Below are 54,938 nucleotides of genomic sequence, written 5' to 3' on the forward strand. Positions count from 1 at the left end.
CCGCGTTTCGTCCTTTTTGATACGGTCATAAGAGCCCGACGAGACGCGCCGTACCGGGTCAGGACAAGACGACGCACCCCTGTAGAGAGACTCCACGGAGGTGCCGTCATGGCATGGGTCCTGCTCGCCGTCGCCGGTCTGCTCGAGGTCGGCTGGTCGATCGGCATGAAGTTCACCGAGGGGTTCACCCGGCTGTGGCCGAGCGTGTTCACCGTCGCGGGTATCGCCGCCAGCATGCTGCTGCTCTCGCAGGCCGCGAGGTCGCTCCCCATCGGTACCGCCTACGGCGTGTGGGTGGGCATCGGCGCGGCCGGTGCGGCGGTGCTGGGCATGGTGGTGCTGGGAGAGCCCGCGACCGCCGCGCGGATCTTCTTCGTCGTGCTGCTGCTGGTGGCGGTGGTGGGCCTGAAGGTCACCTCGGGCCACTGACGCCCGGAGCGATCCGGCGGAGCGGGCCCGGAACCGAGAAGGTTCCGGGCCCGCTTCCGTGTTCCCGCCGGGTGCCTGGCGCGTGTCAGTAGTCGTAGCCCAGCAGGTCGCCCCTGTCGGCGCCATGCTTTCCGTTCAGCCCGCCGCCCCTGGGCTCCCCCGGCTCGAAGGTGAAGATCGGCGGGATCGTCGGGGGGCCGGTCGGCGGGCCGGGGATCGTCGGCGGGCCGGTGGGCGGCAGCGGCGGCGCGGAGGTGGGCGGCGGGGCCGTCGGCGGGGCCGAGGTGGCCGGCGGGGCGCTGGGGGACTCCGGGGGCGCCGAGCTGGCGGGCGGCTCCAGCGGCGGTACGGTGCCGCCGCTCGCGGTGTTCAGGTCGAAGTCCTTGACCGGGGTGCCCGACAGGGCGGCGGAGGTGTAGGCCCCCCAGATCTCGGCGGGGTAGCCGCCGCCGTTGATGCGGTCCAGGCCGGTCGCCCCGTAGAGCGGCTTCTGGTCGCCGGTGTCGGAGTCCTGGCCCATGACGGCGACGACGGTGGCGAGGTCGGGGGTGTAGCCGGCGAACCAGGCGGCCTTGTCCTCCTCCGCGGTGCCGGTCTTGCCGGCGGCGGGGCGTCCGGCGGCCTGGGCGGCGGCGCCCGTGCCGTTGTCGACGACGCTCTCCAGGATCGCGGTGGTGGTGTCAGCGGCCTCGCGGGAGACGGCCTGCTTGGTGTCCTTGCCGGGCAGCGAGACGCTCTCGCCGGCCTTGGTGACCTTGTCGACCAGGGTGTAGGCGCCGTGCCTGCCGTGGTTGGCGAGGGTCGCGTACGCCTGGGTCATGTCGAGGACGCTGGCGGTGGCGACGCCGAGGGCGATGGACGGGGTGGCGATCAGCTCGGGGGTCTTGTCGGGGATGCCGAGGGCGACGGCGGTGTTCTTGACCTTGGCGGGGCCGACGTCCTGGGCCATCTGGGCGTAGACGGCGTTGACGGACAGGTCGGTGGCCTTGGTGACGGTGATCTGTCCGTACGAGCGGTCGTCCTCGTTGGCCGGGGCGAAGCCGACCGGGCCGCCGGGGCCGCGCACGGGGCGTTTGTTGGTGCCGTCGTAGACCGTGTTGGGGGTGATGGCCCGGCCGTCCTGGGTCGTGGAGTCGTTCTCCACGGCGGAGGTGAAGACGAAGGGCTTGAAGGTGGAGCCGACCTGGTAGTCGCGGCGGGTGGCGTTGTTGACGTACTGCTTGGTGTAGTCGATGCCGCCGTAGAGGGCGACGACGCGGCCGGTCTTGGGGTCGATGGAGGCGCCGCCCGCCCTGACGTAGCGGTCGACCTTGCGGTTGTCGCTCAGCTCGTCCATCAGCCGCTTCTGCACGGCGTCGACGAAGGCGTCCTGCTTCTTGCGGTCGATGGTGGTGGTGATGCGGTAGCCGCCGCGGGCCAGCGTCTGCTCGTCGACCAGCTTGTTGGCGGTGAGGTGGTCCTTGACCGCTTCGACGAGATAGCCGCGCTGTCCCGACATCCCCACCCGCGGCTTGGACTTGCCGGGCACCGGGAAGGTCATCTTGGCGCGCTCGTCGGCGGCGAGCCACTTCTTCTTGACCATGCCGTCGAGGACGTAGTTCCAGCGGGCCGTGGCGCGCGGCTTGTTCTCCGGGTGGGCGCCGACGTCGTAGGCGCTGGGGGCGTTGAGGAGGGTGGCGAGGTAGGCGCCCTCCGCGGCGTTCAGCCGGTCGGAGTCCTTGTTGTAGTACGCCTGGGCGGCGGCCTGGATGCCGTAGGCGTTCCGGCCGAAGTAGCTGGTGTTGAGGTAGCCCTCGAGGATCTCGTCCTTGCTCTGCTCGCGGTCGAGCTTGATCGCGATGAAGAACTCCTTCACCTTGCGGGTGACGGTCTGCTCCTGGCCCAGGTAGTAGTTCTTGACGTACTGCTGGGTGATGGTGGAGCCGGACTGCTTGCCCTTGCCGGTGGCGGTGTTCCAGGCGGCGCGCAGCATGGCCTCGGGGTTGACGGCCGACTCGGAGTAGAAGTCGCGGTCCTCGGCGGCGAGGACCGCGTGCTGGACGTCCCGGGGGACCTTGCTCAGGGAGACGCTCTCGCGGTTGACCTCGCCGTCGCGGGCGAGCTGGGAGCCGTCGGAGTAGAGGTAGACGTTGCTCTCCGCGACGGCGGCTCTGTTGGCCGCGGGGATGTGCACCAGCATGTAGCCGGCGACGAGGGCGCCGGCGACGAGCAGGACGATCAGCAGGAAGCCGCCGAGCACCATGCGCCAGGTGGGCAGGAGGCGGCGCCAGCCGGTGCGCTTGGGCCGGCCGGGTCTTCCTCTGCGGCCGGGCCCGGCGCCGTCCTTCGGCGACCAGCCCGCCGGCCGGGTGTGGTCACCGCCGGCCGGCCGCTGCTGTGACTGCTCGTCGCTCATGTCTGTTGGGACTCCTCGGCCGCCACCGGGGTTGTGCGACCGCGGTGAGGGCGGTGTTGTGTCGGGCGGTTCGCCATGCGGCTCACGCCCCGTAAAACACTTTCGCATCATGCGTTCCGCGCCACGAGGGCGTAGCGCACCTGCGACGGCCTTGTAAGGGCCGTCCGGGTCAGGCCGACCACTCCTTGGGGTGAAAAAGCCGTGGTCGACGACTGAACAGGGCCGCTAAGCTCCCTGCGCTTCGGAGGCGGCGGACTATCGAGGTTCAACGACGGGAGGTGTCCCGGGATGCGGCTCTACGCGGCCGTGGCGGTGAGTGGTTTCCGGCGGTATGCCACGTATCGCGTCGCGACGGCGGCGGGCGTCTTCACCAATACGGTGTTCGGCTTCGTCATCGCCTGCACCTTCTCCGCCCTCTGGGACGAGCGCCCGCACCTCGGCGGTTACGACCGGTCGCAGGCGCTCACCTTCGTCTGGGTGAGCCAGGGGCTGCTGGCGGTCATGTCCCTGCTGGGCGGCGGCTTCCAGGAGGAGCTCCAGGAGCGCATCCGCTCCGGGGACATCGCCGTCGACCTCTACCGCCCCGCCGACCTCCAGCTGTGGTGGCTCGCCGCGGACCTCGGCCGGGCCGGCTTCCAGCTGCTGGGCCGCGGGGTCGTCCCGCTGTCCGTCGGCGCCCTCGCCTTCGAGCTGGCGCTGCCCGCCGACCCGCTGCGCTGGCTCGTCTTCCTCCTCTCGGCGCTGCTCGGCGTCGTGGTGGGCTTCGGGCTGCGCTTCCTGGTGGCCCTGTGCGCCTTCTGGCTGCTCGACGGCGCCGGCGTCAACATGATCAGCGCACTGCTGTGCATGTTCTTCACGGGGATGACGCTGCCGCTGACGGTCTTCCCCGGTCTCTTCGGCGAGATCGCCCGGCTGCTGCCCTGGGCGGCCGTGCTCCAGGTGCCCGTGGACGTCCTGCTCGGCGTGCACTCCGGGGCCGGGCTCGCCCGCGCGCTGGCCTTCCAGGCGCTGTGGGCGGTGCTGCTGCTGGCCGCCGGGCGGGCGACGCAGTCCCTGGCGACCAGGAAGGTGGTGGTGCAGGGTGGCTGACGCCCAGGCGGGCCCCCGGAGCGCGTACCCGCCGCCGCGCCCGCCCGAGGCCCTCGGCCGGGCCCGTGGCGCCCTCGGGGCCCTGCGCGCGTACGGGCTGATCGTCGCGATGTGGGTGCGCTCGACGATGGCCTACCGCGCGTCCTTCCTGATGACGACGTTCGGCAACTTCGCGGCCAGCGGCCTCGACTTCGCCGCCGTCATGATCATGTTCTCGCACATCGACCGGCTCGGCGGCTTCACCCTCCCCGAGATCGCGCTGCTGTACGGGGCGACCAGCACCTCTCTGGGCCTCGCGGACCTCGTCCTCGGCAACATGGACCGGGTCGGGCAGCGCGTCCGCGACGGCACGTTCGACACCCTGCTGGTACGCCCCGTGCCCGTCCTCGTCCAGGTCGCCGCCGACCGCTTCGCGCTGCGCCGCGTCGGCCGGGTCTCCCAGGGCCTGCTGGTCCTCTGCTGGGGCGCGGTGGGCGCGGGCGTCGCCTGGACCCCGGCGAAGGCGCTCTTCGCGGCGGTGATGGTGATCGCCGGGGCCGCCATCTTCGCCGCCGTCTTCATCGGCGGCGCCGCCTTCCAGTTCTGGTCGGCCGACGCCGCCGAGGTGCAGAGCTCCTTCACCTACGGCGGCTCGACGATGCTCCAGTACCCGCCGGCGGTCTTCGCCCGGGAGCTGGTGCGCGGGGTGACCTTCGTGGTGCCGCTCGCCTTCGTCAACTGGATCCCGGCGCTGCGCCTGCTGGGCCGGGACGACCCGCTGGGCCTGCCGGGCTGGGTGGACTTCTGCGGGCCGGCGGTGGCCCTGGCGATGCTCCTGGGGGCGGGGCTGCTGTGGCGGGTGGGACTGAGGAACTACCGGAGCACGGGAAGCTGAGAGGCGGCTGGGGAGAGTTGTCCGAGGAAGGGTTTATCGAACTGGACGGCGTCGAGAAGGTCTTCGACGTCCGTCGCAAGGCGGGATTCCTGCGCCGCGAGCGACACCGGGTACGCGCCGTGGACGGCATCGGCTTCCGTGTCGCGCGCGGTGAGATGGTCGGTTACATCGGTCCCAACGGCGCCGGGAAGTCCACCACCATCAAGATGCTCACGGGCATCCTGACCCCCAGCGCCGGCCGGCTGCGCGTCGCGGGCGTCGATCCCTCCCGCGAGCGCACAAGGCTCGCGCACCGCATCGGCGTGGTCTTCGGCCAGCGCACCACCCTCTGGTGGGACCTGCCGCTGCGCGACTCGTACGGCCTGGTGCGCCGCATGTACCGGGTCCCCGAGGCGCGCTACCGGTCGAATCTGGAGCGCTGCGTGGAGCTCCTGGACCTGGGTGACCTGCTCGACGTGCCGGTGCGTCAGCTCTCCCTCGGCCAGCGGATGCGCGGGGACATCGCGGCCGCCCTGCTGCACGACCCGGAGGTGCTCTACCTCGACGAGCCGACCATCGGCCTGGACGTGGTCAGCAAGGCCAAGGTGCGCGGCTTCCTCCGGGAGGTCAACGCCGAGCGGGGCACGACGGTGCTGCTGACCACGCACGACCTCACCGACATCGAGCAGCTGTGCGAGCGGGTGATGGTCATCGACCACGGCCGCCTGGTCCACGACGGCGGCCTCGACGCCCTGCACACGGCCGGCGAGAGCGAGCGCACCCTCGTCGTCGACCTGGCACGCGCGCTCCCGCCGATCGAGGGCGTCCCCGGCGCCCGCACGGTCAAGGTCGAGGGCCCGAGGCAGTGGCTGGCGTTCGCGACGGGACAGAGCGCGGCGCCGATCGTGGCGGCGGTGGCGGAGCGGTATCCGCTGGTGGACCTGTCGGTGCGGGAGCCGGACATCGAGGACGTGATCGCGCGGATGTACGCGGGTGGGAAGGGGTTGTAGTGCGCCGACGCGCGGTGCCCTTGAGGGCCGGCCCGGGCGCTCCCCCGTCACTTCGGGGTGCAGACCTTGGTCAGCTCGCCCGCCGCGTCCTTCACCGGTGTGAGGTCCGGCGCCACGTTCCGCCGGTCGGCGTCGCGGACGTTGGCCACGGCCTTCTGGAGGTGGTCCAGGGCCTTGCTCACATCCGTGTCGTCCGTCTTGTCCTTGAGCTTCCTGGTGTCCTTGTCGAGGGTGTCCAGGATCCTGTCCGCCTTGCCGGGGTCGTCGGCGGCGTCCGTCACGGCCCGCTGGAGGTCGTCGGCGTCATTGGTGATCTCGATGCCGAGGCGGGCGCAGTCGACGGCCTTCTGGGCGGCGGAGCAGCCGGTCGCCAGGACGAGCGCGGCGGCGGCCAGGACGACGACGGCCCTGGTGCGGTGGTGTGCGGGCATGGCGGGGTCCCCTCCCGGTGGTGTGGCCACGGGCGTACGGCTGCGGCGCTCCGCGGTCGTACGCCCGTGTCTGTATCCCTAGGAACGCTCGGACACCGCCCTGCGGTTGCCCGTCAGAGCGTGCGGGCGAGGGCTTCGCGCTGGGCGGCGCCGAGCGCGCCGCAGCCGGTGACCGCGAGGTCGAGGAGGGCGTTGAGCTCCTCGCGGGCGAAGGGCTCGGCCTCGGCGGTGCCCTGGACCTCGACGAAGCGGCCGTCGCCGGTGCAGACGACGTTCATGTCGGTGTCGGCGCGGACGTCCTCCTCGTAGCAGAGGTCGAGGAGGGGGACGCCGTCGACGATGCCGACGCTGACGGCGGCGACGGTGCCGGTGAGCGGCTGCCGGCCGTGCTTGATCAGCTTCTTGCCCTGGGCCCAGGTGATGGCGTCGGCGAGGGCCACGTAGGCGCCGGTGATGGCGGCGGTGCGGGTGCCGCCGTCGGCCTGGAGGACATCGCAGTCGAGGACGATGGTGTTCTCGCCGAGGGCCTTGTAGTCGATCACGGCGCGCAGGGAGCGGCCGATGAGGCGGGAGATCTCGTGGGTGCGGCCGCCGATCTTGCCGCGGACGGACTCGCGGTCGCCGCGGGTGTTGGTGGCGCGGGGCAGCATCGAGTACTCGGCGGTGACCCAGCCCTCGCCGGAGCCCTTGCGCCAGCGGGGCACGCCCTCGCTGACGCTGGCGGTGCAGAAGACCTTGGTGTCACCGAAGGAGACGAGGACGGATCCTTCGGCGTGCTTGCTCCAGCCACGCTGGATGGTCACGGGGCGGAGCTGGTCGGGGGTGCGGCCGTCGATGCGAGACATGGTGATGAGCCTATCGGCACCGCGGCATTGCGAAGGGCCCCGCTCCGATTCGTCTGGACGAACCGGGCGCGGGGCCCTCGGCGGGAGCTCAGTGGCTCACATCATGTCTTCGATCTCGCCGGCGATCGGGTCGGCGTCGGTGCCGATGACGACCTGGATGGCGGTGCCCATCTTCACGACGCCGTGCGCGCCGGCGGCCTTGAGGGCGGCCTCATCGACGAGGGCCGGGTCGGCGACCTCGGTGCGAAGGCGGGTGATGCAGCCCTCGACCTCTTCGATGTTGTCGATGCCGCCGAGCCCGGCGACGATCTTCTCAGCCTTGGTGGCCATGTCCACTCCTGGTTGTCTCGGCCCTTCGGCGATCCCGCCGACCGGCTTTCACACGGTAACCCACGTTCAGCCCAACTACGCGGGCGTATGTCCGCCATCTGACGAAAGATGGCGTCCACAATGGCGATCACCCGGCGCTGCGCTCCGGGGGCCGGACAACACACCGCAAGTGGTCTACACCAGTATGCGGCAAAGCACCGAGTGACTGCCGCCGGGGCGGCGGGCCGGGAGGACGCAGATGAGTTCGAACGCCGCGGCGGTGCCCCGGGGAAAGAAGTGGACGCAGGTCCTCTTCCAGAACCTGCAGAAGATGGGGCGCAGCCTCCAGCTGCCGATCGCGGTGCTGCCGGCGGCGGGCATCCTCAACCGGCTCGGGCAGCCGGACGTCTTCGGCAAGGACGGCCTGGGCTGGACGGACGTGGCGAAGGTCTTCGCGGGCGCGGGCGGCGCGCTGCTGGACTCGGGGCTGGGGCTGCCGCTGCTGTTCTGCGTGGGCGTGGCCATCGGGATGGCGAAGAAGTCGGACGGCTCGACGGCGCTGGCCGCGGTGGTGGGCTTCCTCGTCTACTTCTCGGTGCTGCACCAGTTCCCTGAGGACTGCCCGCACGAGGCGACGTTCGGCGGGGCGGGGCTGTGGAGCGGGGTGTGCGTCTCGACGGGCGGCACGGCGGCCCCGGCGAGCTTCCAGAACCCGGGGGTGTTCGGCGGCATCGTGATCGGGCTGCTGAGCGCCTGGTTCTGGATGCGGTTCCACCGGGTGCGGCTGGTGGACTGGCTGGGCTTCTTCAACGGGCGGCGGCTGGTGCCGATCCTGATGTCGTTCGTGGCGCTGGCCTTCGCGGTGATCTGCCTGTTCGTCTGGCCGCCGATCGGTGACGCGCTGACGGACTTCAGCGAGTGGCTGTCGGACCTGGGGTCGACGGGCGCCGGTGTCTTCGGGGTGGCGAACCGGGCGCTGCTGGTGGTGGGGCTGCACCAGTTCCTGAACACGTTCATGTGGTTCCAGTTCGGTGACTACACCAAGCCGGACGGGACGGTCGTGCACGGTGACATCAACCGGTTCCTGGCGGGCGACCCGGCCGCGGGGCAGTTCACCACCGGCTTCTTCCCGATCATGATGTTCGCGCTGCCGGCGGCGGCGCTGGCGATCGCGCACTGTGCGAAGCCGCACCGCCGGAAGGTGGTGGGCGGCATGATGCTCTCGGTGGGGCTGACGTCGTTCGTCACGGGCATCACGGAGCCGGTGGAGTACTCCTTCCTCTTCATCGCTCCGGTGCTGTACGCGATCCATGCCGTGCTCACGGGTGTGTCGATGGCGGTGACCTGGGGTTTCGGGGTGCACGACGGTTTCAGCTTCTCGGCCGGGCTGATCGACTACGTGATCAACTGGGGGCTGGCGACGAAGCCCTGGCTGATCATTCCGATCGGGTTGTGCTTCGCCGTCCTCTACTACGCGCTTTTCCGCTTCGCGATTACGAAGTTCGACTTGCCGACTCCGGGCCGGGAACCCGAAGAGCTGGCGGCGGAGATCGAACAGGAGAACGTGAAGTAAGGGGTCAGTGACGCTGCGCCGGGATTCGCTTCCCGGCGGGGACGGCCCCCGAGCCTTGGGCTCGGGGGCCGTTTCCGGTGCCCGGCTCCTGTGTGCGAGACCACGGGGAACTACGGATTCCTTTATCCCTGACTCACGTGCTACAACAGGTCTAAACCACTGAGTGGTGTAGACCAGATTGCGGGCCGTCCCCCCTTACCCCCCGAGCGCCCGCCTCACCTGGAGGAATCCGATGAGTAAGAGCGCCAAGGCGGCGAAGACGGCGCCTGTCGCCGCCGAGCCGGAGAAGAAGAAGTTCGGCGCCGGCGCGATGGCGATCGCCCAGCGCATCGGCCGCAGCCTGATGCTGCCCGTCGCGGTGCTTCCCGCGGCCGCCCTGATGGTCCGCCTGGGCCAGGGCGACATGCTGGGCAAGGAGTCCCTCCCGGCCTTCCTGAACAAGATCGCCGAATTTATGTCCGCCGGTGGTGGCGCCATCCTCGACAACATGGCGCTGCTGTTCGCCGTGGGTGTCGCGATCGGCTTCGCCAAGAAGTCGGACGGCTCGACGGCGCTGGCCGCCGTCGCCGGCTACCTGGTCTTCTCGAAGGTGCTGGCCACCTTCACCGACGGCAGCCTCCCGAAGAAGGCGGCCGTGGTCGACGGCAAGGTCGCCATGGTGGAACAGGCGGTCGACGCCAAGGTCCTCGGCGGCGTCGTGATGGGCCTCGTGGTCGCGCTGCTCTACCAGCGCTTCTACCGCACCAAGCTGCCGGACTGGGCGGGCTTCTTCGGCGGCCGCCGCCTGGTGCCGATCCTGTCGTCCTTCGCGGGTCTGCTCATCGGCGTCGTCTTCGGTTACATCTGGCCGGTGCTCGGCACGGGTCTGCACAACTTCGGTGAGTGGCTGGTCGGCTCCGGCGCGGTCGGCGCGGGCATCTTCGGTGTCGCCAACCGCGCGCTGATCCCGGTCGGCATGCACCACCTGCTGAACTCCTTCCCGTGGTTCCAGGCCGGTTCGTACGACGGCGCCAAGGGCACCGTCAACGGCGACATCGCGCGCTTCCTCGCGGGCGACCCGAACGCCGGCCAGTTCATGACCGGCTTCTTCCCGATCATGATGTTCGCGCTGCCGGCCGCCTGCCTGGCGATCGTGCACTGCGCCCGCCCCGAGAACCGCAAGGTCGTCGGCGGCATGATGTTCTCGCTCGCGGCCACCGCCTTCGTCACCGGTGTGACCGAGCCGATCGAGTTCACCTTTATGTTCGTCGCGCCGGTCCTGTACGCGATCCACGCGGTGCTGACCGGTGTCTCCATGGCCCTGACCTGGGCACTCGGCATGAAGGACGGCTTCGGCTTCTCGGCCGGCGCGATCGACTTCCTGCTGAACCTGGGTATCGCGTCCAAGCCGTGGCTGCTCGCCCTGGTGGGTCTGTGCTTCGCCGCGATCTACTATGTCGTCTTCCGCTTCGCGATCATCAAGTTCAACTTGAAGACGCCGGGCCGTGAGTCGGAGGAGGAGTCCGCCGAACTCAAGGCGTGACCCCGGACCGCGGTTCCACACCGTGAATAAGAAATGCCCCCGGAATCCCTTGGATTCCGGGGGCATTTCCCTTTCCCGCCTTTAATGGCGGCCATAACGGCCCGCTGGACGACTAAATTTCATACACCGCGCCCGTACTCGCCAGTTCCGTCGGCCCGTCGAAGACCTCCTGCGCGTCCCGCAGGTTGGTCAGCGGATCGGTCCACGGCGGGATATGGGTGAGCACCAGCCGGCCGACGCCGGCGCGGGCCGCGTGCTCCCCCGCCTCACGGCCGTTGAGGTGGAGGTCCGGGATCTCCTCCTTGCCGTAGGTGAACGACGCCTCGCAGAGCAGCAGGTCCGTGCCGAGCGCGAGCTTGTGCAGCTCCTCGCAGGGGCCGGTGTCGCCGGAGTACACCAGCGAGCGGCCGTCGTGCTCGATGCGGAAGGCGAACGCCTCGACGGGGTGGCGGACCCGGTCGGTGCGGATCGTGAGCGGGCCGAGCGAGAAAGCGCCGGGCGTCAGGGTGCGGAAGTCGAAGACCTCCCCCATGCAGCGCTCGTCGGGGACGTCGCCGTAGGCCGTGGCCAGCCGCCGCTCGGTGCCCTCGGGGCCGTGCACGGGGAGGGGCCCGGCGCGGCCGCCCTCGTGCCGGTAGTAGCGGGCGACGAAGTACCCGCACATGTCGATGCAGTGGTCCGGATGCAGGTGGGACAGCAGGATGGCGTCGAGGTCGTAGAGACCGATGTGGCGTTGCAACTCGCCCAGGGCTCCATTGCCCATGTCGAGCAGCAACCGGAAGCCGTCGGCCTCTACGAGATAGCTCGAACAGGCCGATTCCTTGGACGGGAACGACCCCGAGCATCCGACGACGGTGAGCTTCATACGGGCCTGAACCTCCATGGGCCGGGTACGGGGGGCCATGCGGTCCGTCGAGAGTAAGGCGCGAATCCGGCGGTCGCTCCTCCACGAGCTGGGGTTGTGGTTGAAGTCACCGGTACGGACCCCTCTGCCGCTCGCGCGGAGGGGATTCCGGGCGGATCCGCCGCCGGGCCGGGGCCTTCCCGCACGGCCGTGCGACCCGGCGGCTCGCCGGATGATTCCGCCGCGGCCCGGCGACCGGCCACGGCCGCGGGCCCGCCCGCGCCCGCGGCGCGAGCGGGCCCCGCCCGTCAGGGGGCGCGGCGGCGCCCCGGAGCCCCGTCAGGCCCAGAGCTGGCCGTGCAGGGTGGCGACGGCCTCCTCGTCCGTGGCGGCGGTGTAGACGCCCGTGGAGAGGTACTTCCAGCCGCCGTCGGCGACGATGAAGGCGATGTCGGCGCGCTCCCCGGCGCGTTCGGCCTTGCGGGCCACGCCGAGGGCGGCGTGCAGGACGGCCCCGGTGGAGACGCCCGCGAAGATGCCCTCCCGCGCGAGGAGTTCACGGGTGCGGCGGACGGCGTCCTCGGAGCCCACGGAGAAGCGGGTGGTGAGGACGGACTCGTCGTAGAGCTCGGGCACGAAGCCCTCGTCGAGGTTGCGCAGGCCGTAGACGACGTCGTCGTAGCGCGGCTCGGCGGCGACGATCGACACGCCGGGCACGTGCTCGCGCAGATAGCGGCCGACCCCCATGAGGGTGCCGGTGGTACCGAGGCCGGCCACGAAGTGGGTGATCTCGGGGAGGTCGGCGAGGATCTCGGGGCCGGTGGTGGCGTAGTGCGCGCCGGCGTTGTCGGGGTTGCCGTACTGATAGAGCATCACCCAGTCGGGGTGGCGCTCCGCCAGCTCCTTGGCCTGCCGCACGGCCGTGTTGGAGCCGCCCGCGGCGGGCGAGGGGATGATCTCCGCGCCCCACATGGCGAGCAGCGCGCGGCGCTCCTCGCTGGTGTTCTCCGGCATGACGCACACCATGCGGTAGCCCTTGAGCTTGGCCGCCATGGCGAGGGAGATGCCGGTGTTGCCGGAGGTGGGCTCCAGGATGGTGCAGCCGGGGGTGAGCCGGCCGTCCTTCTCCGCCTGCTCGATCATGTGCAGGGCGGGCCGGTCCTTGACCGAGCCGGTGGGGTTGCGGTCCTCCAGCTTGGCCCAGACCCGGACGGTCTTTGACGGGGAGAGGCGCGGCAGCCGGACGAGCGGGGTGCCGCCCACCGCCGCCAGCGGCGACTCGTACCGCATCAGGCCATTCCGCCGGCCACGGCCGGGAGGATGGTGACGCTGTCGCCGTCGGTGAGCTCGGTGGTAATGCCGGCGAGGAAGCGGACGTCCTCGTCGTTGAGGTAGACGTTGACGAAGCGGCGCAGCTCGCCGCCCGCGGCCTCGTCGACCAGGCGCTCACGGATGCCCGCGTGCCGGGTCTCCAGGTCCCTGAAGAGCTCGTCGATCGTGGCGCCGCTGCCCTCCACGGCCTTCTTGCCGTCGGTGTAGGTGCGGAGGATGGTCGGGATGCGGACCTCGATGGCCATGGCTGTGCTCCTGTCGGAGTGCGGGGTCGGTGCGCGCGGTACGCGGGGGCTCACATCGTGAGAACCATGGGCGCATCGTATCGATTCCTTGTGCGCGCCCCGGAAGTTCGTCCCGCGATGCGGACCTTCGCGTCTCACCTGACAGTGTCCGGCGGGTGGCCGGACGGCGCGCTCAGTAGGCGTCGACGATCTTCACGTCCTCCTCGGTCACCACGCCGTCGGCGATCCGGTACGAGCGGAACTGGAAGGGTCCGGCGTCGTCGGTGTCGGCGGTGGAGACCAGGACGTAGTGGGCGCCCGGCTCGTTGGCGTAGGTGAGGTCCGTGCGGGAGGGGTACGCCTCGGTGGCGGTGTGCGAGTGGTAGATGATCACCGGCTCCTCGTCGCGGTCGTCCATCTCGCGGTAGAGCCGGAGCAGGTCCGTGGAGTCGAACTCGTAGAACGTGGGCGAGCGGGCGGCGTTGAGCATGGGGACGAAGCGCTCGGGGCGGTCGGTGCCGGCCGGGCCCGCGACCACGCCGCACGCCTCGTCGGGGTGGTCCGCGCGGGCGTGCGCGACGATCCGGTCGTACAGGGCCTGGGTGAGGGTCAGCATGCCCGACAGGATAAGCAGAGGGCCCGCCCGTACCGAGGGGGTGGTACGGGCGGGCCCGGTCACTGCGGGTGCGGTCGTGCCGCGGGGCGCGTCAGACGACGTGCTCGGCCTCGGCGCGCGCGTCGGCGGCCAGCTTCGCGTAGTGCTCCGTGGACTTGCGCTCGAACGCCGCGGGGTTGCGGCGCTTGAGGACGAGGTAGGAGACGCCCATGATCAGGCCCCAGAGGGGGGCGCAGTACAGGGAGACCCGGGAGTCCTGGTCGATGCCCATCAGCACGATCACCATCAGGATGAAGGCGAGCGCGAAGTAGCTGGTCCAGGGGGCGCCCGGGGCGCGGAACTCGGACTGCGGGAGCTCGCCGCGGTCGGCCTTGCGGCGGTAGCGGATCTGGGCCACCAGGATCATGATCCAGGCCCACATACCGGAGATGGTCGCGAAGGAGACGACGTAGTTGAACGCCTCGCCCGGCCACTGGTAGTTGATCCCCACGCCGGCGAGCATGAGCACGGCGGAGCAGGTGGTGCCGCGCAGCGGCAGGCCGGACTTGGTCAGCTGGCCGAAGAACTTCGGGCCCTGGCCGTTGAGCGCGAGGTCGCGCAGCATGCGGCCGGTGGAGTACATGCCGGAGTTGCAGGAGGACAGCGCCGCGGTGAGGACGACGAAGTTGACGATGCCGGCGCCGGCCGGGAGGCCGATCCGGGCGAACGCCTCGACGAAGGGGCTCTTGCCGGCCTCGAACGCGGTCCACGGGACCACGGACAGGATGATGATCAGGGCACCGATGTAGAAGACGGCGATCCGCCACGGGACGGTGTTGATCGCCTTGGGCAGGGTCTTCTTCGGGTCCTTGGCCTCGCCCGCGGTGACGCCGACGAGCTCGACGGCGAGGAAGGCGAACATCACGATCTGCAGCGTCATCAGCATGCTGGTGATGCCGTCGTCGCCGGCGAAGAAGCCGCCGTGGGACCAGAGGTTGCTGACGGAGGCGGTGTCCGCGGCGTCGGAGAAGCCGAGGGTGAGGACGCCGATGCCGATCAGGATCATGCCGATGATGGCGGTGACCTTGACCATCGAGAACCAGAACTCCAGCTCACCGAAGAGCTTCACGGAGATCAGGTTGGCGAGGTAGAGGACGACGGTGAAAACGAGGGCCGAGACCCATTGCGGGATCGACTTGTCCCAGTACTGCATATAGGTGGCCGCCGCGGTCACCTCGGTGATCCCGGTGACGACCCAGAAGAGCCAGTACGTCCATCCGGTCACATAGCCGAAGAACGGGCCGAGGAACTCCCGTGCGTACTCCGAGAAGGAGCCGGACACCGGTCGGTACATGAGCAGCTCACCGAGAGCGCGCATGATGAAGAAGATGACCAGGCCCGCGAGGGCGTAGGCCAGGATGAGGCTGGGTCCGGCCTTGGATATGGCCTTGCCCGCGCCGAGGAACAAACCGGTGCCGATGGCGCCACCAATGGCGATCATCTGGATCTGTCGGTTGCCCAGTCCCCGCTGGTAACCCTCGGAAGCGCCATGTCCGCTTCCGTTCTGTGCGGCCGCCGCGCTGGCGGTACGGTCCGCGACCTGCTCAGAGGTCATGGTGGTGCGCCTTTCTCCATACCGATCCGGCCATTGCGGATCGGGTCCAGATCCCCCCGGAAATGGAGTCCTGCATGCCGACGGTCGGTCGGCGGAGCGCTCCCGCCGTGACATGGGTGGCGTCACGGAGGCAGGTCGTGAAGATTTATCACGAGTGTCATGGAGATCGTCCGGGCGGATGTGGGCCACACCACAAGCGAAGTAGGACAAAAGTAAAAGTGGCGGCCAATAGCCGCCACTACGGTGACGCGATCGTTATCCGAAAATGAACGTTCGCTGAGCGGACACCCATGTCATGCCCATGAAAGATGTCCTATGAAGTCATTACATAGGGTCCCACCGGAGGCCCCGCCCGTGCGCGCCGGGGCCCTCGGAAGGGCCGCCGCTACCCCGTCATCGCCTCGATCAACGTCTCTTGCAAGCCACCGAGCCAGAGGTAGGCCATCACCATGGGCTTGCGCGGGTCCTCGTCCGGCAGCGCGAAGAGCTCCTCGGTGTCGTCGTCCTCCCGGACCTCCAGCCGGGTGCCGATGGCGAGGCGCAGGTCGTTGAGCGCGCCGAGCCAGCGCCGGCACTCCTCCGGCGCCAGCCGCAGCACGGCGCCGCCGCCGGCCGGGGCGAGGCCGTCCAGCGCGCCGACGACGCCGAGGGCGTCCTCGCGCTTGCGGGCGCGCAGGTCGTTCTCGGTGTAGCGGCGGAACTCGGAGGCGTACGCGCGCTCGCGCCGGTCCTGCTCGGTGCCCGGGTCGCCGTAGGCGTCCGGGAAGAGGCGGGCCAGCGCGGGGTCGGAGGGCGGCTCACTGGGACCCTCGGCGAACAGCCGGGCCAGCGGATCGGCCTCGTCCGGGCCCAGGTTCTCGCCCGGCCCGATCAGCTCCAGCAGCTGCACGGCCAGGCTGCGCAGGATGGAGATCTCGACCTCGTCGAGGGCGACGGCGGCCCCGCCGCCGGGGAGCGGCTCGAAGTGCCCGGCCATCAACGGTCCTGCGACAGGGTCGCCCAGAGGCCGTAGCCGTGCATCGCCTGCACGTCGCGCTCCATCTCCTCGCGGCTGCCGCTGGAGACCGTGGCGCGGCCCTTGTGGTGGACGTCCAGCATCAGCTTGTGCGCCTTGTCCTTGGAGTAGCCGAAGTATGCCTGGAACACATACGTCACATAACTCATGAGGTTGACGGGATCGTTGTGGACCAGGGTCACCCAGGGGACATCGGGTTCGGCCACGGCGAAGGGGGATTCGCCCGTCTCGGGTCGCTCGATCTCGACCGGTGCAACACTCACGCTTCCCATGCTGCCACTCACGGCCGCGCGATGCACAAAGGGGTCCCCGTCCGGCAGCGAGTCCCGCGCGCCGCCCGGCGCGGCGTGCGCCGCCCGCGCGCTCCCGTCACGTCGATCACAGAAATCGTCACTCTGACGAGTATTGGGGGTAGCATCTGGACCATGAACGCTGCGGACTTGAGGCTGCCGGTGGACGTGCCGTCGACGGCCCTCTTCACAGACCGGTACGAGCTCACGATGCTGCAGGCCGCGCTGCGGGCCGGCACCGCCGACCGGCGCTCGGTCTTCGAGGTCTTCACCCGCCGGCTGCCCGAGGGCCGCCGCTACGGCGTCGTCGGGGGCACCGGCCGGGTGCTGGACGCCGTCGAGAACTTCCGTTTCGACAGCGGGGTGCTGGACTTCCTCGCCGACCGGCGGATCGTGGACGAGCCGACGCTCGCGTGGCTCGCCGACTACCGCTTCCGCGGGGACATCTGGGGCTACCCCGAGGGCGAGGTCTACTTCCCCGGCTCGCCCGTCCTGCGGGTCGAGGGCACCTTCGCCGAGGCGGTGCTCCTGGAGACCGTCATCCTGTCGATCCTCAACCACGACTCGGCGGTCGCCGCCGCGGCCTCCCGGATGGCCGTCGCCGCCGGCGACCGGCCGCTGATCGAGATGGGCGCCCGGCGCACCCACGAGCTGGCGGCCGTCGCCGCCGCCCGCGCCGCCTACGTCGGCGGCTTCACCTCGACGTCCGACCTGGCGGCCGGCTTCCGATACAACATTCCGACCGTCGGCACCAGTGCGCACGCCTTCACGCTGCTGCACGACAGCGAGCGGGACGCCTTCCGGGCCCAGGTCGACTCCCTCGGTGGGAGCACGACCCTGCTCGTCGACACCTACGACGTGACCGAGGCCGTCCGGATGGCCGTGGAGATCGCCGGACCGGAGCTGGGCGCCGTCCGGATCGACTCGGGCGACCTGCTGCTCCTGGCCCACCGGGTGCGGCAGCAGCTGGACGAGCTCGGGGCGGCCAAGACGAAGATCGTCGTCACCAGCGACCTGGACGAGTACGCGATCGCCTCACTGGCCGCCGCGCCCGTGGACGCGTACGGGGTCGGCACCCAGCTGGTGACCGGCAGCGGGCACCCCACCTGCTCGATGGTCTACAAGCTGGTGGCCCGCGCGGACGAGGCCGGCCCGGACGCCCCGCTGCGCCCGGTGGCGAAGAAGTCCATGGGCGGCAAGACCTCGATCGGCGGCCGCAAGTGGGCGGCCCGCCGGCTGGACGCCGACGGCGTGGCGGAGGCCGAGGTCGTGGGCACCGGCCCGGTGCCCGCGGAGCTCGCCGACCGGCAGCTGCTCGCCGAGCTCGTACGGGGCGGCGAGACCGTCGCCCGGGAGCCTCTGGACACGGCCCGGGACCGGCACCGGACGGCGCTGGCGGGGCTGCCGATGTCGGCGATACAGCTCTCGCGCGGCGAGGCCGTGCTGCCGACCGAATACGTCTGAGCCCCCCGCTCGGAGAACGCCCGGAAGACGCCTGAGGTGACCCGGGGAGAGGGGCCGTGCGCCCCCGGTGCGCCGGACACCCTCTCCCCTTACGCCGGAGGAGTCACTACCCTCGGTCACACAGCGACTTGATCCGCACTCTTGATCCGCACTGTCGGCCGAGGGCCCTTCCCCTAAGGATCCGCACTATGCAGCGTGCACTGATCGTCGTCGACGTGCAGAACGACTTCTGCGAGGGCGGCAGCCTCGCGGTGGCCGGCGGCGCCGACGTCGCCGCGGCCATCACCGACCTGGTCGGCGAGGCGGCCGCGGGCTACCGCCATGTGGTCGCCACCCGCGACCACCACATAGCTCCCGGTGATCACTTCTCCGACCACCCGGACTTCGAGCACTCCTGGCCGGCGCACTGCGTGGCCGGCACGGAGGGCAGCGGCTTCCACCCCAACTTCGCACCGGTGATCGCCTCCGGGGCCATAGACGCCGTCTTCGACAAGGGCGCCTACACCGCGGCCTACAGCGGCTTCGAGGGCACCGACGAGAACGGCGTCTCCCTCGCGGACTGGCTGCGGGAGCGGGGCGTGACCGAGGTCGACGTGGTGGGCATCGCCACGGACCACTGCGTACGGGCCACGGCGCTGGACGCCCGCCGCGAGGGCTTCGCGACGCAGGTCCTGCTGGACCTCACGGCCGGGGTGGCCGCCGGGACCACGGAGCGGGCCCTGGAGGAGCTCCGGGACGCGGGCGTGGAGCTGAGCGGCAAGCCGGTCGTCCAGGGCGGCTGAGCGGCCCCTGGGCCCGCGCGCCCGCCGGGGCCCGTCAGCCCCCGGAGGCGCCGGATCCGGCCGGTTTCCGCAGCAGGCTCCGTATCGGGTGCCAGGACTCCGTGTCGTCTTCCGGGGCCGCGCGCCAGACCAGGCCGTCCGGGTGGTGCAGGACCGCCGTTATCTCGTCCGGAGTGGGCGGCTCGGTGTTGCCCCGCAGGTAGACCGCGCGCAGGCCGAGGTTGCGGAGCCGGGTGAGGGCCCGCTGCCGGTTCACGGCGTGCACCAGGACCCGGACCCGGGCGCCGGGCGCCCCGCTGCCGCCGGGCGGGCTGGGCAGCGACAGGGCGACGACCACACTGCCGCCCGGGAGCTTGGCGAATCCGCCTCCGGCCACCCGCGCCACCTCTTTCCCCATCTGCTTCCCCACGCCCTGACACCGGCCCGGGAGCGGCCCCCGGGCGGGAGTGTCAATAACGGCCCCCCGCCGGTCATCTAAACGCGATCGGCCGCCGCCCGCTAGAGGGCGACGGCCGATACGTCTCTGACCTGCGAGAATGCCGATTACTCGGGGTTTACTTGCCGGAGGGGCCCACCTGGACCGTCATCGTGGAGCCGCTCGGCGCCTCGGTGAGGATCTTGATCCGGGTGTTGGTGTCAGTAAGCTGCACACCGCCGGTCGGGTTCGCCTTGTCGTAGTACGAGCCCTTGCGGTCGTCGAAGACCGGGGTGCCCGGCTTGCCCTTGACGCGGGCGGCGACGCCGTCGCGGTGCACGGTGAAGCCGTCGGTCGGGAACCAGCTGAAGGTCGAGTCGTACGCCTGGAGACCGTTCTTCATCAGCGAGCCGTCGGCCCACTTCTCGGCCTTGGCGTGCGCGTCGACCGGCAGGATGCGGCCGACGCCCGGGTGCAGACCGACGTTGTTGTCGATCTGGGAGGTGTCCCACTTCCAGATCAACAGACCGTTCTGGTACGGGAAGTGCTCCACCCAGGACGGGCGGTCCTTGCGCCAGCCGAAGTTGTACGGGCCGACCTTGAGGGTCTTGTCGTACGACACGTACTGGCGGTTCTCGGCGATGTAGTACTGCGCGTACTCCTTGGTGAAGGACTCGCCGATGCGCGAGAAGCCCTTGGCCGTCCACCCGTTGTCGTCGCCCTCGGCGCCGTCCGTGAAGACCGGGGCGCCGTCGGCGGTGAGGGTGAGGGCGTCGGCGGTGAAGCCCTTGCCGGAGGTGCCGCCGTCCGTCAGGTAGCGGAAGCGCAGGTCGAACTTCTTGCCCGCGTAGGCGTCGAGCGGGTACGCGAGCTTCTTGTACGCGCCGGAGACCCCGGTCAGGGCCGGCTTGTCGGCGCCGTCACGCGGGATGGACTTGCCGTCGGCGGTGCCGTCGAGCGGGGTCCAGTTGTCGCCGCCGTCCGTGGACGCCTCGACGTAGAGGTAGTCGTAGTTGGCCTCGATGTCCCACCAGCCGGAGAGGTCCAGCTGCGCCTTGGACTTGCCGGTGAGGTCGACGGACCGGGTGAGGGTGTTCTTCAGGTCGTCGCCCTGACCGCCCCACCACTGCTTGACGCCCTCGACGGGCTTGACGACGTCGGTCCTGACCTCCTTCGCGGGCAGGTCGACGACGAGCGCCTGCTTGTCCTTGGTGTTGTACTCGGCCACGCCCAGCTTGTGCGTCGACTTCGTCGCCGCCTTCGCCTTGGCGTAGTTGAGCCAGCCCAGCTGGAGCTTGTCCCAGGCGCTCATGTCGCCGGGGAGGTCGCCGATGGAGTCCTTGCCGTTGCCCAGCCAGGAGCCGGAGGACATCAGCGACCAGTAGGCGACCGAGGACTCGCCCTTGCCGGTGGTGTCGTACTCGTCGGGCAGGCCGAGGTCGTGCGCGTACTCGTGGGCGAAGACGCCGAGGCCGCCGTTCTCCGGCTGCATGGTGTAGTCGCCGACCCAGATGCCGGTGTCGCCGATCTGGGTGCCGCCCGCCTTGTTGCCGGCGGGGCCGGTGCGGCCGGTGTCGGCGCCGTAGGCGTACCAGCGGTGGGCCCAGATGGCGTCGGTCTTCTGCGCGCCGCCGCCGGCGGACTCGTCCTCGCCGGCGTGCACGATCTGGAAGTGGTCGATGTAGCCGTCGGGCTCGTTGAAGTTGCCGTCGCCGTCGTAGTCGTTACGGTCCCACTGGTCGTACTTGGCGAGCTCCGCCTTGATCTCGGCGTCGGAGCGGCCGGCGGCCTTCTGGTCGGCGGCCCACTGGTTGACGCCGTCGCGCACCAGGTCCCAGGCGCTCGGGCAGTTGGTGGAGCCGCAGTAGTTCGAGCCGTAGCGGGCCTCGTTGTACGGGACCTTGACCCAGTCGGTGACCTGGCCGTCGACCGAGTAGCGGCCCGAGGACTGCTTCTCGTAGTACTTCGCGAGGGACTCCTTGTTCTTGTCCTTCGAGAAGTAAAGGTCCTGGAAGTGCTCGCGGTTGTAGTCCTTCTGCCAGGCCGTGCTGTTGTCCTTCGCACGGTCCGGCTGGGCTATCCGGTTGTGCGCGGGGCCGGGGGTGCCGCCGTACTTCTTGACGGGCGGCTTGGGCCCGTCGGGACCGTCCGGGTCGTACATCGTGGTGTCGTCGACCTTGTCGCCGAAGTCGACCAGGATGGTGAAGATGCGGTCGGTCTTCTCCCGGGCGAGCTCGACGTACTTGCCCTTGCCGAGCTGGACGACCTTCGAGCCGTCGCGCTGCTCGGTACGGGCGTCACCGGCCATCACCTTGTCGAGCGCGGCCTTCCGCTGCGCCTCGCGCTTCTTGGTGAACGGGCCCTTGAGGTCGTGCTCGACGCCGCGCGCGGTCTGCTCCGGGTCGCTGCGGACGACGCTCGCGGGGTGGTCGGTCCCGCCGTCGCCCGTAGCACCGGCCGCCTGAGCGAATCCGGCCGAAAGGGTCGTAGCGCCCAGCACGACGGCCGTGGCCACGGCCGCGGATCTGGCGACCCTCCGTTGGCTGCTTTTCACTTGTGTCTGTCCTCCCCAGTAACAACTGTGGAGGTATTTGATCGGAGAGCCCCCGGAAAAGACAGACCTTGACTGAAGACGCTAGAGCAAGTACGTTATCCAACTTTTAAGTTGCGGATTTCGGACATCAACCGGCGCGTTGATCTCACCAGTTGGACAACGCGATGCCGCCGTGCGCCCCCCGTGCTCCGGTACCGTGGGTTAGGTCACGCTTACCGGGAGTTCCACTCGGGCAGACAGGACCGTAGAGTCGTTTTGCTGTACGTACCAGCCGACTCCGTTACCCCCCTGTTCATAGCCCCGAGGACGGATCCCGCCATGCCGCGTCCGACTCCCGCACAGATAACCTATGGATCGGCCACCGTCGTCTTCTCCGCCCTCGCCATGCTGCTGTTCGCGCAGCCCGGCGCCGGGTTCGGGACGGCCCTCATCGCCCTTGCCTCGCTCGCGCTCGGACTCCTCGTCGCCCTCACGGCGCCGGCGTCACGCACGACCGGCCGTGCCCCCCGGGGGAACACGGCCGGAGCGCGTGAGCAGCGTGCGCCGCTGTCCGCGGAGTCCAGGGTGGGAGAACACTCACTGCACCGTTGACACCACCACGGTCTTGGCGGCCTTGTCGTGGATGCACTGGTGATACGGGTCGTCCCAGGTGCACCACAGGACATTGATCAGCCAGAAGACGAAGCCACAGCACGGGACGACCTCGGGCAAGGAGTAGACGGCGGCGCGCGTCCAGCCCGGCCGCCCCTCGGGCACCGCCCCGTTGTCGAGCATCGCCACCCGGATCTGCATGGCCATCTTGCCGACCGTCTGCCCGCGCGTGGTCAGCATCAGTCCCTCGTAGAGGAAATAGACGACCGCGATGATGATGGACAGCCCGGTGGACTTGCCGCTGTCGTCCCAGGGGTCCCAGCCCCGGCTCGCGAGCGAGAAGACGACGGTCACCGGGATGCTGACGAGCAGGCCGTCGATGATCCGCGCGACCAGCCGCTTCCAGCGGCTGGCCAGCGGCGGCATGCCCGCGAGCGGGTCGGCGGCGCCGGAGCCGTCGCCGTAGGGGTTGCCCGGGCCACCACCCGGGCCGCCGCCCGGGCCGCCCGGATAGACCCCGGGGCCGCCACCGGGGCCGCCCGGATAGCCGCCGGCACCACCGCCGGGGGCGCCCGCACCACCGGACCCGCCGGGGTACGGGGCGCCCGCGCCCGGCCCGCTCCCGGCCGAGGCGCCCCCGTCGGCGCCCCCGTACGGCGGCGGCTCGGAGGGCCGCTTCTGGAACGGGTCGTCGTCGCGCGGCTGGTCGGTGCTCATGGCCCGAGTAGAACCCAGGCTTCCGGTGACCGCATCCGGCCGTATGCCGTTCGAGTCGCCCGCGCTCAGCCGCTCTTCGCGGCGACGAACGTACGGGCCGCCTTGTCGTGCCAGCACTGCCGCCAGGGCCGGTCGAACAGGCACCACAGGACGCCCAGCACCCCGGCGCCCAGGACGCCCAGCACCCCGTACACCAGCCAGCGGCGGAGCGCCGACCCGAAGGCAGGGGTGTCATGCGACTCGATGTCGAGGACGCGCACGCCGCACAGCTTCTTGCCCAGGGTGCGCCCCCACCTGGCGGTGGGCAGGGCCTCCAGGACCACACCGGCGACGAGGAGCACGGCCAGCACGATGCCGAGGTAGGTGCCGGTGGTGCCGTCGAGCAGCCAGACGGTGACGGTCCGGCCGGACTGCTTGGCCTGCTCGACCTTGGTGTCGATGTGGTCGGCGGCCTTGGCCCACAGGGGCACGGCCGCGGCGGAGACGACGGCGCCCAGGACGGCGGAGTCGACGAGGCGGGCGGCGAGGCGCCGGCCGAGCCCGGCGGGCCGGCCCTGCTCCTGCGCGGCACGCAGGAAGGGATCGTCCTTCGGCGGCTTCCACGGGGCGGCGCCGTCGGCCCCCTGGGGCCGCTGGCGGGCGAGCTGCTGCACCTGCTGGGCCCAGCCGCCCGCCGGTCCGCCGGAGGCCGGGGAGCCGCCGGACGCGGGGCGCCCGGCGGCGGAACGGTCCGCGGCGGGTGTCGCGGGGGCGGGCAGGGCCTGTCGCTCGGGGGCGGCGGGCAGCGGGGCGGGCCGCTCTCCCGGGCCCCCGCGTCAGGCCATGCCCGGGGTTGCGCGCGGCGGTCGCGACCTGCGGGGGCTGTGCGGTCGTGCGCAGCTGGATGGTGCCCCGGCCGGAGGTGGCGGGGCCGCGCGGGCGGAGGGCGCGGAGGGGACGACGGGCCGCTCCGGACGGATCGTCAGGGTGCCGTCGGCCCGGGCCGGTCGCGGATCCTCGGGGGCCGCGCCGTCCGGGGCGGCGCCGGCGCGGTGCCGTCCTGGCGGGGTCGCGGGCGGCCGGGACGGCGGGCTCGGCCCAGCCGCCCGGCGGTCGGGCCCACCGCCGAACCCGGCGCGCGGATCCGCCGCTTCCGCGCGGGCGTCGCGCAGTGCGGGCTCCTCGTCCAGGAACATGGGCCCGGTCTCCTCCACCGACTCCGCGGGCCGCCGGGCCGGGGGCGTGGCCGCCGGAGCCGCGCCCGGGCGCCGGACGGGTCCTCGGCGCGGGAACCGGGGAGGGAACCGGGGAGGGAACCGGGGAGGGAAGGCGCGGCGGAGGGCGCGGAGCGCCGGGGCGTGGGCGGTACGGGCGCGGCGAGCGCGGGGGCGGCCGGGCGGCTCCGGGCGGCGGCGCGGGCATCGGCTCGCCCTCGGCGGGTGCGGGCCGGCTCGTACCGGGCACCCAGGCGGTGCCGCTCCAGTACCGGATATAGCCAGGAATGGACGGATCCGGGTAGAAACCTTCGACGGGGCTGCTGTCGGCGGATCCTGAGTGAGGAGCGCTCATCGTGTCCGGTGTCCCGTATCTGCTCGGCCGTACTGGGTGTCATGTCGGAGCGGGCGGCTGGCACTGAGCAGTCTGCCGCACGCGCGCGTGCATCCTGTGCGCGGCTCCGGTCCTCCGTGACCTCAATGCACAAAAGGCAACCCGGGGCGCTGTAGACAGGTCTACCAGACGGCTCTCCACTCTGCGGCCGTCCCGCGGGCGGGACCACTCACACGTGCGACCGGTGGTACGGCGTCAGCGCGCCGTACCCGCCGCTGAAAAGTTCGGATCGTCCGGGCGAAGTCGCGTAATGCTGTGGGGGTCGGTGCGCTCCCTCCGGTGCGGGCCCGTTTCGCGAGGTGCCACGCAGTGAGAGAAGCAGAGCAGAGAGGGCGCATCATGCACACCGTGGTGGAACGAGAGCTGGAGCTCAACCTGGTGCTGTCGCCGGACCGCAGCATCCCCGTCCCGGCCCGGCTCAGCTACCGGTCGGCCGATCCGTACGCCGTCCACATCTCCTTCCACGTCACCTCGGACTCGCCGGTGAACTGGACGTTCGCCCGTGAGCTGCTGGTGGAGGGGGTGTTCCGGCCGTCCGGGCACGGCGACGTGCGGGTATGGCCGACGCACACGGACGGGCGGAGCCTGGTGTGCATGGCGCTGTCCTCGCCGGACGGGGAGGCGCTGCTGGAGGCGCCCGCGTCACCGGTGGCGGCGTGGCTGGAGCGGACGCTGCGGGCGGTGGCGCCGGGGTCGGAGCCGGAGCGGCTGGCACTGGACGAGGCGCTGCGCGAGCTGTTGGGGGCGTGACGGCGGCCGGGCCGGCGGGGCCGGAGGGGGTGGCAGCGGGCCGGCGCCCTGTGGTACGGGCGGCCGGGGCGGGCCCCAAGTCCCGGTCGTTCAGAAGAGCTTGCCGGGGTTGAGGAGGCCCAGCGGGTCGAAGACCTGCTTGAGGGAGCGCTGGAGCTCCAGCGCGACCGGGCCCAACTCGCGGGCCAGCCAGTCCTTCTTGAGCACGCCGACACCGTGTTCGCCGGTGATGGTGCCGCCCAGTTCGAGGCCGAGGGCCATGATCTCGTCGAAGGACTCGCGGGCGCGGCGGGACTCGTCGGCGTCGGCGGGGTCGAAGCAGACGACGGGGTGGGTGTTGCCGTCGCCGGCGTGGGCGCAGACGCCGATGAGGAGTCCGTGCTTGGCGGCGATCGCGGCGGTGCCGTCGAGCATGGCGGCGAGGGCGGAGCGGGGTACGCAGACGTCGTCGATCATCGTGGCGGAGCGCAGGGCCTCCAGGGCGGGGAGGGTCATCCGGCGGGCCTGGAGGAGGAGGTCGGACTCGGCGGCGGAGTCGGCGGGCACGACCTCGGTGGCGCCCGCGGCGGTGCAGAGCTCCGCGACGGCGGCGAGGTCGGCGGCGGGGTCCGGGGTGTCGAAGGCGGCGAGGAGGAGGGCGGCGGTGCTCTCCGGGAGGCCCATGTTCCCCAGGGCGTTGACGGCCTGGACGGAGGTGCGGTCCATCAGCTCCAGCAGGGAGGGGGCGTGGCCGCGGGCCATGATCTCGCAGACGGCCTCGCAGGCGGCGGCGACGGAGGGGAACTCGGCGGCCAGGGCGAGCTGTTCGGGCGGTGCGGGCTTGAGGGCGAGGACGGCCCGGACGACGACGCCGAGGCTGCCCTCGGAGCCGACGAAGAGGCGGGTGAGGTCGTAGCCGGCGACGCCCTTGGCGGTGCGGCGGCCGGTGGTGAGCAGCCGTCCGTCGGCGAGGACGACGTCGAGGCCGAGGACGTATTCGGCGGTGACGCCGTACTTCACGCAGCACAGCCCGCCGGAGGCGGTGCCGATGTTGCCGCCGATGGTGCACTGTTCCCAACTGGAGGGATCGGGCGGATAGTAGAGACCCTGTGCGGCGACGGCCCTGGAGAGCACGGCGTTGACGACGCCCGGCTCGACCACGGCGATCCGGTCGACGGGATTGATCTCGATGATGCGGTCCATCTTGACGAGCGAGAGCAGGACGCAGCCGTCGGTGGCGTTGGCCGCGCCGGACAGCCCGGTGCGGGCTCCTTGCGGGACGACGGGGACGCGCAGGGCGGTGGCGGTGCGCATGACGTGCTGCACGTGTTCCACGGTGCGCGGGAGGACGACGGCGGCGGCGGTGCCCGCGTCGCAGAAGCTCGCCATGTCCTTGGCGTACACCCGTATGACGTCGGGGTCGGTGAGCACGGCCTCGGCGGGGAGGCCGGCGCGGAGGAGCTTGATCAGATCGCCCATGGGGGGTTTCTTCCCCGGCCCGGCCCGTCCCGTAACCGGAGCCGGGCCCTCGGTCCTCGGACGCCGGACGGGCCACAGGGGCCGGAGGGGCCGGGGCGCGCCCGGTCCTTCCGGAAAAGGGCGGCCCCGGCGAAATCCAGCCCGTCCGGCGCTTGAGGACATCAGTAAGGCCCGCCCCCGCTCGGGGGCACCTCTCCCGCCGGGCCCCGTGAACCGGCTAGAGGTTCCCCCGCTTCTCCTGCTCGCGCTCGATCGCCTCGAACAGGGCCTTGAAGTTGCCCTTGCCGAAGCCCATGGAGCCATGGCGCTCGATCATCTCGAAGAAGACCGTCGGCCGGTCCTGCACCGGCTTGGTGAAGATCTGGAGCAGGTAGCCGTCCTCGTCCCGGTCGACGAGGATCTTCAGCTCGCGGAGGGTCTCGACGGGGACGCGGGTCTCGCCGGCCCAGTCGCCGAGGGTGTCGTAGTACGAGTCGGGGGTGTCCAGGAACTGCACGCCGGCGTCGCGCATGGCCCGGACGGTGGCGACGATGTCGTTGGTGGCGAGGGCTATGTGCTGGACGCCGGGGCCGTTGTAGAACTCCAGGTACTCGTCGATCTGGGACTTCTTCTTGGCGATGGCCGGCTCGTTGAGCGGGAACTTCACCTTGCGGGTGCCGTCCGCGACGACCTTCGACATGAGCGCGGAGTACTCGGTGGCGATGTCGTCGCCGACGAACTCCTTCATGTTGGTGAAGCCCATGACGTTGTTGTAGAAGCTCACCCACTCGTCCATCTTGCCGAGCTCGACGTTGCCCACGCAGTGGTCGATGGCCTGGAAGCGGCGCTCGCCGGGCGTGACGACGGGCTCGGCGGCCTCGTAGCCGGGGAGGTAGGGGCCGGTGTAGCCGGTGCGCTCGACCAGGGTGTGGACGGTCTGACCGTAGGTGGCGATGGTGGCGAGCACCACGGTGCCGTGCTCGTCGGTGAGCTCGTGGGGCTCCGTCACGCCCGTGGCGCCGTGCTCGACGGCGTAGGCGTAGGCGGCGCGGGCGTCCGGCACCTCGATGGCCAGGTCGACGACGCCGTCGCCGTGCTCGGCGACGTGCTCGGCGAGGAAGCGGCCGCGGTCGGTGGCCGCCTTGATGACGGAGGTGAAGACAAAGCGGGCGCCGCCCGACTCCAGGACGTAACTCGCCGTCTCCCGGCTGCCGTTCTCCGGCCCGGAGTAGGCGACGCGCTTCATCCCGAACGCGACGGAGTAGTAGTGCGCGGCCTGCTTGGCGTTGCCGACGGCGAAGACCACCGCGTCCATCCCCTTGACCGGGAAGGGGTCGGCCTGCCGAGCGGTGTGAAGGGTGTGATCCGTGGTCTGAGTCATGGCCGCAGCGTCCCGCCGATCCACAAGGTGCGCAATAGTTCGCGAATTCTCTGGGCATACTGCATAGCGTTCGCACGGTAACCCAGGACGTTCTGTACATGATGACTATCCGGAGGCGGGCATGGCGATCGATCGTTTGGACGGCCGGCTGATCGAGCTGCTCGCGGAGGAGCCGCGTATCGGGGTGCTGGAGGCGTCCCGCCGGCTGGGCGTGGCGCGCGGCACCGTGCAGGCGCGGCTGGACCGTTTGCAGACGCAGGGGGTGATCCGCGGCTTCGGGCCGGAGGTGGACCCGGCGGCGCTGGGCTATCCGGTGACCGCGTTCGCCACGCTGGAGATCAAGCAGGGGCAGGGCGCGGACGTGCGGACGCACCTGGCGACCGTGCCGGAGGTGCTGGAGCTGCACACCACCACCGGGCACGGCGACATGCTCTGCCGGCTGGTCGCCCGCTCGAACGCCGACCTCCAGCGTGTGATCGACCGGGTTGTGGGTTTTGATGGCATCGTGCGGGCCTCCACGGCGATCGTGATGGAGAACGCGGTGCCGCTGAGGATCATCCCGCTGGTGAAGCAGGCGTCGGAGGACTGACCCAGGAAACCTGCGGCCGGGAGCCGGAGGACCGACAGCGGCGAGGAGTGCCGGGTGACCTTCTGGGAGTACGTCGGCAGCCGGCACGAACAGTTGCTGGCGGACACGTACCAGCACGCCGGCGCGGTGTTCCAGTGCATGGTCGTGGCCACGCTGATCGGGGTGGCGATCGGGGTGCTCACGTACCGCAGCGAGTGGGCGGGCAATCTCGCGGTCACCGCGACCGCGACGGTCCTCACCGTCCCGTCCCTGGCCCTGATCGGCCTGCTGATCCCGGTCACCGGCCTGGGCGTGGCCCCGACGGTCACGGCGCTGGTGCTCTACGGGCTGCTGCCGGTCGTCCGGAACGCGATCGTGGGGCTGCGCGGGGTGGACCCCTCGCTGGTCGACGCCGCGACGGGCATCGGCATGTCGCGCGTCGCCCGGCTGTTCCGGGTGGAGCTGCCGCTCGCCTGGCCGCCGATCCTCACCGGGATCCGGGTGGCGACCCAGATGCTGATGGGCATCGCGGCCATCGCGGCGTACGCCTCCGGGCCGGGGCTCGGCAACGAGATCTTCCGCGGCATCTCGTCCCTGGGCAGCGCCAACGCGCTCAACCAGGTGCTGGCCGGGACGCTCGGCATCATCGTGCTCGCCCTGCTCTTCGACGCCGCGTACGTCCTGATCGGCCGGCTGACCATCCCGAGGGGGATCCGTGCCTGAGCCCGAGCCCGTGTCCGAGCCCGTGTCCGGGGGCACGCCCGGGGCCGCGCCCGCCGCGGGAAACCCCTCCGGTGCCACGATCGAGCTGGAGAACCTCACCAAGCGCTACCCCGGCAACCCCGCGCCCGCCGTCGACTGCGTCAATATGGAGATCAAGGCGGGCGAGCTGGTGGTCTTCGTGGGCCCGTCCGGCTGCGGCAAGACCACCACCATGAAGATGATCAACAGGCTGATCGAGCCGACGTCGGGCCGGATCCGGATCGACGACGAGGACGTCACCGACATGGACCCGGTGAAGCTGCGCCGCAAGATCGGCTACGCCATCCAGTCCTCGGGGCTCTTCCCCCATATGACCGTCGCGCAGAACATCGCGCTCGTGCCGAGGATGACCGGCTGGTCCAAGGGCCGGACCGACGCCCGGGTGGAGGAGATGCTCGACCTGGTGGGGCTGGACCCGGGCGAGTTCCGGGGCCGCTATCCGCGGCAGCTGTCCGGCGGGCAGCAGCAGCGCGTCGGGGTCGCCCGCGCGCTCGCCGCCGATCCGCCCGTCCTCCTGATGGACGAGCCCTTCGGCGCGGTCGACCCGATCACCCGCGACCACCTCCAGGACGAGCTGATCCGGCTCCAGCACGAGCTGCACAAGACGATCGTCTTCGTCACCCACGACTTCGACGAGGCCATCAAGCTCGGCGACCGGATCGCGGTGCTCCGGGAGCGCTCGCACATCGCCCAGTTCGACACCCCCGAGGCGATCCTCACCAACCCGGCCGACGACTTCGTCTCCGGCTTCGTCGGCGCGGGCGCGGCCCTCAAACGGCTCAACCTCACCCGGGTACGGGACGTGGAGATCGTGGACGTGCCCACGGCCGCCGTCGACGACCCTCTCCAGTCCATCTTCGACAAGCTCCGCGCGGGCACCACCAACGAGGTGCTGCTCCTGGACCGCCACCGCCGCCCGTACAAATGGCTGCGCCGGGGCGACCTGATGCGCGCCCGGGGCTCGCTGGCCCGGGCGGGGACCCTCGTGCACGACACGGTCACCCGGGACGCGACGCTGCGCGACGCCCTGGAGGCGGTGCTCACGGACAACGCCGGGCGGGTCCCGGTGACCGGGCGGCGCGGCGAGTACGAGGGCGTCGTCGACATGGAGACGCTGATGAACTCGGTGCACGAGCTGCTGGAGGAGGACCGGCTCGACGCGGTCGAGCACCAGCACCGGCTGGAGGAGCAGCGCGCCCAGCAGACCCGGCAGGAGCAGGAGGGCGCGCCGCCCGACCCGCCGCCGGACGGGCCGGAGGGCCTCCGGTGACACGGCACGGGGACGGGCGGCGGCCGGCCGGGGAGCACGAGGTGCGGGGCATCGCCTTCAGCGACCCCGGCGAGGCCGTGGAGCCGGAGCCGCCCGAGGAACCGGGGCCGCCCGCCGGGGAGCCCGCCGGCCCCCGGCGGATCACCTGGCAGCGGCTCGTCGTCCTGCCGGCCGTCGTGGCCGCCGTCCTGCTGGCGACCTGGCTGTGGTTCCGGGGCGCCGAGCTCGACTCCATCGCCGAGAACTCCCTCGCGGGCGGCAACGTCTGGCTGCGGCTGCGCCAGCACATCTCGCTGACGGTCGTGTCGACCTTCTTCGTCCTGATCATCGCGATCCCGCTGGGCGTGCTGCTCACCCGCCGCCGGCTGCGGCCCGCGGCGCCCCTGGTGATGGCCCTCGCCAACATCGGCCAGGCCACCCCCGCGATCGGCCTGCTGGCGCTGCTGGTGATCTGGCTGGGCATCGGCACCCGGGCCGCGCTGATCGGCATCGTCGTCTACGCGGTGCTGCCCGTCCTCGCCAACACCGTCGCGGGGCTGCGGGCCATCGACCCGACGCTGGTGGAGGCCGCGCGCGGGATCGGCATGTCGGCCGCCGGGGTGCTGCGCAAGGTCGAACTGCCACTGGCCGTACCGCTGATCCTCGCCGGGGTGCGCACCGCGCTCGTCCTCAACGTGGGCACGGCGACGCTCGCCTACTTCGGCGGGGGCGGCGGGCTCGGCGACCTGATCGCCTCGGGCATCACCAACCAGCGGATGCCGGTGCTGGTGCTGGGGTCGGTGCTGACCGTGGCGCTGGCGCTGCTGGTCGACTGGCTGGCGTCGCTGGCGGAGGTGTTGCTGCGCCCGCGCGGGCTGGATCCGGCCGGCCCCGGCGGGGCGAGGGATGGCGGGGCATGAGATGGCGCACGGCCGCCGCGGCGGCGTTCGCGGGCCTGCTGCTCTCCCCCGTCGCCCTCGCGGGATGCGGGCTGACCAGCGGTTCCCCGATGGTCGACGACGTCCGGCCGGGCTCCGTCGGGCAGGGGCTGCCGCTCAAGGGCGCCGGCCTGACCGTCACCTCCAAGAACTTCAGCGAGAACATCGTGCTGGGCCAGATCATGGGCCTGGCCTTCGAGGCGGCCGGTGCGGACGTCCTCGACCGGACCAACATCCAGGGGTCGATCGGCGCCCGGGAGGCGATCCGGTCGGGCGGCGCGGACGCCATGTACGAGTACACCGGCACCGCCTGGATCACCTATCTGGGCAACGACAAGCCGATCGCGGACCCCCGCGCGCAGTGGCGGGCCGTGGCCGACGCGGACGTCCGCAACGGCATCGTCTGGCTGCCGCCCTCCTCGCTCGACAACACCTACGCGCTGGCGCTGAACCGGGCGAACGAGAAGAAGTACGGCACCCGGACGCTCTCGGACGTCGCCCGGCTGTCCCGGAGCGACCCCGGGGCGGTGACGCTGTGCGTGGAGAGCGAGTTCGCGGCCCGCGACGACGGGCTGCCGGGCATGGCGAAGGCGTACGGCATGCGGGTGCCGGCGTCGAGCGTGCGGAAGATGGACGGCGGGATCGTCTACACCCAGGTCTCCGGGGGCTCCTCGTGCACCTTCGGCGAGGTCTTCACCACGGACGGCCGGATCAGGGCGATGAACCTCGTCGTGATGCGGGACGACAAGCACTTCTTCCCCAACTACAACGCCGCTCCCGAGATCAACGCCAAGGCGATGCGGAAGTACCCGGCGATCAAGGACGTGCTGGACCCGATCACGGCGAAGCTGACCAACGACGTGGCCCAGGAGCTCAACGCGAAGGTGGACGTGGACGGCGAGGACCCGCACCGGGTGGCCAAGGACTGGCTGGTGCGGGAGGGGTTCATCCGCGAGGGCTGAGCGGGCAGCGCCCCGAAGGGGCGCGGGGAACCGCGCGACCGGCCACGACGCACCCGCGGACGGCGCACCGGACTTTGAGCGGAGTGCTCAGCAGGCCGGGACCTCGTCCTCCCGCCCCGACGCCAGGGCCCGCAGGGACGTCACCGCGTCGCCCAGCTTCTCGACGGGGACCAGACGCAGCCCCTTGGGGAGGTTGGCCCGCGCGTCCGAGCACTCCCCCTTCGGCACCAGGAAAACGGTGGCGCCGTCGCGCCGGGCGGCCTGGGTCTTCAGCGGTACGCCGCCGACCGCGCCCACGGTGCCGTCCGGCTCGATCGTGCCCGTACCGGCGATCGTCCGGCCGCCGGTGAGGTCGCCGCCGCGGCCGTCGCCGTCGATCCTGTCGATGATCCCGAGGGTGAAGAGCAGTCCGGCGCTGGGGCCGCCGATGTCGGCGAGGCTGAGCCCGATCTTCACGTCCTTCGGCGACTTCCGCAGATAGCGCAGGGCGGCCTGCGAGGCGGCGGCCTGCGACTCCTTCATCTCGGCGGCGTTGTGCTCCGAGACCTCCTGGTCGGAGTCGCCGACGGGGTAGACGGAGTCGCGCGGCATCACGGCGCGGTCGGTGCGGAACCAGTTGCTCACGACGTCGGTCAGGCTGACGTCCACATGCGGCCCGGTCGCCACGATCGTGGTCATGCGCAGCTCGCCCTTGGTGGCGCGGGTGCCCGTGCCCTCGACGGTGATCACCGGCTTGCCCTTGTCCGTCCCCAGGACGTTCACGGTCGAGCCCGGCTGCGCGAGCGAGAACGGCAGGGGTACGAGCGCGGCCACCGCGAACAGGGCGACGACGGGCGCGGCGCAGACCGCGAGGGTCCGGGCGCGTCCCGGCGTGCGGGAGAGCAGGGCGGTCAGAGTCGGAGCTGGCATGCAAGCGAATCTAGTTCACTCCCGCCCCTGCCGTGACAGGCAACCCTCGTGGTGCGGGCCGGGACGCGGCCCGGCCCGCCGGCGGTCACCGCAGCGCGTCGGCCACCTCCTTGGCCGCCTCCATCACCCGGGGGCCCACGCGGTCCGGGATGGAGTCGCAGAGCATGACGACGCCCACGCTGCCCTCGATGCCCAGGACGCCGAGCAGGGGCGCCGCCGCACCGCTGGCACCGGCCTCCAGTTCGCCGTGGGTGAGGGCGTACCCGGGGTTGTCGGTCTCGCCCCGGCGGGCCGCGAGTATGGCCCGGCCGGCCGCCCCCCGGTCCAGCGGATGGCGGAACCCGGCCCGGTAGGCCACGTGGTAGTCCGTCCACGTCGGCTCGACGACGGCCACCGCGAGCGCCTCGGTGCCGTCGACGAGCGTGAGGTGGGCGGTGGCCCCGATGTCCTCGGCCAGGGACCGCAGTGCGGGCAGGGCGGCCTCCCGGACCAGCGGGTGCACCTGGCGGCCGAGCCGCAGCACCCCCAGGCCGACCCTGGCCCGGCCGCCGATGTCACGGCGGACGAGCGCGTGCTGCTCCAGTGTGGCGAGCAGCCGGTAGACCACCGTCCGGTTGACCCCGAGCTTGGTGGAAAGCTCGGTGACGGTCAGCCCGTGATCGGTGTCGGCGAGCAGTTTGAGGACACGCAGTCCCCGGTCGAGCGTCTGTGAGGTCTCCGCGGTCACGGCGCCCCTCCTCCGATGAGTGGCGGCCCTTCGTCGCGGTGGGGTGCGCCCCCGGTCCCGTTCCGGCAGCGCGCGAGGAGAGGCCGCCGGCCGCTTTTCGCTTGGCACCGGCTGCGCTCCGCGGCGGCGCTGCCACGGGGCGTGTGCGTGACCGGCACCGTAGCGCCGCCGGTCCGCTCAGCGGAAGAGTCTGCCCGCGATCCGGGCACGGTGGGGCGGATTTACGAATACCGGGGGCCGGATCCCACTATGCGGACGGCTGTCGGTGCCGCCGGGCCTGCGACGGGGGCGTCCCGTACGCCGGCCGCACACCGGCCGGGCCGGAACCGCCGCGGGCCGGTGGCCGTGCGCGGCCGGTTCCGGCCCGGCCGGGGGCGCCTCCCGGCGGCGGCCGGGAGGCGGCGGCCGGGAGGCAGCGGCCGGGAGGCAGCGGCCGGGAGGCAGCGGCCGGGAGGCAGCGGCCGGGAGGCGGGGACGACGCGGGAGCGGACCGCTCCGCGCCTCGTCCGTACGCGCTACTTCATCCGGGTCGCCCATTCGCGGACCTTGCTGATGCGTTCGTTCAGCTGGCCCGCCGTCGCCTCCGCGCTCGGGGGGCCGCCGCAGACACGGCGAAGCTCGTTGTGGATCACTCCATGCGGCTTGCCGCTCTGGTGGACATAGGCCCCGACCAGGGTGTTCAGCTGCTTGCGCAGCTCCAGCAGCTCCTTGTGGGTGACCACCGGGCGCCGCTCGGCGGGCAGTTCGAGGAGGTCCGCCTCCGCGTCCGGCCGCTTGCGGCTGTGCGCGATCTGGCGGGCCTGCCGCTTCTGGAGCAGCATCTGCACCTGGTCCGGCTCCAGCAGCCCGGGGATGCCGAGGTAGTCCTGCTCCTCCTCGCTGCCCGCGTGCGCCTGCATGCCGAACTCGGCGCCGTCGTAGAGCACCCGGTCGAAGACCGCGTCGGACTCCAGCGCCTCGAAGGAGAGCTGGTCGTCCTCGCCGGTGTCCTCGTCCTGCCGGCGCTCCGCCTCCGCCAGGAGCTTGTCCTCCTCGGCGTACGGGTCCTCCTCGCCGTCCTTCTTGGGCCTGTCGAGGACGTGGTCGCGCTCGACCTCCATCTCGTTGGCGAAGGTCAGCAGCGTGGGGATGGTGGGCACGAAGACGGACGCGGTCTCGCCACGGCGCCGGGAGCGCACGAAGCGGCCGACGGCCTGGGCGAAGAACAGCGGGGTGGAGATCGTCGTCGCGTAGACCCCGACGGCGAGGCGGGGCACGTCGACGCCCTCGGACACCATGCGGACGGCGACCATCCAGCGGGAGTCGGAGTGCGAGAAGTCGTCGATCCGCTGGGAGGCGCCCGAGTCGTCCGAGAGCACGACCGCCGGGCCCTCGCCGGTGATCTCGCGGATCAGCTTGGCGTAGGCGCGGGCGGAGTCCTGGTCGGCCGCGATGACGAGCGCGCCGGCGTCCGGGATGGCCTTGCGGACCTCGGTCAGCCGGCGGTCGGCGGCGCGCAGGACGTTCGGCATCCACTCGCCGCGCGGGTCCAGAGCCGTGCGCCACGCCTGCGAGATCGCGTCCTTGGTCATGGGCTCGCCGAGGCGGGCCTCGATCTCGTCGCCGGCCTTGGTGCGCCAGCGCATGTTGCCGCTGTAGGAGAGGAATATGACCGGGCGGACGACGCCGTCGGCGAGGGCGTTGCCGTATCCGTATGTGTAGTCGGCGGCGGAGCGGCGGATGCCGTCGTTGCCCTCCTCGTACGTGACGAAGGGGATGGGGTTGGTGTCGGAGCGGAAGGGCGTGCCCGTCAGCGCGAGGCGCCGGGTCGCGGGCTCGAACGCCTCCAGGCACGCCTCGCCCCAGGACTTGGAGTCACCGGCGTGGTGGATCTCGTCGAGGATGACGAGGGTCTTGCGCTGCTCGCAGCGGTTGCGGTGGAGCATCGGGCGGACGCCCACACCGGCGTAGGTCACGGCGACGCCGTGGTACTCGCGGCCCAGGGGGCCCGCGCTGTACTCGGGGTCGAGCTTGATCCCGACCCGGGCCGCGGCCTCGGCCCACTGCTTCTTCAGGTGCTCGGTGGGCGCGACCACGGTCACCTGCTGGACGACGTGGTGGTGCAGCAGCCAGGAGGCGAGGGTGAGGGCGAAGGTGGTCTTTCCGGCGCCGGGGGTGGCCACGGCGAGGAAGTCGCGCGGCTGTTCCTGGATGTACTTCCCCATCGCGCCCTCCTGCCAGGCGCGCAGCTTGTTGGCGGTACCCCAAGGGGCCCGGCCGGGGAAGGCGGGCGAGAGATGGTGGCTCGTGGTGGTGGTAGTCACGGTCTCCGTCGGCTGGTTCGGCGGTCGGCAACCGCGCAAGCCTACCTGCGGCGGGCCCGGCCCCCCGGGCTCACACCCCGGCCTCACCCGGGGGTGGGACCGAGGTCACACACCCCCGGGCGGCCGGGCCGGCGGCCCGCTCAGGCGTCGCGCGGGGTGAGCCTCGCGGCCACGTACGCGCCCACCAGCGCGAACGCCGCCGCGAGGGCGAAGACCGCGACGAAGGCGGCCGGCGGGGCGGCCCCGCCGGCCTCCCCGGCGGTCGCCGAGCCCCCGCCGAAGGAGGCGAAGAGCACACCGGCGAGGCCGACGAGGGTGATGCTGCCGAGCGCGTCGGAGACCTGGAGGGAGGCGGAGTTCGCACCCTCCTCACCCGGCTTGGAGAGCCTGAGCAGCAGCACCGAGCCGCTGGAGATCGTCAGCCCCATGCCGTAGCCGCCCACGACCCAGGCGAGGGCGGCCGTCCACACCGGGACCCCGTCGGCCAGGACGGTCGCCATCAGGGCGATGGCGAGGGCCATCAGCCCCATGCCGAGGCTCATCAGCCGCTCGCGGTAGGGCTCGGCCCGGGGGCGGCTCTGGGTGTACGAGCCGAGGGCCCAGGTCAGGCCGCCGCCGGTGAGGGAGAGCCCGGCCAGCGTGGCGGACAGGCCGCGCTCCGTGACGAGCATCAGCGGGACGAAGCTCTCGGCGGCCAGGAAGGAGCCCTGGGCGAGGCCGCGCAGCAGCACGACGGCGGGCAGGCCGCGGGCGGCGCGGAAGGTGCCGCGGGGCAGCAGCAGCCGGACGCAGGGCACGAGGAGGGCGAGGCCGGCGGCGGCGGGCAGCAGGGAGACCGGGCTGATGTCCTGCCCCGCGTACTGGAGCAGCCCGGCGCCCGCCGCGACGGCGAGGGCCAGCAGGATGCGGCGGCCGTCCATGGTCCCGGCGCGCTCGGCGGGCGGGAGGGCGCGCAGCGCGGGCAGCATCACCACGAGCGGCAGCAGGATCAGCACGGGGATGGCCAGGAAGACCCAGCGCCAGCCGAGCTGCTCGGTGACGGTGCCGGCCACCAGCGGGCCGACGATCACGGGGACCACCCAGGCCGCCGAGAAGGAGGCCAGCACGGCCGGGCGCAGCCGCTCGGGGTAGGCCCGGCCCACGACGACGTAGAGCGCCACGATGACGAGCCCGCTGCCGATGCCCTGGACGCCGCGCGCGGCCACGAACATCCACATCTGCTGCGCGGAGCCCGCGAGCACCAGTCCGGTGCCGAAGGCGGCGATGCCGGTGAAGAGGGGCACGAGCGGCCCGGCCCGGTCGCACCACTCGCCGGAGAGCGCCATGGTGAACAGGCTGGCGGTGAAGAAGGCGGAGAAGGAGAAGGCGTACAGCTCGATCCCGTCGAGCGCGCGGGCCGCGACCGGCATCGCCGTGTTGACCGCGCTCGCCTCGAAGGCGATGAGGGAGACGACGGAGATGATCCCGAGGGTGAGGGCACGGTAGCGGCGGCCGAGGACGCCTTCGGCGGGGGCGGATATGGGGGCGGGGGTGGATATGGCGAGTTCGTCGGCGCCGGCGTCGGGAGCAGTCATGGGTGTCAGGGTAGGGAGGGAGGGGGCGCTTGGCGCCTGCCGAGCGACCGGAATCTCGTCATCCATGAGCCCTAGGCCGGAGGGTCTTCGGGAGGGTTTTCCCACCCGGGTCCTCAAGCGCCGGACGGGCTGATTTCAGCCCGTCCGGGGGCACCTCCCAGCGGTAGCTGGGGGAGCTTGAGGACATTCGGGAAGGGGCGGGTAGGGGACAAAGCCCGCCGCAGGCGCGCCCCCACCCCCACCCCGCCTCACGTCGTCAGCAGAACCCCACCGTACGAAGCCCCCGCGATCACCACCCACGAGCACAGCCCCAGCGCCGCCACCCGCCCACCCGTCCGCGCCAGCGAAGGCAGATGGACGGCACTGCCGAGCCCGAAGAGCGCGGCGGCGAGCAGCAGTTCCTGAGCGTGGCCCGCGAGATCGAGCGCCCCACCGGGCACCCACCCGGTGCTGCGTACGGCCACCATGGCCAGGAACCCCAGGACGAAGAGCGGTACGAGCGGCGGCCGCTTCCCGGACGGCCGGGCCGCCCCCCGCCGGCGCCCCCGTACGGAGACCGCGACCGCGGCCACGAGCGGGGCCAGCAGAGCCACCCGCATCAGCTTCACCAGCACCGCGTCCGTGAGGGCGGCCGGTCCGGCCGTCTGCGCGGTGGCCACGACCTGGCCGACGTCGTGGACGCCCGCGCCGACCCAGCGGCCGAACTGCGCGTCGTCGAGGCCGAGCGGGTGGTGCAGCAGCGGCAGGACGGCGATGGCGAGGGTGCCGCAGAGCGTCACCAGCGCCACGGACGTCGCCACGTCCTCCTCGTCGCTGCCCGACACCTCGCTGACCGCCCCGATCGCGGAGGCGCCGCAGATGGAGTAGCCGGTGGCGATCAGCAGCGGCTGGTCGCCGCGCAGCCCGAGCCGGCGGCCGAGGCAGAGCGTGCCCCAGAAGGTGGCCGCGACCACGGCGACCACCATGGCGACGGTGGCCCAGCCGAGGCCGAGCACGTCGTCGAGGCTCAGTTTGAGACCGAGCAGGACGACACCGATCCGCATCAGCCGTTTTCCGGCCAGCGTCAGCCCGGGCCGGGCCGCCCCGCGCACCGCGGTCCGCACCCCGGGCAGGTGGGCGGCCGCGATGCCGAGCACGACGGCGGCGGTGAGCATCGGCACGGCGGGTACGAGCCGGTGGACGGCCCAGGCGACGGCGACGCCGCCGGCCGCCATGGCCAGCCCGGGAAGCTTGCCTGCACCGGGGCCCCGCCCGGTGGCGGGGGCCGGCCGGGTGCCCGTACGCGCGGTGAGGAGCGCCATCAGAGTTCGTCGGCCGGGAGGTCGTACACGCGGCGGACGCTGGAGCCGAGGCGGGAGATGTCGGCGCCGTAGATGTGGAGGGAGATGGCCGTGGTGGAACAGGAGTTGTGCACCCGGTGGATGTCGCCGGGCGGCGCGAAGCCGCAGACGTCGCCCTGGTGGTTGACGACGTCCTCGGTGGCCACGAGCCGGGCGGTGGTGCCGTCGGGGACGAGCCGGTAGCGTCGTTCGCTCTCGGTGCCCTGGTGAACTCCCGTGACGCACCAGGAGACATGGTCGTGGACGCTGGTCCGCTGGCCGGGCATCCAGACGAGGGCGACGACGGAGAAGCTGCCGTCGGACTCGGCGTGCAGAATGTGCTGCCGGTAGTGGCCGGGGTCGCCCTCGCGTTGTTCGGGGGTGAGGAGGTCTGCGGCGCCGAGGTGCGCGGCGAGCCGCTCGCCGACGAGATATGCCGTCGTGTCGGGCGGCAGGCCGCGGCCTACGGCCTCGCGCACGTCGTCGACGAGCTGGCCGAGGCGCGCGGTCGTGGGGGCTGCGGTGGGAGTGGTCATACGAGCAGCGTCGACGCGACGTGATCCATCAGTCCAACGACAGTCTGTTGGCGGGACGCCAACACCGGCTTATGGACAGGGTCCGGGGCGGCGGCCGGGCCGGTCCGTACGGCGGGCCGCGCTCAGCAGCCCACCCGCCGCGCGGCGACGGCGCGCAGCTCGTCGAGGACGAGCGCCGTGGCGGGCACGCGGAGGTGCTCGCGGAGGACGTACGCGGAGACCTGCCGGCGGCTCGCGGGGTCCAGCGCCCGGCCGGTGATCTTCTCGTGGCGGAGGAAGGAGAGGACGAGCCCCGGCATCATCGCGACGCCGAGCCCCTCGGCGACGAGCGACTGCACGACGAGGTTGTCGTCCGTGGTGAAGGCGATGTCGGGCGCGAAGCCCAACTCGGCGCACTCGTGCAGGAAGTTGGTGCGGCAGCGCAGACAGCCCGCGATCCAGCGCTCCTCCGTGAGGTCGGCCAGCTGGACGGCGCGGCGGCGGGCGAGCGGGTGCCCGGTGGGCATCAGGATGGTGAGCTGGTCCTCCATCAGCCGGGTCTCCACCACCTCGTCCGGGACCTGTTCGCGCAGGCCGGGGTAGGTGAAGGCGAGGGTGATGTCGCACTCTCCGCGCACCAGGCGGTGTATCGAGTCGGGCGGTTCGCCCTCCAGCAGCTCGACCCGTACGCCCGGGTGGGCGGCGGCGAGGCCCGCGAGCGCCTCCGGCACCAGGGTGGCGCTGGCGCTCGGGAAGGCGCAGACGCGGACCCGGCCGGATCGCAGCCTTGTCAGGGAGCTCATCTGCTGCTGGGCGGTGGTGAGGCTCTCCAGGATCGTCTCCGCGTGCCGGGCGAGCGCCTCACCGGCCTCGGTGAGCCGCATCCGGCGGCCGACGCGGATGAAGAGCGGGGTGCCCACGGACCGTTCGAGGGCCTTCATCTGCTGGGTGATGGCGGGCTGCGTGTACCCCAGGGCGCGGGCGGCCGCCGAGTACGAGCCGGCCGTGACCACCGCGTGGAACGTCTTGATGTGCCGCGAGTCGAACACGCCGGAATCATAAGCGGAATTTGGGATAGGAGGGGAGAGGGCGGGGGGTCGCTTCTGGATCAACGGATTTCTGGGGCAAGGTGGGATACATGCCGCATAGCACAACAAATCCCCCATCCTCCGAGCCTTCGCACTACGTCTCGTACGACGCGGCGGAACTCGCCTACCGGGAGGCGGGGCCACCGGACGCACCACCCCTGATCTGCCTGGCCGGCGGTCCGGGCCGGGACGCCGCGTACCTCGGCGACCTCGGGGGGCTGGGCGCGGCCCGCCGCCTGGTGATCCCGGACAGCCGCGGAACGGGCGCCTCCCCGCCCGCCGCGGACCCGGCCGGCTACGCGTTCCCGGCGCTCGCGGAGGACCTGGAGGCGCTCCGCCGCCACCTGGGCCTGGAGCGGTTCGCCCTCCTCGCGCACGACGCGGCGTGCGCGACGGCCCAGGCGTACGCGGCGGCGCACGGCGAGCACCTGACCCACTTGGTGCTGGTCGCGCCGGGCTCCCGGCTCCAGGGCGAACTCCCCACGGACGCCGAGGAGATCTTCGAGTCACGGGCGACGGAGGACTGGTGGGTGGACGCGTACGTCGCCGTCCACACCCTCCCCACGACCACGGACCTCACGGAGGTACGCGCCCTGCTGGCCCGCGCGGCGCCCATGGCGTACGCCCGCTGGGAGGCCCCCCAGCGGGCCCACGCGGCCACCGAGCCCGGCCAGCTCGGCCCGGTCCCCCGCGCCGGCTTCTGGCAGGGCGTCGACGAACCGGCCCGGCTGGCCCTCCTGGACCGCCTGGGCCGCGTCGGCTGCCCGGCACTGGTGGTCACGGGCGACCGCGACGCGGTCTCCGGCATGCGCGCGGGCGAACTCGTGGCGGCCTCCCTGCCGAACGCCGTCCTCCAGCCGCTGCACGAGGTCGGCCACTATCCGTGGGTCGACGAACCGGAGATGTTCCGGCCACTGGTGGAGGAGTTCCTGAGCGGGTCGTGAACGGGGCGTGTCGTGAACGGGGCGTGTCGGTCGCATGGCGGCCGGGAAGGAACCGTTGTCCACCCCTCGGGCGGCCTCTACTGTCGGTGGGGAAGGCACGACTTGGCCGTGTGCCCGAGTGGTTTAGGGACTCGCCTGCAAAGCGGGTTACGCCGGTTCGATTCCGGTCACGGCCTCCGGCACCTTGATCAGGCACAACAGAAAGGGCGGCGCCCCGGAGGGGTGTCGCCCTTTTGGTCGTCCGTCTCAGTTCCCGTCTCAGTTGGCCGGTACGAGCGCGCCGGCCGCGCCGTCGTCATCGTCCGGGCGATCCGTCTCAGGCTTCCAGATCAGGCCGTCCACCTGCCTTGCGATGTCGGTCCGCACGGCGTCCACCATGTGCTGGTACCGGGCGGCCATGGCAGTGGTCGACCACCCCATGAGACCCATGACGGCCCGCTCGGGGACACCGAGGATCAGCAGAACCGTCGCTGCCGTATGGCGGGCGTCGTGCAGACGCCCTTCCCGAACCTTCGCCTCCGTGAGAAGAGCCTTCCACTCTGCCCAGTCCCGACGGTGGGACGGGCTACGGCCGTGTTCGTCCGGGAAGACCAGCCTATTCTCCTCCCAACGCTTCCCGGCCGCCGTCCGCTCCTCTTCCTGCGTCGTGAGGTGAGCGCGAAGTAGGTCAACGAGCTGTTCGGGGAGACCAACAGCGCGGCGGCCGGCGCGGGATTTGGTGGTGGACAGCTCCGGGTTCGTGCGACGTCTCTGCGGGCAGTACCCGGCGGCCTTGCGTCCGCAGGGGTCCACGCACCCGTGGGCGTAACGCGGCCGGTGCCGACTGCTCCGAACCACGAGGAACCCGCCGTCAAGGTCCACGTCCTGCCACCTCAGACCGAGCACTTCCCCTTGCCTCAGTCCGAGAGCGAGGGCGACTGCCCAGCGGGCGGAGTTGCGGTGCTGGTCAGCGGCCTTGAGTAACCGCTGTACCTCTTGGACGCTGTAGGGCTCTACCTCGTACTCCCCCGTCTTCGGCGCCTTGGCCAACTGAACGGGGTTCTTCCCGATATGCCCCCGCCGTACGGCCTCGTTGAGGGCGGTGCGGAAGGTTCGGTGAACCTGGTGAGCCGTCGCGGGCTTGCTGCCGTTGGCCTGCATCTTGGCGTAGAACGCCTCAATGTGTTCAGGCTTGAGCCGGTCGAGACGGTGAGCACCCAAACCAGGGATCAGGTGCTTCCGTACAGCGACGCCGTACCCGACCATCGTATTGTCGTTGACGGCGAGGGGCGCGACGTTCTCAATCCAGTGCGTCAACCACGCCTTGACCGTCCACGCCTTGCCGGGCTTCTTCACGATTTTGGTGTCGCGCTGTTTCTCCAGCTCTCGGACAGCATTCGCCACTTCGGTCTTGGTTTTGCGTTCGACGTGGCGGCGGTCCGGCGTGCCGTCGTCGCGGACGCCGACGGTGACACGGCCGTGCCATTTGCCGTCCTTGCCGAAGTAGATCGAACTACGGCCGTTGGGCTGTCGGGTGCGCTTCTTTTCCTCTGCCACAGGCAGGCTCCTGGTTCTTGCGAGTCGGATAGTGGCCGGGGCGGCGGGCCGTCCTGTCCGGGAGTGCCGCCGCCCCGGGCGTCGTCAAGCGGCGCGTTGGGCGGTGCGGAGACGGGTGACGTAGGCGGCGGGGGCGTCGGCGGGGACGCGGCGGAGACGGCCGACAGGCACGGACTCCAGCTCTCCGGAACGGATGAGTCCGTAGCACGTGGTCCGGCCGATGCGGAGTCGGCGAGCGGCCTCTTCGACGGTGAGCAGGACAAGGGTGGAATCAACAGCGGCGACGTCGGCCGTGTCCATGTAGAGATCCCCTTCGATCAGGTCGGGCTGTCCGAAGTGCGGATTTCTGCGTCATTGCGTCATCAGCGTCATTCGGGCCTCTGACCTGTGGTTTTGTCTGACGCAGTGGTTTGGGGGTGCGTCATTGGCGTGTCATGGGCTGCGTCATCTGGTGACGCGGATGACGCAGGATGACGCGGGCACCGCCGTCTGCGTCATGCTTCTAGCCGCAGGTCAGGGGCCGGTTTCCCGCCCGCGTGACGCACATGACGCAGCGTCCCTTCTCTTAGGACAAAAGAAGGGGTGGTGTCTGTTGTGGTGCGGTGCCGCTTCAAGCGCGAAGACTGACTAAGGAGCCGCTGCGCGGCGCGACCCTCGGGCGGCGGCGTTGCCGCCGAAGAGCAAGAAGAGCACCCCGGGCGTGGGCCAGGGTGCTCTTCTTGCTTGTTCCCGGGGCTGTGGTGCGCCGGTCAGAGCATCGGCTCTTGCTGGTGCGGCGGGGTCGGGCGTCGGGTCATGTCGATGTAGCGGCCCTCTTGGGTGCGGCCCCAGTCGATCAGGACGCCCCGGGCGGCGAGGGTGGGCTGGAGGCGCTTGAGCCGGTCGGAGAGGACCTTTCCCGTCGTCGGCCACCCCTTTGGCAGCGGGCGCAGTTCGTCGCCGCTGTGGAGGCGGCTGAGGCAGTGCAGCCACTCGGTGGAGGTCATCCGCTGCTCCGCACCCGCCTCGATGCTGTCGGCGTGCCTGAGGACGGTCTGCGCGAGAAGGTCACCCTCGATGACGTCGTCGTTCAGGTCGTCCAGGCTGGCCCGGTACGCGGCGAGCGCGCCAAGACCCGTCGCCACGTCGAGCTGCGCGCACAGGTGCGCGAAGTCCGCCATCCGCAGGTCCGTGGGGGTCTCCGCGTCAGCCGCACGGACCTTGACCGTGAGGTCGAGCAGGGACCCGAGAACGGCCGGCAGAGCCTCCGCGTACTCCGCCCACAGCTCCGCCTCGGTGCGCCGGACGCGTGGGCGTTCCAGGCGCAGGGGCAGGAGGCGTTCGGCGAGGTCGGGCCGGATGACGCCCACGTCGATGCCGGTCAGCAGCATCGGGCGGCGGTAGCGGGCGCGGACGACGTCGCCGTCGGTGTACAGGGCACGCTTGACGTTCTCGGCTCCGGTGACGATGCAGCACATGGCGTCGGACAGGTCCGGGGTCATGTGGGAGAGGTTGTCCAGGGCGGTGACCCATCCGGCCGCCACGGCCGCGATCAGGTTCTCCTCGTCCTTCGGGGCCCGGCGCAGGTCCCCGCTCATGCCCTCGATGATCCGTACGAGCATCCGGCCGCCGGTGGACTTGCCCGCCCCCTGCGGCCCGGTGAGGAACGGGGCGGGGACGGGCACGGACGGCCCCAGGCAGCCGATGAGCCAGGCGATGGCCAGGCATTCGGTCTGCGCGGTGGCGAAGCTGCACAGCCGCAGCAACAGGTCGATGCCCTTGCCGTCGGTGTCCTTGGCCGGCAGGGGAAGTTCCCCGGTGAGCTGGGTGCGCCGCCAGCACACCTCGCACGGGTCGGGGATGGCGATGTCCCAGCCGGTGGGGTGGATACGGACGGATCGCCCGTCGTTGCGGCCCAGGTCGAGCCACGTCGCGCCGTCGAACCCCGGGGCGACGCGGATATGGACGGGCTGTACGTCCTCGGTCAGCGCGAGTGCTTCGATCAAGTCCAACGCCTCCTTGAGCGCGGTCCCGTTGAACACGCCGTACCCGTCGCGGAAGAGGCCGACCATGAGTTCCTGCCGGTGGCTGCCCGTCGTGCCCTGCGAGCGGATCGGGCGGGCCACGGGGTGGCCGTTCTTCTGCGCGTACACGGTCCCGTCAGCGGTGCGGAAATACCGGAAGTACTCCTGTGCGTAGTCGGTGATGATCTCGCGGGCCGGAGTCTTGTCGTCGTCGGCCATGGTCACAGGCCCAACCTGGTGCGGGCGTTGGCCCACGCCGCGGTGCAGTGCCGGGGAGACTCGCCCTTGGCCTGCGCGGCGGTGAACAGCCGCGCGACATGGACGTCCGTGAGGCAGCCGCACCGGCCATGCGCGGACAGCACGGCCAGGAACGTCCGGTACACGGTGGCGTGGACCTGGCCGCGGGCCTCGGTGATGCGCTGCTCGGCCATGGCAATGCCACGCTCCAGATAGGCGGACGTACGGTGCCGGCACTCCCCGCCGCCGGCAAGCGCGGGCACGGCGACGACAGGCCGGGCCGCGGGGGACTTCTTCACGGCCAGCGCGCGCACGGCGCCGGGCAGATCGGTCACGGTGCCGACGCCGGGGCCGAGCCACCGCGCGTAGGACATGAGCGACTTGAGGTCGACGCCCGCGCGCACAGCGTTCGCGGACTGCATCGCCCCCCGGTAGATCCAGTGCTCTCCCCGCGTCGTCGCTACCGTGCGGGTGGCGGGCAGGGTCTCACGGGCCCATGCGATAGCAGCCGCGTCGTCCAGGTCGACCACCGTCAGCCCCGCCCCACCGGGGTGGTAGGCGACGGCCGCCGCCTCACGCCACGCCGGCGCCCACGTCGACGAGGTGAGAACGTCGGGGTCGGTGGTCGCGGCGGCCCACGCGTGGCACACGTCGAGGCACCGGCAGGGGCCCGCGTTCTTCATGTTCGGCCGGCCCCCGCAGGCGTTCTTGGCGCAGGCACGGCAGTTGCCGAACGGCACCTTGCCCGCCCGCAGGGGCAGCACAGGAACGCCGACCGCCGCCAAGTCCAGCGCGGCGCGCAGGGGGTTGCCGTCCGGGTAATTCCCGCGGGCGGGGCGCCGGGCCTTGCAGTCAGGTGTCATGCTGTAGGTCTCCTGTTCTGCTACGTTGGGAATCGGAGACCGTGGGCGTCGGGCTGTCCTTGTCCGGGAGTGCCGCCGCCCACGGGCAGAGCAAGAAGGGCAGTTCGTTGCTGTAGCCGCCGGGGCGGCCTCAGATCATTGGCGTGAGACGGGGGCCGCCCTCGGCATTCCTAGGAGTGGGCAGGACAGGGGACTGGTCGGCGAGATCGGGCGGCCGCCCCTGGTACGCCTCTAGGCGATGTCCAGGGCGAGCTGGGACGGCGCCGGGCCCGTAGCTTCAGCGAGGGTGGCGAGCAGCGTGCTGTAGGCGAGGGCGGCCTGATGGATGACGACGCCGTTGCCGAGGATCTTGAGCTGGTCGGAGCGGGACAGGCCCAGGTCCGCCCCTGTCACCCAGCCGGGGTCGGCGCCCATCATCCATTCGACGAAGGCCGGGGACAGGCGGCGGTTGCCTTTGGTGCCGGGTTCGGTCGGCTCCGGGGCGGGGCGGCCGAGGGCGTGTTCCCAGCGGTGGATGGCGGGGCCGTAGTCGGTGCCGTTGGTGGCCACCCACCGCCCATCCAGGCGGACGGCCTGGCCGGGGAGGTAGTAGGTTCCGGCCCGGTCGCGCTGGTTGGGGCCGCCGTGGGGGCCGTCGGACGCTTTGGGTGTGGGCAGCAGGTTGACCACTACCTCGTTCAGCGGGCGGGAGTTGGACTCCATCAGGTTGGAGGCGCCGGATTTCCAGTCGCGTGCCGCGGGGGTGGGCAGCAGCGTCACGGCGGTGCGCAGGTTCATGCCGCCCCGCCGTTTGGGGGAGGTCCCGGGGCCTCCGGTCCCGTCGGCGGCGGCGGGGGTGGGCAGGAGGCTTATCCGTCCGTCGGGGGCAGCAAGAAGACCACTTCGTCCTCCAGCGTGGGCCCGTGCCCGCCGGCCCGGCGTTTGTCCGGGTGCTGGGGTCCCCCGTTGCGCCCGAGCTGGGAGGTGGGGGTCTTCAGCAGCGGGATAGGCGACGGCGAACCAGCGGTCGCGCCGGTGGCAGGCGCCGACTTCGGGATCTCCAGCGCGTAGGCACATCCACCGCGCGTCGTACCCGCACGCGGCCAGGTCGGCCGCGACGACGTCGAGTCCCCGGCTGCGGATGGCGGCGACGTTCTCCAGGAACACGAGTCGGGGTCGAAGGTGGCGAACGGCGGTGGCGATGGTTTTCCACAGTCCGGAGCGGTCACCGGCGATCCCTCCCCGAGGTCCGGCGTTGGAGATGTCCTGGCAGGGGAAGCCGGCGGTCAGCGCCGCCGGGCGCGGCAGCGCGGCAGACAGCTCCAGCCAGTCGACGGCCGTGATGTCACCCAGGTTGCGGGCACGCGGCAGGCGCGCGGCCAGCAGCCGGGACGCGGCCGGGTCCCTCTCACCGACCACGACCGCGGGCAGGCCCGTGACGGCTTCCACGGCCAGGTCCAGCGCACCGGACCCGGTACACAAGCTGATGTTGCCGCCCTCCAGCGGCGCGGCAGGGGCGGGTTGGGTCATGCTGGAGCCTCCACTTGTCTGAGGGTGGGTGGAAGCGAGGGCGGCCCCGGATCATTGGCGTGAGACGGGGGCCGCCCTCGGCGTAGCTACAGGTCGTGGTGGGCGCGCAGCCAGGCCGCGTACTCCTGGCGGAGGTAGCCGCGCGGGTGCGTCCAGGTGTCGGGGTGCTCGGGCCAGTAGGGGTCGCCGCTGTGGTTGCCATCGCCGGTCCGGTCGATCTCGATCAGACGGCGGGCGGCATCGGCGGCCAGCTCGTCAGCGTCGCCGTAGCGGGCGCCGTCAGGGTCGGAGAGCGCCAGACGATCCAGAACGGCGGCCTTACGAAGCCAGAACTCCCGGGAGACCGGGTGCAGCACGCCCGTGCGCACGAGGTACTCGGTGGTCCACCCGATCTCGCTCCCGACCTCCGGGGCCATGGCGTACGCGTCCTCGGGGGTGATCCAGGGGGCAGGCTCGGGCCGGTTGCCAACGGTGGGAGGCTGGTGGTCGGCGGTGACGTACAGCCGTTCCATGTCCGTGTGCCGCAAGGGCAGGTGCCTCACCGCGCTGGTGTGGAAGGCGCTGTTCAGGGCGGTGGTGACGCGTTCGGTGTCGGCGGGGTCGCAGATGATCCGGATCTCGAACACGGGGACCTCTCGTTTCTAGTAGGGGGGTTCGTCGCTGTACCCGTTGGCGTTCCACGGGTTGCCGCCCTCGCGGCGGAGCCGGGGCAGGGGGAGCAGGACCCAGTAGCGGTTTTCGTCCCAGCAGGGGCAGGGGTCCCAGTCCGTGCCGGCGTACTCGCCGGTCTCGGGGGCGCCGTAGTCGTATTCGGTGCCGCCCTCGCCGCCGCAGGCGGGGCAGTCGGGGCGGGGCGTGTCGGTCAGGACCAGGAGCCTTCGCGGCCAGGTCAGGACGCGTAAGCGCAGTCGGGGCATGGGGGTTGATCTCCTGTCAGCCGTGGAACGTGTTCCGTTTGATGACGGCTTTGCGGATGTTGACCGTGGTCCCGCCCCGGTGGCCGTGTGCGCTGAAGACCTGCACGGCGATCCAGCCGCCGAAGATGACGGCGGCGAGGATGACGAGTTGGGTGACCAGGGCGGTCAGGGCGGTGATGAAGGCGGTGAGCATGAGCAGTCCGCCGGACAGGGCGAGGAACCCCACGCCCCCGAGCGCGATGTTCACGGCCGCGCGGGAGACGGCCGGCTTGGCGACGCCCGGTTCGGGCTTGGCCGGCGCGATGGCGTAGCCGGTGACGACACGGCCGTCCGGGAGGACAACGCTCGCCACAGCCGGGATGGTGCCGGGCTGCACGGGCACGCACGGGGCGGTGTGCGCGGGGGTGAGCGGGGCGGGGGTGTGGACTTCGACGGCCGCCGTCTCGTGTGCGGCCGGACGGCCGTACGCGGTGGGTTCGTTCACGGTGCTGCTCTCCCCTCGGGTCAGCGGCCGACGCCGGGCATGGCGTCGGTGACGGCGGTGACGAGCTGGTTGACGGTGTCGGCCGCCCCGGTGTGGGCGAGGTAGAAGCCGAAGAGCGTGATGGCGACGGCCGCCCCGGCGCCGACGGCCTTGAACCGCAGGAGCAGCACGACGCCGACGGCGAGCAGCAGGATGAGCGGGATGGTGAGGGTCACGGGTGCTCCCGGCGGGGGTCAGCGGGTGCCGGCGCGGTAGGTGCGCGCGGCGCGGTTGTAGATCCAGCGGCCGACGCGGATGCGCTTGCCGGTGGCCTCGCAGCGGCGGCAGTCCCGGCCGCGCCGGGTCTTGCCCTTGCGGTCGGTCTTGAGTTCGTGGCCCATTCCGTCGCACTTGCGGCAGTCCCCGAACGGGCTGAGCCAGCACGTGACGACGTAACCGAGGGTGACTATCAGCAGGAAGGCGGTAGCGAGCGCGGCAAGGCTCATCAGGGGCCTCTCAGAGGGGCTGAAGGGGGTTTCCGCAGGTCGGCCGCTAGGTGCTAGCGGCCTGATCAGGGGCGGTTTGGGTCGCTAGCAGGGTCGCTACCGGTAGCGACGTCCGCCACTACCGGTAGCGGGCTGCGAGACCTACCCGGCATCCCTCTTCTTGTTGCGCTCCGTAATCGCGGTGGTGATGTCGTCGCGCTTGATGCCGCGCTTGTTGACCTGTTCGCCGTCGATGCGCCGGCTGATCTGCCCCGTGCCGATACCGAACGGCTTGAGCGCTGCGGTGAGTGCTTCGGCCTTGGGCTTGGGCTCCAGTTCGGCCCACGGGCCGTAGACGTCGGGCCGCAGGTCGGCAAGCCGGTCCACGACCGCCTCGGACCACACCTTGGACTCGCCCTTGCCGAGGACGGCCGCGACGTCGTCGAGGATCGTCGCGGACGTCTCCGGGGCCGGGGCCTCGCCGGCCGCGTCGCCGGACAGCGTGCCCTCCGCCTCCCGCAGGGCGGCGGCGCGGGTGAGGATGCGTTCCGCGTCGCGGCCGTCGGCGAGGTAGGTACGCACGATCCCGGAGTCGTCCGACATGCCCTTGAGCAGACCGACGCCCTTGTGGGACTTCAGCAGCTTGGACGCGTCCAAGCCCTCCGAGTACGAGCCCGCACCGAGGATGACGTCGGAGACGTGCAGGGAACCGACCCGCAGCGCAAGCCTGGCCTGATGCTGGTCGCGCAGCTCCGAGGGGCACGCCTTGTCGTCCGGCTTCTGCGTCGCCGTCATCACCGAGACGCCCACAGCGGGGGCGACCCGGGCGAGGTAGACCAGCAGGGACAGGATCTCCTTGCCGTGCTCGGGGTGGGTCAGGTACTCCTGCACCTCGTCCACCACGAACAGCGTCAGGGGCATGTTCAGCTTCTTGTCCCGGCTGATCTCCGGGGTGAGCTTGCCCTCCGGGCACACGTGCAGCGGCAGTTCCGACAGCCGGTGGTACCGGTCTTCGACGTCCGCCTTCAGCTCCCGCAGCGAGGTCAGCAGGTGCTGAACCGGGTCGATCCCGTTCTTCGGCACGATGCCGAACCCGATGCGGTGCGCGACCAGCGCGAACTTGCGCCAGTCCGGCGACGCCTTGCCGTCGAACACGTACAGGCGCACGTACGGGTCCAGGGCCGCCGCGAGCGCGATGGTGCGGGCGGAGAAGGTCTTACCCTGACGCGGCACGGCGCCCACCAGCAGTGACAGCCACAGCATGGTGGCCATGACCGGGTTGCCTCGTTCGTCGACGCCCCACGGGAACGGCTTCCAGAAGTCCACCCGCGTCGCCCCCAGCAGCGGCGACTTGCCCGACGGGACGGCGAGCGGGTCACGGTCGGCGATCCAGTACGCCACCCGCCGCCCGCTCGTCTCGTCCTTGTCGAGGAAGAGCTGAGTGGGAGCGATGTCCATACCCGAGGCAAGACGGGCGTGAGCCTTCATCGCGTCCTCGAACGTCTTGCCGTACGGCAGGTCCACGACCACACGCCAGCCGTCGCCGTCCCGGCCGATCGGCCGCGGGAAGGCGATCGTCTGATCCTTGGTGGTCAGCCCGGACGCCTCGTGTGCGCGGATGACGATGTCGGAGGACAGCCGCCGCTTGCGGAACGTCACCTTGGCCATGTCGATGAGCGGCCGGTCCGCCGGCGCCCCGACCACACCAAGGGTGGTGGTCAGCGTCGCCACGGCCAGCATGAGCAGCCACGACGGCGCCATGACGTACAGAGTCAGCGCGGCGGCCAGACCGATGAAGCCGCCGATCGTCGCCACGATCCCCCGCAGCCGGACACGGTCATTGCGCTGCCGCGACAGCTTCAGGTACTCCACCGCGTCCTCGTTCGCCACGGAGGCGAGCCGCAGCGTCTTACCCTCCGCGTCGAACACCCACCGGCCGATCGCGGCCGACCACCGCCACGCGCCGCGCGGCGAGTACACGCAGATCTTCGGCGTGTAGACCAGCGGCAGCCGGACCGCGTGATAGCCGGCCACAGCCGAGTAGTGCCGGATCGCCCACTTACGAACGGCCGTGCGCTGGTCAGGGAGCTTCACCCAGTCCGGCAGCACCGGCACACGGGCCTTGTCCTTGGCCTCCATCCACTCCGCGACCGAAGGCGGGTAGACCTCGCGCGGCGGGTCGACCGGCGCCCCGTCGGTAAGGCCATCGGCCTCCGGGTCGTCGGTGTCGGGGAGTTCGGCCTCCCACTCCCCCGGCTTCACCACACCCTCGCCCGGGGCGATCGGGCCGGGGTCGGTCTTCTTCAGCGGGAACGGCACGATGTCGGCCGTCGGCTGTTCGGTGCCCTCCGGGTCCTCCGGGGGCATGAAGGCGGTCGTTTCCGTCACGATGTACGCACTCCTTCGGGAGCCGAAGGGTCCGGCCGGCTTGCTGTGGAAGGTCGAACGGCCGGACCCGGGATTCGGGGCGGTTCAGACAGCGCGCTGTTCTCCGGGCCGCAGGTCGCGGGCCCGCAGTTGACGGCGGGTGGCGTAACCGTCCGGGGCGAGGTGCCACCGGAAAACCGGCAGCGTGCTCATGCCGCGCCGCGCCGTCCGGGGCGACGTCCGGCCACCGACCCGAGCAAGCGTCCGAGACGGGCCCGGCGAGGACCGGACCGGCCGGACAGCTTGGCCACGTACATAGCCTCATCAGCGCGGCGCAGCAACGCGGACAGGTCCTCGCCCGGGTGGTCAGCGGCACGCACCCACCCCAGCGACACCGTGGTGTGCACGTCGGGGGCGGTGTCGGTCGGCCGGGCGAGGACGCGGGCGAGGGTGTGCAACCGGTCGGCGGCCGTGCCGTCGCGGTCGACGACGACGGCGGCGAACTCGTCCCCACCGAGCCGTCCCGCCACCCCGCCGGGAGTGGTGCCGTGGGCGAGGCGGGCGGCGACCGTGGCAAGCAGCACGTCACCGGCCGCGTGGCCGTGGGTGTCGTTGATCTGCTTGAAGTGGTCGACGTCCGCCAGCACGACCACGGCGCGCGGGTCGCGCAGCACCCGGCGGGCCCGCCGGGTGAACGCGTCCCGCGTCCACAACCCGGTAAGCGGGTCGCGGCGGGCGATGGTCAGCCGGCTGTGCAGCCACCGGGCGTGTACCGCCCACCCGACAGCGGGCACGGCCGGTAAGAGCGCGGCGAAGGTGTTCACGGCGTCACCGCCCCGGTGGCGCGTTCGGCGAGCAGGGCGTCACGCAGCATGCGGGCGTTGGCGGGCGAGGTGCGCAGCACCCGGCGGATGCCCTCCCCAGTTACCTCAGCGTCCGTCAAGCCGACCGTCGCCTTGCGTGCTTCCGCCATGAGCTGTTCGGAGGTGCGGCGGGTGCGGGTCGACTTGGCGGCGACCGGGACACGGCCAGTCGCCCGGCGCGGCGCGGTCGACGCGGCCGGGACCGAACGGGCGGGCGCCGGGGCGATCGGGACCGGCTTCACCGTCGGGACGACGGCGGGCATCGGCTTCATGCCGACGCCCGACTTGCCGAGATCGACCGGCGCCGGGTCGGGCACCGCAAACCGCGCCAGCACGACCGAGGCCGGGGTCGATCCCCGCAGGTCAGGGGTAGACCGTTCTCGACTATTTCCGGTTGATTCCTCCGCATTCGTGACTGCGGCAGGGATCGGGGCGGCGGTACCGAACATCGAGGCAAGGGCCGCGTCCGCGCTGCCGGTGATCCGGGTGCGCTGTACGTCCAGCAGCCTCGATCCGAGCGCAGCGTCCCCGGCCCCGACCTTGCGGGCCAGTCGCCACGACGCCCGATCCGACCGCTTCCGCACCCGGTCGACCGGGTGGTGTGCGGCACGTGCCCGGTGGTAGGCGAGTGCCTGCACGATGTCGGCGGTCCGCTGCTCGTTCTCCGCGTCGCGGCCGTCGGTGTGAACGACGATCCGGCGGGCGAGGAACGCCATACCCTCCGCCGATACGGACATGCCCATGGGGGTCAGGGCGTAGATCACGGTGCGCCCCGGGTCCGGCGCGGCCATGGCGCCCATGACGGCGGCGGCGGCCGGCAGTGCCCACAACCCGATCCGTACGACGCGCGGCGAGGACTGCCCCAACATGGTCAGACCCAGCAGAACCAGAGCGAGAACGGCCGTGGCGCCCTCACCGGCACCGAGCGCACCGAGCGCAGTCCCCGTGCCGTAAGCGTGACCGATATTGCTGTACGTACCAATACCGCCGACCACGCCCGTGGCCAGCATGGGCACGAACGCGGCTGTCAGGACGCCGACCTGAACCTTTGTCAACGACCTGTGGGATTCGTTCATGCCGCTTCCCCCGCCTCCGGCCGGAAGCCGCGAACGGAGCGCAGGAACGGAACCGTCCGGGTCAGCGCGTCGGCGTACAGGGCATCCCAACCGGCGATCTCGTCACCGGCCTCCGCCTCCGCACGCAGGGCGGCGAGGATGTCACGGGCCGCGTCCTCACGGGCGGCCCGCTCGCCTTCCGTCTCGGACACCAGCGGGCCCCGGAACAGGTCGAGGTCGATACCGAGGGCCAGTTCCGCGAACTCGATGTCGCCGTGCGCTTCCTGGCCGGCGACGAAGGTGCGCATACGCATGGTGGGGCTCTCCTTGGACACGTCGGGATGGCGCGGGGCGGCCGGCTGTCCTGTCCGGGAGTGCGACCGCCCCGCGAAGAACGGGGGTCAGGCGGTGGCGATGACCAGCGCGGCGATCAGCAGCCACAGGTGGTGGAAGGACTGGTCCAGCGCGTACGCCCCGGTGCCCAGATGTGCCGCGGGCCCGCCCTCGGCGGTGGCCGGGTGCGCGGGGTGGGCGGCGGTGCCGAGGCTGTAGAACTCGGCCTTGCCGGTGAGCTGGGCGAGGCGGGCGAGGGTGGTGCGGCGGTCGGCCCACCAGTGCGTGAGCGCGTCCAGGCCCAGCCCCGCCACAAGGCCAGCGAGGGAGAGGTGCAGCCCGAGGACGACAGCCGCGGGCAGGAGCAGGGCGAGTTTGGTGGCGGTCAGGGTGGCGACGT

General features: G+C 71.5%; 55 protein-coding genes, 1 tRNA gene, 2 pseudogenes and 1 riboswitch (1 of these 59 running past the window's edge). Of the genes and pseudogenes, 17 read left to right on the top strand and 41 right to left on the bottom strand.

The genetic code is table 11. The features are described 5' to 3' along the window. Positions 1-7 precede the first annotated feature (7 nt). A riboswitch (guanidine-III (ykkC-III) riboswitch) is annotated at positions 8-78 on the top strand. A gap of 30 nt (positions 79-108) precedes the next feature. Next, positions 109-429 carry a DMT family transporter gene (locus tag AF335_RS04365; protein WP_102916856.1) on the top strand — a complete coding sequence of 107 codons (321 nt, stop codon included), beginning with the start codon at positions 109-111 and terminating at the stop codon, positions 427-429. A gap of 85 nt (positions 430-514) precedes the next feature. Here the strand turns inward: AF335_RS04365 and AF335_RS04370 are convergent, their stop codons facing one another. Next, positions 515-2,824, bottom strand: coding sequence for a transglycosylase domain-containing protein (locus tag AF335_RS04370; RefSeq protein WP_102916857.1), 2,310 nt, complete (start codon positions 2,822-2,824; stop codon positions 515-517). A 288-nt stretch (positions 2,825-3,112) separates the two neighbouring features. Between AF335_RS04370 and AF335_RS04375 the strand changes: the two genes are divergently transcribed. The 3 genes from AF335_RS04375 (at position 3,113) to AF335_RS04385 (ending at position 5,776) form a co-directional block, all read left to right on the top strand. After that, a complete protein-coding gene (locus AF335_RS04375) occupies positions 3,113-3,913 on the top strand; it encodes an ABC transporter permease (RefSeq protein WP_102916858.1) in 801 nt (266 codons plus the stop codon). 109 nt (positions 3,914-4,022) lie between these two features. Next, positions 4,023-4,787, top strand: coding sequence for an ABC transporter permease (locus AF335_RS04380; RefSeq protein ID WP_102917051.1), 765 nt, complete (start codon positions 4,023-4,025; stop codon positions 4,785-4,787). 17 nt (positions 4,788-4,804) lie between these two features. Then, positions 4,805-5,776 (top strand): ABC transporter ATP-binding protein, encoded by a 972-nt coding sequence (locus AF335_RS04385; RefSeq protein WP_228773219.1) that lies wholly within the window; start codon positions 4,805-4,807, stop codon positions 5,774-5,776. Between the two features lie 47 nt (positions 5,777-5,823). Here AF335_RS04385 and AF335_RS04390 read toward each other — a convergent pair whose 3' ends face one another. From AF335_RS04390 to AF335_RS04400, 3 genes are all read right to left on the bottom strand, one after another. After that, positions 5,824-6,207, bottom strand: coding sequence for a hypothetical protein (locus AF335_RS04390; protein WP_102916860.1), 384 nt, complete (start codon positions 6,205-6,207; stop codon positions 5,824-5,826). A gap of 113 nt (positions 6,208-6,320) precedes the next feature. Next, a complete protein-coding gene (gene rph, locus AF335_RS04395) occupies positions 6,321-7,052 on the bottom strand; it encodes a ribonuclease PH (protein WP_102916861.1) in 732 nt (243 codons plus the stop codon). Positions 7,053-7,148: 96 nt separating this feature from the next. Further along, positions 7,149-7,382: a PTS sugar transporter subunit IIB gene (locus AF335_RS04400; protein WP_102916862.1), complete on the bottom strand. Its 234-nt coding sequence runs from the start codon at positions 7,380-7,382 to the stop codon at positions 7,149-7,151. 238 nt (positions 7,383-7,620) lie between these two features. On the opposite strand from AF335_RS04400, the gene AF335_RS04405 reads away from it, so the two are divergent. Then, a complete protein-coding gene (locus tag AF335_RS04405) occupies positions 7,621-8,934 on the top strand; it encodes a PTS transporter subunit EIIC (RefSeq protein WP_102916863.1) in 1,314 nt (437 codons plus the stop codon). A 232-nt stretch (positions 8,935-9,166) separates the two neighbouring features. Next, entirely contained in the window at positions 9,167-10,456 is a 1,290-nt protein-coding gene (locus AF335_RS04410) for a PTS transporter subunit EIIC (protein ID WP_102916864.1), read from the top strand. A gap of 112 nt (positions 10,457-10,568) precedes the next feature. On the opposite strand, the gene AF335_RS04415 is transcribed toward AF335_RS04410, so the two are convergent. From AF335_RS04415 to clpS, 7 genes are all read right to left on the bottom strand, one after another. Next, positions 10,569-11,321 carry an MBL fold metallo-hydrolase gene (locus tag AF335_RS04415; RefSeq protein ID WP_102916865.1) on the bottom strand — a complete coding sequence of 251 codons (753 nt, stop codon included), beginning with the start codon at positions 11,319-11,321 and terminating at the stop codon, positions 10,569-10,571. A gap of 318 nt (positions 11,322-11,639) precedes the next feature. Beyond that, a complete protein-coding gene (locus tag AF335_RS04420; RefSeq protein ID WP_102916866.1) occupies positions 11,640-12,590 on the bottom strand; it encodes a PLP-dependent cysteine synthase family protein in 951 nt (316 codons plus the stop codon). Next, positions 12,590-12,877, bottom strand: a complete 288-nt coding sequence (locus AF335_RS04425) for a MoaD/ThiS family protein (protein ID WP_102916867.1) — start codon at positions 12,875-12,877, stop codon at positions 12,590-12,592. Before AF335_RS04425 ends, AF335_RS04420 begins: the two co-directional genes overlap by 1 nt. Before the next feature lie 172 nt (positions 12,878-13,049). Then, on the bottom strand, positions 13,050-13,472 hold the full coding sequence (locus AF335_RS04430) for a M67 family metallopeptidase (protein WP_102917052.1): 423 nt from the start codon (positions 13,470-13,472) through the stop codon (positions 13,050-13,052). Positions 13,473-13,563: 91 nt separating this feature from the next. Then, positions 13,564-15,066: an amino acid permease gene (locus tag AF335_RS04435; protein ID WP_102916868.1), complete on the bottom strand. Its 1,503-nt coding sequence runs from the start codon at positions 15,064-15,066 to the stop codon at positions 13,564-13,566. A gap of 385 nt (positions 15,067-15,451) precedes the next feature. After that, positions 15,452-16,042, bottom strand: coding sequence for a DUF2017 domain-containing protein (locus AF335_RS04440; protein ID WP_102916869.1), 591 nt, complete (start codon positions 16,040-16,042; stop codon positions 15,452-15,454). Continuing rightward, positions 16,042-16,353, bottom strand: a complete 312-nt coding sequence (gene clpS, locus AF335_RS04445; RefSeq protein ID WP_087930643.1) for an ATP-dependent Clp protease adapter ClpS — start codon at positions 16,351-16,353, stop codon at positions 16,042-16,044. Before clpS ends, AF335_RS04440 begins: the two co-directional genes overlap by 1 nt. 153 nt (positions 16,354-16,506) lie before the next feature. On the opposite strand from clpS, the gene AF335_RS04450 reads away from it, so the two are divergent. Both AF335_RS04450 and AF335_RS04455 read left to right on the top strand, forming a co-directional pair. Then, positions 16,507-17,835 (top strand): nicotinate phosphoribosyltransferase, encoded by a 1,329-nt coding sequence (locus AF335_RS04450; protein ID WP_102916870.1) that lies wholly within the window; start codon positions 16,507-16,509, stop codon positions 17,833-17,835. Positions 17,836-18,023: 188 nt separating this feature from the next. Next, positions 18,024-18,617, top strand: a complete 594-nt coding sequence (locus tag AF335_RS04455) for an isochorismatase family protein (RefSeq protein WP_102916871.1) — start codon at positions 18,024-18,026, stop codon at positions 18,615-18,617. Positions 18,618-18,651: 34 nt separating this feature from the next. Here the strand turns inward: AF335_RS04455 and AF335_RS04460 are convergent, their stop codons facing one another. Together AF335_RS04460 and AF335_RS04465 are read right to left on the bottom strand one after the other, a co-directional pair. Next, positions 18,652-18,993, bottom strand: a complete 342-nt coding sequence (locus tag AF335_RS04460; RefSeq protein ID WP_102916872.1) for a hypothetical protein — start codon at positions 18,991-18,993, stop codon at positions 18,652-18,654. A 178-nt stretch (positions 18,994-19,171) separates the two neighbouring features. Beyond that, positions 19,172-21,586: an immune inhibitor A domain-containing protein gene (locus AF335_RS04465; RefSeq protein WP_102916873.1), complete on the bottom strand. Its 2,415-nt coding sequence runs from the start codon at positions 21,584-21,586 to the stop codon at positions 19,172-19,174. A 318-nt stretch (positions 21,587-21,904) separates the two neighbouring features. On the opposite strand from AF335_RS04465, the gene AF335_RS04470 reads away from it, so the two are divergent. Beyond that, positions 21,905-22,177, top strand: a complete 273-nt coding sequence (locus AF335_RS04470; protein ID WP_102916874.1) for a hypothetical protein — start codon at positions 21,905-21,907, stop codon at positions 22,175-22,177. On the opposite strand, the gene AF335_RS04475 is transcribed toward AF335_RS04470, so the two are convergent. From AF335_RS04475 to AF335_RS35365, 3 genes and pseudogenes are all read right to left on the bottom strand, one after another. Then, positions 22,163-22,894 (bottom strand): RDD family protein, encoded by a 732-nt coding sequence (locus tag AF335_RS04475; protein ID WP_102916875.1) that lies wholly within the window; start codon positions 22,892-22,894, stop codon positions 22,163-22,165. The two genes, AF335_RS04470 and AF335_RS04475, sit on opposite strands and share 15 nt — an antisense overlap. 65 nt (positions 22,895-22,959) lie before the next feature. Next, positions 22,960-23,547: an RDD family protein gene (locus AF335_RS35360; RefSeq protein WP_244926904.1), complete on the bottom strand. Its 588-nt coding sequence runs from the start codon at positions 23,545-23,547 to the stop codon at positions 22,960-22,962. A 799-nt stretch (positions 23,548-24,346) separates the two neighbouring features. Further along, a pseudogene (locus AF335_RS35365) lies at positions 24,347-24,442 on the bottom strand (DUF2510 domain-containing protein); the annotation flags it as partial. A gap of 378 nt (positions 24,443-24,820) precedes the next feature. On the opposite strand from AF335_RS35365, the gene AF335_RS04485 reads away from it, so the two are divergent. Next, positions 24,821-25,231 (top strand): SsgA family sporulation/cell division regulator, encoded by a 411-nt coding sequence (locus AF335_RS04485; RefSeq protein ID WP_102916876.1) that lies wholly within the window; start codon positions 24,821-24,823, stop codon positions 25,229-25,231. Between the two features lie 90 nt (positions 25,232-25,321). Here AF335_RS04485 and AF335_RS04490 read toward each other — a convergent pair whose 3' ends face one another. Then, positions 25,322-26,689, bottom strand: coding sequence for an FAD-binding oxidoreductase (locus tag AF335_RS04490; RefSeq protein WP_102916877.1), 1,368 nt, complete (start codon positions 26,687-26,689; stop codon positions 25,322-25,324). A 217-nt stretch (positions 26,690-26,906) separates the two neighbouring features. Then, a complete protein-coding gene (gene hppD, locus AF335_RS04495; protein WP_102916878.1) occupies positions 26,907-28,049 on the bottom strand; it encodes a 4-hydroxyphenylpyruvate dioxygenase in 1,143 nt (380 codons plus the stop codon). A 121-nt stretch (positions 28,050-28,170) separates the two neighbouring features. On the opposite strand from hppD, the gene AF335_RS04500 reads away from it, so the two are divergent. The 5 genes from AF335_RS04500 to AF335_RS04520 are packed head-to-tail and all read left to right on the top strand — an operon-like array spanning position 28,171 to position 32,528. Further along, the gene (locus AF335_RS04500) at positions 28,171-28,638 is read left to right on the top strand and encodes an Lrp/AsnC family transcriptional regulator (protein ID WP_102916879.1); all 468 of its coding nucleotides are present in this window, start codon (positions 28,171-28,173) and stop codon (positions 28,636-28,638) included. 54 nt (positions 28,639-28,692) lie between these two features. After that, positions 28,693-29,340: an ABC transporter permease gene (locus AF335_RS04505; protein WP_102916880.1), complete on the top strand. Its 648-nt coding sequence runs from the start codon at positions 28,693-28,695 to the stop codon at positions 29,338-29,340. A 10-nt stretch (positions 29,341-29,350) separates the two neighbouring features. Continuing rightward, positions 29,351-30,649, top strand: coding sequence for a betaine/proline/choline family ABC transporter ATP-binding protein (locus AF335_RS04510; protein WP_184743065.1), 1,299 nt, complete (start codon positions 29,351-29,353; stop codon positions 30,647-30,649). Next, on the top strand, positions 30,646-31,548 hold the full coding sequence (locus AF335_RS04515) for an ABC transporter permease (RefSeq protein ID WP_102916881.1): 903 nt from the start codon (positions 30,646-30,648) through the stop codon (positions 31,546-31,548). Before AF335_RS04510 ends, AF335_RS04515 begins: the two co-directional genes overlap by 4 nt. Then, positions 31,545-32,528, top strand: coding sequence for a glycine betaine ABC transporter substrate-binding protein (locus tag AF335_RS04520; RefSeq protein ID WP_102916882.1), 984 nt, complete (start codon positions 31,545-31,547; stop codon positions 32,526-32,528). The genes AF335_RS04515 and AF335_RS04520 overlap by 4 nt, the downstream gene beginning before the upstream one ends. A gap of 87 nt (positions 32,529-32,615) precedes the next feature. Here the strand turns inward: AF335_RS04520 and AF335_RS04525 are convergent, their stop codons facing one another. From AF335_RS04525 to AF335_RS04555, 7 genes are all read right to left on the bottom strand, one after another. Next, complete coding sequence (locus AF335_RS04525) at positions 32,616-33,437, bottom strand: S16 family serine protease (protein WP_184743044.1); 822 nt, start codon at positions 33,435-33,437, stop codon at positions 32,616-32,618. 85 nt (positions 33,438-33,522) lie between these two features. Then, a complete protein-coding gene (locus AF335_RS04530) occupies positions 33,523-34,164 on the bottom strand; it encodes an IclR family transcriptional regulator (RefSeq protein WP_087927930.1) in 642 nt (213 codons plus the stop codon). Positions 34,165-34,679: 515 nt separating this feature from the next. Then, positions 34,680-36,467, bottom strand: coding sequence for a DEAD/DEAH box helicase (locus tag AF335_RS04535; protein ID WP_102916883.1), 1,788 nt, complete (start codon positions 36,465-36,467; stop codon positions 34,680-34,682). 140 nt (positions 36,468-36,607) lie between these two features. Beyond that, positions 36,608-38,041: an MFS transporter gene (locus tag AF335_RS04540; RefSeq protein ID WP_102916884.1), complete on the bottom strand. Its 1,434-nt coding sequence runs from the start codon at positions 38,039-38,041 to the stop codon at positions 36,608-36,610. Between the two features lie 248 nt (positions 38,042-38,289). Next, the gene (locus AF335_RS04545; protein WP_102916885.1) at positions 38,290-39,342 is read right to left on the bottom strand and encodes a YeiH family protein; all 1,053 of its coding nucleotides are present in this window, start codon (positions 39,340-39,342) and stop codon (positions 38,290-38,292) included. After that, entirely contained in the window at positions 39,342-39,896 is a 555-nt protein-coding gene (locus AF335_RS04550; RefSeq protein ID WP_102916886.1) for a cysteine dioxygenase family protein, read from the bottom strand. Before AF335_RS04550 ends, AF335_RS04545 begins: the two co-directional genes overlap by 1 nt. A 122-nt stretch (positions 39,897-40,018) precedes the next feature. After that, complete coding sequence (locus AF335_RS04555) at positions 40,019-40,924, bottom strand: LysR family transcriptional regulator (RefSeq protein WP_102916887.1); 906 nt, start codon at positions 40,922-40,924, stop codon at positions 40,019-40,021. Between the two features lie 89 nt (positions 40,925-41,013). Here AF335_RS04555 and AF335_RS04560 point away from each other — a divergent pair, with 89 nt between their 5' ends. Then, positions 41,014-41,907, top strand: coding sequence for an alpha/beta fold hydrolase (locus AF335_RS04560; RefSeq protein WP_102916888.1), 894 nt, complete (start codon positions 41,014-41,016; stop codon positions 41,905-41,907). A 104-nt stretch (positions 41,908-42,011) separates the two neighbouring features. Then, a tRNA-Cys gene (locus AF335_RS04565) sits at positions 42,012-42,083 on the top strand. A gap of 82 nt (positions 42,084-42,165) precedes the next feature. Here AF335_RS04565 and AF335_RS04570 read toward each other — a convergent pair. From AF335_RS04570 to AF335_RS04640, 16 genes and pseudogenes are all read right to left on the bottom strand, one after another. Beyond that, complete coding sequence (locus tag AF335_RS04570; RefSeq protein WP_102916889.1) at positions 42,166-43,443, bottom strand: tyrosine-type recombinase/integrase; 1,278 nt, start codon at positions 43,441-43,443, stop codon at positions 42,166-42,168. Positions 43,444-43,527: 84 nt separating this feature from the next. Then, a complete protein-coding gene (locus tag AF335_RS04575) occupies positions 43,528-43,743 on the bottom strand; it encodes an excisionase family DNA-binding protein (RefSeq protein ID WP_102916890.1) in 216 nt (71 codons plus the stop codon). Between the two features lie 449 nt (positions 43,744-44,192). Then, complete coding sequence (locus AF335_RS04580; protein WP_102916891.1) at positions 44,193-45,665, bottom strand: ATP-binding protein; 1,473 nt, start codon at positions 45,663-45,665, stop codon at positions 44,193-44,195. A gap of 2 nt (positions 45,666-45,667) precedes the next feature. After that, a complete protein-coding gene (locus AF335_RS04585; protein ID WP_102916892.1) occupies positions 45,668-46,546 on the bottom strand; it encodes a bifunctional DNA primase/polymerase in 879 nt (292 codons plus the stop codon). 231 nt (positions 46,547-46,777) lie between these two features. Next, positions 46,778-48,055: a DNA cytosine methyltransferase gene (locus AF335_RS04590; RefSeq protein WP_102916893.1), complete on the bottom strand. Its 1,278-nt coding sequence runs from the start codon at positions 48,053-48,055 to the stop codon at positions 46,778-46,780. Between the two features lie 86 nt (positions 48,056-48,141). Continuing rightward, positions 48,142-48,681, bottom strand: coding sequence for a hypothetical protein (locus AF335_RS04595; protein ID WP_102916894.1), 540 nt, complete (start codon positions 48,679-48,681; stop codon positions 48,142-48,144). A 15-nt stretch (positions 48,682-48,696) separates the two neighbouring features. Further along, the gene (locus AF335_RS04600; RefSeq protein WP_102916895.1) at positions 48,697-48,972 is read right to left on the bottom strand and encodes a hypothetical protein; all 276 of its coding nucleotides are present in this window, start codon (positions 48,970-48,972) and stop codon (positions 48,697-48,699) included. Positions 48,973-48,988: 16 nt separating this feature from the next. Then, a complete protein-coding gene (locus tag AF335_RS04605) occupies positions 48,989-49,456 on the bottom strand; it encodes a hypothetical protein (RefSeq protein WP_102916896.1) in 468 nt (155 codons plus the stop codon). 20 nt (positions 49,457-49,476) lie between these two features. Next, positions 49,477-49,671: a hypothetical protein gene (locus AF335_RS04610; protein ID WP_102916897.1), complete on the bottom strand. Its 195-nt coding sequence runs from the start codon at positions 49,669-49,671 to the stop codon at positions 49,477-49,479. Positions 49,672-49,689: 18 nt separating this feature from the next. Next, complete coding sequence (locus tag AF335_RS04615; protein WP_102916898.1) at positions 49,690-49,941, bottom strand: hypothetical protein; 252 nt, start codon at positions 49,939-49,941, stop codon at positions 49,690-49,692. A 141-nt stretch (positions 49,942-50,082) separates the two neighbouring features. Continuing rightward, positions 50,083-52,308: a cell division protein FtsK gene (locus tag AF335_RS04620; protein ID WP_102916899.1), complete on the bottom strand. Its 2,226-nt coding sequence runs from the start codon at positions 52,306-52,308 to the stop codon at positions 50,083-50,085. A gap of 96 nt (positions 52,309-52,404) precedes the next feature. Then, positions 52,405-52,500 (bottom strand): annotated as a pseudogene (locus AF335_RS36550) (RRQRL motif-containing zinc-binding protein); the annotation flags it as partial. Beyond that, positions 52,497-53,111 (bottom strand): GGDEF domain-containing protein, encoded by a 615-nt coding sequence (locus AF335_RS04625; RefSeq protein WP_102916900.1) that lies wholly within the window; start codon positions 53,109-53,111, stop codon positions 52,497-52,499. The gene AF335_RS04625 and the pseudogene AF335_RS36550, both read right to left, overlap by 4 nt. Then, positions 53,108-54,226, bottom strand: a complete 1,119-nt coding sequence (locus AF335_RS04630; protein WP_102916901.1) for a conjugal transfer protein — start codon at positions 54,224-54,226, stop codon at positions 53,108-53,110. Before AF335_RS04630 ends, AF335_RS04625 begins: the two co-directional genes overlap by 4 nt. After that, on the bottom strand, positions 54,223-54,513 hold the full coding sequence (locus tag AF335_RS04635; RefSeq protein WP_102916902.1) for a hypothetical protein: 291 nt from the start codon (positions 54,511-54,513) through the stop codon (positions 54,223-54,225). Before AF335_RS04635 ends, AF335_RS04630 begins: the two co-directional genes overlap by 4 nt. A gap of 93 nt (positions 54,514-54,606) precedes the next feature. Continuing rightward, positions 54,607-54,938, bottom strand: partial view of a transcriptional regulator gene (locus tag AF335_RS04640; protein ID WP_102916903.1) — the 3' portion only. Its footprint extends 139 nt past the window's final position; only the last 332 of its 471 coding nucleotides appear in the window; its start codon lies off the right edge, out of view — the gene reads right to left on this strand; it ends in the stop codon at positions 54,607-54,609.

This window comes from Streptomyces eurocidicus (assembly GCF_002891295.1).
GTDB lineage: Bacteria > Actinomycetota > Actinomycetes > Streptomycetales > Streptomycetaceae > Streptomyces > Streptomyces eurocidicus.

Bases quoted from the DNA above. Each gene is read 5' to 3' on its own strand.
- AF335_RS04550 (WP_102916886.1), bottom strand. From the start codon at position 39,896: ATGACCACTCCCACCGCAGCCCCCACGACCGCGCGCCTCGGCCAGCTC.
- AF335_RS04545 (WP_102916885.1), bottom strand. From the start codon at position 39,342: ATGGCGCTCCTCACCGCGCGTACGGGCACCCGGCCGGCCCCCGCCACC.
- AF335_RS04430 (WP_102917052.1), bottom strand. From the start codon at position 13,472: ATGCTGACCCTCACCCAGGCCCTGTACGACCGGATCGTCGCGCACGCC.
- AF335_RS04380 (WP_102917051.1), top strand. From the start codon at position 4,023: ATGTGGGTGCGCTCGACGATGGCCTACCGCGCGTCCTTCCTGATGACG.
- AF335_RS04580 (WP_102916891.1), bottom strand. From the start codon at position 45,665: ATGGCCGACGACGACAAGACTCCGGCCCGCGAGATCATCACCGACTAC.
- AF335_RS04575 (WP_102916890.1), bottom strand. From the start codon at position 43,743: ATGGACACGGCCGACGTCGCCGCTGTTGATTCCACCCTTGTCCTGCTC.
- AF335_RS04540 (WP_102916884.1), bottom strand. From the start codon at position 38,041: ATGACTGCTCCCGACGCCGGCGCCGACGAACTCGCCATATCCACCCCC.
- AF335_RS04585 (WP_102916892.1), bottom strand. From the start codon at position 46,546: ATGACACCTGACTGCAAGGCCCGGCGCCCCGCCCGCGGGAATTACCCG.
- AF335_RS04485 (WP_102916876.1), top strand. From the start codon at position 24,821: ATGCACACCGTGGTGGAACGAGAGCTGGAGCTCAACCTGGTGCTGTCG.
- AF335_RS04400 (WP_102916862.1), bottom strand. From the start codon at position 7,382: ATGGCCACCAAGGCTGAGAAGATCGTCGCCGGGCTCGGCGGCATCGAC.
- AF335_RS04410 (WP_102916864.1), top strand. From the start codon at position 9,167: ATGAGTAAGAGCGCCAAGGCGGCGAAGACGGCGCCTGTCGCCGCCGAG.
- AF335_RS04630 (WP_102916901.1), bottom strand. From the start codon at position 54,226: ATGAACGAATCCCACAGGTCGTTGACAAAGGTTCAGGTCGGCGTCCTG.
- AF335_RS04365 (WP_102916856.1), top strand. From the start codon at position 109: ATGGCATGGGTCCTGCTCGCCGTCGCCGGTCTGCTCGAGGTCGGCTGG.
- AF335_RS04525 (WP_184743044.1), bottom strand. From the start codon at position 33,437: ATGCCAGCTCCGACTCTGACCGCCCTGCTCTCCCGCACGCCGGGACGC.
- AF335_RS04375 (WP_102916858.1), top strand. From the start codon at position 3,113: ATGCGGCTCTACGCGGCCGTGGCGGTGAGTGGTTTCCGGCGGTATGCC.
- AF335_RS04370 (WP_102916857.1), bottom strand. From the start codon at position 2,824: ATGAGCGACGAGCAGTCACAGCAGCGGCCGGCCGGCGGTGACCACACC.
- AF335_RS04390 (WP_102916860.1), bottom strand. From the start codon at position 6,207: ATGCCCGCACACCACCGCACCAGGGCCGTCGTCGTCCTGGCCGCCGCC.
- AF335_RS04590 (WP_102916893.1), bottom strand. From the start codon at position 48,055: ATGACCCAACCCGCCCCTGCCGCGCCGCTGGAGGGCGGCAACATCAGC.
- AF335_RS04635 (WP_102916902.1), bottom strand. From the start codon at position 54,513: ATGCGCACCTTCGTCGCCGGCCAGGAAGCGCACGGCGACATCGAGTTC.
- AF335_RS04405 (WP_102916863.1), top strand. From the start codon at position 7,621: ATGAGTTCGAACGCCGCGGCGGTGCCCCGGGGAAAGAAGTGGACGCAG.
- AF335_RS04600 (WP_102916895.1), bottom strand. From the start codon at position 48,972: ATGCCCCGACTGCGCTTACGCGTCCTGACCTGGCCGCGAAGGCTCCTG.
- AF335_RS04425 (WP_102916867.1), bottom strand. From the start codon at position 12,877: ATGGCCATCGAGGTCCGCATCCCGACCATCCTCCGCACCTACACCGAC.
- AF335_RS04440 (WP_102916869.1), bottom strand. From the start codon at position 16,042: ATGGCCGGGCACTTCGAGCCGCTCCCCGGCGGCGGGGCCGCCGTCGCC.
- AF335_RS04450 (WP_102916870.1), top strand. From the start codon at position 16,507: ATGAACGCTGCGGACTTGAGGCTGCCGGTGGACGTGCCGTCGACGGCC.
- AF335_RS04415 (WP_102916865.1), bottom strand. From the start codon at position 11,321: ATGAAGCTCACCGTCGTCGGATGCTCGGGGTCGTTCCCGTCCAAGGAA.
- hppD (WP_102916878.1), bottom strand. From the start codon at position 28,049: ATGACTCAGACCACGGATCACACCCTTCACACCGCTCGGCAGGCCGAC.
- AF335_RS04455 (WP_102916871.1), top strand. From the start codon at position 18,024: ATGCAGCGTGCACTGATCGTCGTCGACGTGCAGAACGACTTCTGCGAG.
- AF335_RS04470 (WP_102916874.1), top strand. From the start codon at position 21,905: ATGCCGCGTCCGACTCCCGCACAGATAACCTATGGATCGGCCACCGTC.
- rph (WP_102916861.1), bottom strand. From the start codon at position 7,052: ATGTCTCGCATCGACGGCCGCACCCCCGACCAGCTCCGCCCCGTGACC.
- AF335_RS04615 (WP_102916898.1), bottom strand. From the start codon at position 49,941: ATGAGCCTTGCCGCGCTCGCTACCGCCTTCCTGCTGATAGTCACCCTC.
- AF335_RS04490 (WP_102916877.1), bottom strand. From the start codon at position 26,689: ATGGGCGATCTGATCAAGCTCCTCCGCGCCGGCCTCCCCGCCGAGGCC.
- AF335_RS04435 (WP_102916868.1), bottom strand. From the start codon at position 15,066: ATGACCTCTGAGCAGGTCGCGGACCGTACCGCCAGCGCGGCGGCCGCA.
- AF335_RS04520 (WP_102916882.1), top strand. From the start codon at position 31,545: ATGAGATGGCGCACGGCCGCCGCGGCGGCGTTCGCGGGCCTGCTGCTC.
- AF335_RS04500 (WP_102916879.1), top strand. From the start codon at position 28,171: ATGGCGATCGATCGTTTGGACGGCCGGCTGATCGAGCTGCTCGCGGAG.
- AF335_RS04475 (WP_102916875.1), bottom strand. From the start codon at position 22,894: ATGAGCACCGACCAGCCGCGCGACGACGACCCGTTCCAGAAGCGGCCC.
- AF335_RS04560 (WP_102916888.1), top strand. From the start codon at position 41,014: ATGCCGCATAGCACAACAAATCCCCCATCCTCCGAGCCTTCGCACTAC.
- AF335_RS04420 (WP_102916866.1), bottom strand. From the start codon at position 12,590: ATGCGGTACGAGTCGCCGCTGGCGGCGGTGGGCGGCACCCCGCTCGTC.
- clpS (WP_087930643.1), bottom strand. From the start codon at position 16,353: ATGGGAAGCGTGAGTGTTGCACCGGTCGAGATCGAGCGACCCGAGACG.